Source organism: Chryseobacterium sp. CS3K3.1, from assembly GCF_059515165.1.
In genome coordinates, this window is sequence record NZ_JCAKRV010000008.1 from 57,672 (window position 1) to 115,342 (window position 57,671).

Below are 57,671 nucleotides of genomic sequence, written 5' to 3' on the forward strand. Positions count from 1 at the left end.
GAAAATTCATACAGCAGGTTCAGGGGAAATCTTTCAACGATTTTGTGAACATTGCTAAAAAAGGAAACTACCAGTTCTCTAATCCGAAGGCAGCAAAAAGATTTGAAGGTCAGCTTCAGGGCTTAGGTACTGAAAAAGATGCTGATATCCTTACCTGGGCTTTTGATAAGAAAAGAGAAAAAGGAGATACTGAATTATTTACAGTAGACGGAACAGGTGATAAAATTGTAGTGTATCTGAACGGAAAACAGGAAGCTGGTCTTGCAGATCCGGAATCTGTAAGAGATCAGATTGAAGTTATCGTTAAAAATAAATTGGCAGCCAAACAAATCTCTGATAAAATTGCAGCAGCAAAAGCTTCCAGCTTAGATCAGATTGCTAAATTGTTTGCCACTCCGAAACAATCTGCTCAGGTGAACCTATTGAATCCTTCAGTAGCTGGTGCTATGGAACCTAAAGTTGCCGGTGCAGCATTCGGTGTTGCAAAAGGTAAACTTTCTAACCCGGTTGAAGGTGGAACAGGAGTTTATGTTCTGATCAAAAAATCAGAAACTGTAAACAAACAGCCTGGAGATCTTAAGCAGTTTACAGAATCTCTTACGCAGAGAAATGCTGGAATGTTCGGACAGGCCTGGATGAAGAGCCTTCAGGACAATGCAGATATCGAAGATTACAGAATCGAGATCTGGAACAAGCTGGGAAATCAGCAACAATAAGAAATTCATTTCAATGATATAAAAAGCGACAAATTTTTTTGTCGCTTTTTTTGTATTTATGGCAGAATAATAAGGGAAAAGATTTATTTAAAATGTATTATATTTGCTTATTAGAAAAAAATTAGCAAGTGAAGTTCAGTAAAGAATTAAAAGCTGGTGTGATTGCACTTCTAGCTATCGTAGGCTTTGTGGTGTTGTTTCAGTTTATGAAAGGGAAAAGCCTTTTTACTACCGACAATATATTTTACGCAAAATATGACAATGTAGAAGGTCTGGCGCAGTCTGCGGCAGTGTCTATTAATGGTCTGAAAGTAGGACAGGTAGATAAGATTATTCCTATCACCTCAAAAGATGGAAAAATTAATTTTGTCGTAAAAGTTACCGTCGACAATAAATTCGAATTTTCAAAAAACTCATCATTGGAGATCTTTGAGCCGGGATTAATGTCTGGTAAAGAAATGAGAGTAAACCTTATGTATGGTGGGCCGACTGCAAAAGACGGTGACACTTTAAAAGGTGCTTTCAAGCTGGGAACGCTGGGAAGTCTTTCTTCACAGGTAGGTCCGGTAAAAGATCAGCTACAGGTGGTTTTACATAGAGTAGACTCTTTAATGGCGAATGCCAATCAGGTTTTTGATGCTCAGAACAGAGCTGAAATAAAAGCTTTATTAGCCAACCTTAACAAAACAGTAGGAGCATTACAATCCACAGCAGGAAGTGTAAATACGCTTGTAGGGCACAATGATCCAAAACTGCAAAAAGTGCTGGATGATGCAAGTCTTACTATGCAGAGCGGAAAAGTAACACTAGATAAATACGGACATCTTGCAGAAAGTATCGACACTAAACAGTTGAATGCTACTATTGCAAGTTTAGATGCTACAGTAGGAAAATTGAATCAGGTGATTGGAGGGATTGATAAAGGAGAAGGAAGTTTAGGTAAACTGATGAAGGACGATCAACTGTACAACAACCTGAATTCAGCTTCTTCCAATCTGAATACATTAATCGAAGATATGAAAGCGAATCCGAAGAGATATATCAATTTCTCGGTTTTCGGTAAAAATAACAAAGACTAATACGCCTTATGCAGTACATCGATAACATTATTTTCCTGATTTTATTAGTAGCCGGGTTCGGGTTGTTTGCCAAAAGCCTGCAGAAGATCTACAGAAATATCAGGCTGGGTCGTGAAATCAATAGAAGTGACAGAAAATCTGAACGCTGGAGTATCATGGCTAATGTGGCTATGGGACAGAGTAAGATGGTAAAACGTCCTATCGCAGGAATTTTACACATTTTTGTCTATGTTGGTTTTATTATCATTAATATAGAACTCATTGAAATAATTGTTGATGGACTGTTTGGTACTCACCGTTTTCTGGCTTCGGTCCTGGGACACGGATTCTACAGCTTCTTTACAGCTACATTAGAAGTGCTTGCACTTCTGGTTGTAATAGGTGTAGTTATATTTTTCATCAGAAGAAACTTTTACGGGGTTAAAAGATTAACAATGAAGGAGCTTTTCGGATGGCCAAAAGAAGATGCCAACTGGATTCTTATCATCGAATTTGCCCTGATGATGGCTTTCTTTAAAATGAATGCCTCAGATTTTATTTTGCAGTCAAGAGGAGTTTTACCAGTACATGGAAGTTTCCCGATCAGTGAAATGACATTAGTTCCGTTTTTGGAAGTCTTCAATTTTGATAACGGATTTTTGATGTTCACAGAGAAAGCAGCCTGGTGGTTCCACTTTGTAGGGATTCTTTTCTTCATGAATTATCTTTATTATTCAAAGCATTTACATATCATTCTTGCGTTTCCAAGTACATGGTATGCCAATCTTGAGAAAAAAGGGAAATTCAACAATCTTGAATCTGTAACAAAGGAGATCAAACTAATGATGGATCCTAATGCAGATCCTTACGCAGCACCAGCTGAAGGAGCTGAAGCCGACGTCCCTTCCAAATTTGGGGCAGAAGATATTTTTGATCTGAACCAGGTACAATTGCTGAATGCTTATTCCTGTACAGAATGTGGACGTTGTACTTCTGTTTGCCCTGCCAATATTACCGGTAAAAAACTGTCTCCGAGATTGATCCTGATGAAGACCAGAGACCGATTGGAAGAAGTAGGACGAAACATCGATAAAAACGGAAAATTCGTAGATGACGGTAAAAAGTTGTTGAACGATTATATTACAAAAGAAGAACTTTGGGCCTGTACTACTTGTAATGCATGTACAGAAGCCTGTCCGGTATTGCTTGACCCGCTTTCCATTATTTTTGAAATGAGAAGATTCCTGGTGATGGAACAGTCTGCTGCTCCACAGGAACTGAACCTGATGATGACGAACGTGGAAAATAACGCTGCTCCGTGGCAGTACAATCAGGCAGACCGTCTGAACTGGGCAAACGAAAATTAATGTAACAATGTAAATAATGTAACGATGTAACAATCATTGGTAAACTGTTACATTGGTATATTGATAAATTTGATTTAGAATGGATTTCACTATAAAAACAATGGCAGAATATGCTGCCGAAGGAAAAGCCCCTGAAGTTTTATTTTGGGTTGGATGTGCGGGAAGTTTTGATGACCGTGCCAAAAAAATTACAAAAGCATTCTGTAAGATATTAAACAAAATAGGCGTTGAATTTGCTGTTCTCGGTCAGGAAGAAAGTTGTACCGGAGATCCTGCAAAAAGAGCCGGAAACGAATTCGTTTTCCAGATGATGGCGCTTACCAATATTGAAGTGTTGAATGCTTACGAAGTAAAGAAAATCGTAACGGCTTGCCCACACTGTTTCAATACCCTGAAGAATGAATATCCTAGCCTGGGAGGACACTTTGAAGTAGTTCACCACACTCAGTTCCTTAAAACTTTAATGGAGGAAGGAAGACTGAAAATTGAAGGAGGTGCATTCAGAGGGAAAAAAATTACTTTCCATGATCCATGTTATTTAGGACGTGCCAATGACGAATATGAAGCGCCAAGAATGCTACTTGAGAAACTGGACGCTGAGCTTGTAGAAATGAAACGCTGCAAGACCAACGGGCTTTGCTGTGGAGCAGGTGGTGCACAGATGTTTAAAGAACCTGAAAAAGGAAATAAAGACATCAATATTGAAAGAACGGAAGAAGCATTATCTTTTGAACCTAAGGTAATTGCAACGGGATGTCCTTTCTGTAACACCATGATGACGGATGGAGTAAAACATTTTAATAAAAATACTGAGGTAGCCGTAAAAGATATCGTAGAACTTCTTGCTGAAGCAGAAGACTTATAATTGTAATCTTATACAGGCTTATGAAGCGGGAATGGAGACTCTCCTTTTTGTTTATCATTTCGGTACTTGCTCTTCTTACATTCTGGAATTATCAGAACAGAGTATATGACTGGGATATGCCGGGCTATATGGGATGTATGTACACTTCCGAGTTCCCGGATTCTCCTGATAAAGTCCGGATCCTTACGTATGAGGAAATAAAAAAAGAGGCGCCCGCAGAACACTATACAGACATCATCGGAATAAAGCAATGGGATATTCCAAGGCAGTATTTCGTTAAAAATACACAATCTTTTACAGAACAATTACCCTATTTTCAGATCAAAGTAGGGTATATTCTTGTGATAACTCTTTTTTACAAACTAGGGTTTACAGCGCCAATGGCAGTCCTGTTTACCAGTCTCATTTCTTATTTTTTTTCAGGGTTATTATTGTTTTATATTCTGAAGCTCCTTTTCCCGGAGAAGTATTGGCTTGCTATCATATTAACCATTGCTGCAATGCTTTTGCCGCCAATGACCTATATGTCGAGGGTTTCCACACCGGACATGTTTATTTTCCAGTTTATGCTGATCTTTATGATTGGCTTAATTAAAAAATGGAGCAAATGGGCCATGTTTGTACTTTTGTTTGGGATTACCTTTATACGACCGGATTATATTACATTCACGCTTACTTATATTGTCGCTGTTTTCTTCTTTCATTATTTTCAGGAAAAGAAAATTGATGTTTCTTTTATTGCACAGGGAACAGTTCTTCTGGTCATTTATCTGGCCATCATTAAGTTTTATCATTATCCGGGATGGAAAGACCTCTTCTATGATACCTTTATCGATAGAAGGCCTATTATTTCCACACACCCGATAGACGTGAGCTTAATGGACTATCTGAGTATCATTTACATTAAGATTATTTATTTCAAAAAGGTCACTTTATCATTAGCTATTATGATCGGAGTGATCTTCTGGCGTTCCAAAGATGTATGGGTGAGAATGATTTCTGTTCTTTTCCTGGTGAATGTTTATATCAAATTCTTTTTCTTTCCGCAGTCGGCAGCTTTAAGGTTCTTCTTTCCTTTTATCTTTCCGGTTTTCATTATGATGCTGTATGTATTGAGTAAAAAATACAATGATCTTAAACTCGGGAAAATTGCGTAATTTTGTCTTTACAATGATAGGAGCATTCAATGGTAAGTAAAATAAAGATTGACTGTTTAATATCTTGAAAAATAAATATTTACATTATGAAAATCGAAGAATCTAATATTGTAGAAACGAACGACTACAGAGTCATTATATACCCGGCTTCAAGACCTTTCGAAACAAAAGAAGCAAAAGCCATTACCGAGAAACTATTTGATTTCCTTGCAACATGGGCCGCTCATGGAAAACCGCTTTCTTCTTCTTTTAAAATTGAAAAGAACCAGTTTATCATCGTATGTGTGGATGAAGAAAAAGAAATGGCTTCAGGATGCAGCATTGATGCATTAGGAAAGGTAATGAGAGAAATTGACGAAGAATATCAGCTAGGCCTTTTCGACAGGATGAAAGCGAGTTTTGTGGAGAACGGTGAAGTAAAAACTTTAAAATTAATTGATTTTAAAACAAAGTTGAGAAACGGAGAACTTACAAAAGACATCCAGGTCTTTGATTTCTCTAAAAATACGTATCTGGACTTTTTAAGCCACTTCCTTCTTCCTTTGGAAAAGAGCTGGGCGGCTTCTATAAAATAATCGCTATAAAGCTGATACAAAAGAATAATCATAAAGTGGAAAATATATTTCCACTTTTTTGTTTTAATGTATATTTGTAAAGATTCGAGCAGTGACTAATGCCTAAAGTACTTTTTTTAACGACTTCCCACAGCTATAATGATGACCGCATTTTTTATCATCAGGCGAAAGCTCTTAGAGATAATGGGTATGAAGTAAAAATATGCAGTTTATACGCAGACTATAAAGGCTATATAGAAGGAATTGAAATAGAATCTTTTGCCATTCTGGAAGAAAGTATAGAAACAAAAATGGAAACTTTCAGTAAGGTTTGCAATTCTTTTCATCCCGAATGTATCATTTGTTCTGAACCATTGGCTGTTGTGGCAGTAAAGAAGTTTGTAAAAGAACATAAGATAAGTTGTATCTATGACGTTACCGAATGGTATCCTTCCATGTCAATGCTTCAAAAGTATAGATTTCCGGCTACCATTTTTCAGGCCATAAAGTTTTCTCTTATTCAGCTGTATGCTGGATTTTTAAGTACTCATTTCATTTTTGGAGAAACCACCAAAAAATTCCCTTTGGCCTATTTTTTTGGATTTAAAAAACAAATGATTCTGCCTTATTATCCGGCTTCTGTTTATATTGATGAAAGTATAAAAGAACTCACTCCGGGAAGCATCACATTATGTTACACGGGTCAGATTTCCAAAGATAAGGGAATTGAAAATTTCTTTAAAGCAATAGATAGCCTTCGTCGGAAATTGCCTGCACTTCATATCAGGATTCTGATTATCGGTTCAACGGTACAGGAAAACGATGATCTCTATTTTTCATCATTATTGAAGACATATTCTTTTGATGATATTGAGATCAGAAAGCCCACATGTTTTGAAACATTTACAGGAGCGTTTGCAGAGGCTGACCTTTGTTTTGATCTTCGGGAAATTAATTTTGAAAACAATCATTCCCTGCCGATAAAACTGTTTTACTTTATGGGAGCAGGAAAACCTGTGATTTATTCAGATTTGAAAGGGATCAGGGAGCATATGGGAGAGCTTTCGTTTGGAAGCCTTGTTGATCCTCATGATGCAGAAGCAATCTCGGATGTTATTGTCAATTATATCAGGAATCCGGAGCTGTATCGATCCCATACTCTCAATGCACGAAAAGAATTTAAAGAAAAATATAATTGGGAACTTATAAAAGATAACTTCGTTGATTTTGTAAAAAAATCTATGGATCAATAACCACCATGCAGCTTACTATTATTAAAACCTTTGTCTCACGCTTTCTTATTCTGATCCTCAGCTTCGGGCTGGTGATTTATTCAACGAATATGTGGGGAAGTGAGGGAAAGGGAACCATTTCTATCGTGGTGGCCAATGCAGCAGCAGTAAGTTTTTTCAGCAATATCTTCTCCGGAAGCAGCGCTTCGTATTTTGCATCAAGGTTTAAAATAGAAAAGGTATTATTGTATGCCTATCTTTGGTCTCTCCTGACGGGTCTTTTAATCCCTTTTTTATTCAGTATAGCTTCTATTCAGGGTGAATATCTCCTGTACCTTATCGGAATATCTGTTTTTTCTTCACTTTTATCTACCAATATCAGCTTGTTTATTGGAACACAGGATATTAAAAAGTTCAATTTGTATACTGTTTTGCAACAGCTTGTACATATTGTATTTATTGGAATATTGGTTTATCTTTTCGGAAAGAAAGATGTTTCCGTATACTTTCTTGCCCAGATTATATGTCTTGCACTTCTTTTTCTTACCAGCTTTTTCCAGATCATTAAAAAATGTAATATATCCCAGATATCATTCTGTAAAGAGGTAGGCAGAAATATGTTTGAATACGGCTGGAAGACCCAGCTGAGTGCTTTTGTTCAGTTTTTGAATTACAGGCTTTCGTTTTATTTTCTAGAATATTTTGAAGGCATCGCCAGTGTTGGAATATTTTCTATCGGAGTTACTTTTTCAGAAGCTATATGGACTATTACCCGCAGTATTGCAGTGATTCTATACTCGGATGTTGTCAATAGTAAAAGCAGGGAAGAATCTATTGAGAAAACCAAAGAATCTTTAAAGCTGACCTTTTTTCTGATGATTGGTTTTGTGCTGGGAATCATTATTATACCCTCTCAGGTTTACGAGGTCATCTTCGGGAAAGAGTTCAGAGATACCAAAGAAATAATGCTCCTTTTATCACCGGGCATTTTTGCCATTGCAGTAAGTGATATGGTAGGACATTACTTTTCAGGAATGAGAGATTTAAAAATTCTCAATATCAAATCGATTGTAGGGCTGGTGGTTACAGTGGTACTCTCTTTCATTGCAATACCGAAATGGGGAATTATCGGAGCTTGTATAGCAACTACATCATCTTACTTTGTTTCGGCCTTCCTGTTGTTCAGGAAATTTTATAGGTCTACTCCGTTTATTTTGAAAGACTATATGGTTTCAAAACGGGAAATACAGCTTTTAAAAAAGAAATTTTTGAAGAAATAATTATTTCCGGCACCCCCATAAAATAAAGTCATTTTCCTATTTTTACAAATCTATTACCTCTTTACTATGTGCGGAATCAGCGGTTATTATTCATTTCATAAAAGTATTTCCTCTACAAATATTCTGGAAATGAATCAGGCGATCAGACACCGCGGGCCTGATGATGAAGGATTCTGGCTGTATAATGCCAATGAAGGAATTTCTTTTTCAGGGAATGATTCCACCCAAAAAATCAAAGAGCAGTTTCCGGTTTTAAAAGAGGGGAACTATGATATTGCTTTAGGTTTTCGTAGATTATCCATTATTGATCTGTCCGAAAAAGGCCATCAGCCTATGCTCTCAGAAAATCAACAGATCATTATTACTTTTAATGGAGAGATCTATAATTTTAAAAAATTAAGGAAAGAACTTGAATCTTTAGGGTATTCTTTCCACAGTACTTCAGATACTGAAGTCATTCTCAAAGCCTATCAGGAGTGGGGAAATTCTACGTTTGCAAAATTAGATGGAATGTTTGCCATCTGTATTGTTGATCTTTCCGGTCAGAAACTTATATTAGCAAGAGATAGAGTAGGGATGAAGCCTCTTTTTTACCATCAGAGCGAACAGGGATTGGTTTGGGCATCAGAAATAAAATCATTGCTGAAGAATGAGCTGGTAAAAGCTGAAATCAACTGGGACGGAGTGTATACCAATTTTCTTTTTCAGACAACATTGGCTCCGAAAACCTGTTTTCAGCATATTTTTTCTCTGGAACCCGCTACTTTTATGACCGTTGATTTAAACAATCAGAACATCACCAAAGAAAAATTCTGGGAGCTGCCTTCGCCGTCTCAAAAAAATATTTCTGAGGAAGAAGCTGTAAGAACAATAGATGAACTGCTTTCTGAAAGTATTTCTGAACAGTTATATGCAGATGTTCCTGTAGCAGTCATGATGAGCGGAGGTATTGATTCTACTTTAATTGCTTCAAAATCAAGATCTTTTAATACCAATGTTAATACATACACCATATCGTATCCGTTCTCTGAAGAAGAAATGAAAAACGCCTCATTGGCAGCTAAACATTTTGGTGTTTCGCATGCGGTGAAAGTAGTGAGTGACGAAGAAGCGCTGGAAGACCTTAAAGAAAATATCCAGCACTTTGAAGAACCTTACAGCAGCTTCGAAGTCTTGATCAATGCTGCAAAATATGCACATGATCAGAATTTTAAAGTCGTATTAAGCGGAAATGGCGCTGATGAACTTTTTGCCGGTTATTCTCATACACTGAAGCTGAGCAGATGGCTTCTGATGAGACATTTTAATTTTGTAAGCCCTTTGATATTTACGAAGGATAAATTTTCACAACGGGTAAAAAATTACTTTTCCCAGGATTATATGTTTGATTTTTTCAGACAGAGCCAGATCAGTATGAGACCGCTGGAAATTAAAAGCCTTACAAACCCGGATATTTATAGTAAAATAGATTTACATCTTTCAAAATACCACCTTTCAGAAGCAAAAAACTATGTGGGGTATTTTGAATATGACATGAAATATTCACTATCCTCCCACCATGTTTTCCGGGATGATCTGAGTGCGATGAAATACAGTGTAGAATTTCGTTATCCCTATTTAAGCAACAGTTTAATAGACTATGTAGCATCACTTCCTGGAAACAACAGATTTAATGGAACTCAGAATAAACCTTTATTGCGTAAAACAGCACAGAAATATCTTCCTCAGGAAATTTTAAACATGCCCAAAAGAGGATTTTCATTTCCTGTCAGTCATTTCATCAAAAACGAAAAAAGAGTAAGAGAATTTATTACTGAAAATCTTGAGAGTTTAAAAAGGAGGAACTTCTTCAATGCGGCGGTGATTGATCATTGGTGGAATGATCAGGGACATGAGTATGACTGGGTAAAGATCTGGCAGCTGGTTACTTTTGAGCTGTGGTATCAGAAATATTTTGAAAAATAAAGAAGGAGCCTAAAGATTAATATTTTACCTTTGTATTTATGATGAAATATTTTTGGTGTATACTTGTAGCAGTTTTTGCACTGATCAGTTGTAAAAGTGATGATGATTCTTTGCAGAGAATAGATCAGTTAATGAATATCTATATCAGGAACAGTGCTGGTCAGGATTTGCTGAACAGTAAACTTACAGGATCTTATACGGGATATTCCGTGAATGATATTTTTGGAACTAAAGATATTGCTCCGATCAACATTTCATTGAAAATGACTACAGATTCATTATTTTATATGGAATATCTGGCAGGAGCCAAAAGAAGAAGACTGGATTCTATCAGCCCGGATCAACCAGGTACAGGAACTTCCTATTATTCCAGAATGAAGATTACGTATACAAAAAGCACAAATGCAAGCGATAATGTGATTGATACTTTGGAAATTCAGTATCGCAATACCCCAACGGTATTCCAGGTTTCAAAAGTTTTGTATAACCGAGTTCCGGTATTTTCAAAAGAGGCAGATGCACCAACTTCGATAAATACTGTCACGGTCACAAAATAATTTTTAAATTTGTACAACAGTTAGCTGATTATAAGCTAATATCTAATATTTAACATCTAAATAAAATGTTACAAGTCAATTTTTTGCGCGACAACAAAGAACGCGTTTTAGAAGGTCTTAAGAAAAGACAATTCAAAAATCTTGAGTTGGTAGACGAGGCTATCGCTGCCGATGACGAAAGAAAAAGAATCCAGTTTGAACTAGATTCCCAGCTTTCCGAAATCAACAAAATTTCGAAAGAAATCGGTATTTTGATGAAAGAAGGAAAAAAAGAAGAAGCGGAATCTGCAAAGTCTAAAACAGCACAATACAAAGAGTCGAGCTCAGAATTGAAATCCCAGTTAGAAGGTAAAGAAAACGACTTACTGAATATTCTGTATCAGCTTCCCAACATTCCCAATGAATTGGTAAAGAGTGGTGCTTCTGCGGATGATAACGAAATCATTTTCCAATCTCATCCGGTAGAAGGTCTTGGTGAAGGAGCTATTCCTCACTGGGAACTGGCAAAAAAATACAACCTTATCGACTTTGAATTAGGAGTAAAAATTGCGGGAGCCGGTTTCCCTGTTTATTTAGGAAAAGGAGCAAGATTACAGAGAGCTTTGGTTCAGTATTTCTTAGATAAAAATGTGGAAAAAGGATATACAGAAGTGAACCCTCCTCACGTTGTGAATGAGGCTTCAGGTTTCGGAACCGGACAGTTGCCGGATAAAGAAGGACAGATGTATTATATTAATGAAGATAAATTATATTTGATCCCTACAGCAGAAGTTCCTGTAACAAACCTTTACCGCGATGTATTACTTGATGAGAAGGATCTTCCGATTAAGAATACAGCATTCTCCCAGTGCTACAGAAGAGAAGCGGGAAGCTATGGCGCCCATGTAAGAGGATTGAACCGTCTTCACCAGTTTGAAAAAGTAGAAATTGTAAGAATTGAGAAACCGGAAAATTCTTATGCTGTGCTGGAAGAAATGGTAGAACACATCAAAGAAATTCTTACAGATCTTGAACTTCCGTTCAGAGTATTAAGACTTTGTGGTGGTGATACAGGTTTTGCATCTGCCATGACTTATGACTTTGAAGTTTGGAGTGCAGCTCAGGAAATGTGGCTGGAAGTAAGCTCAGTGTCCAACTTTGAAACATTCCAGGCCAACAGATTGAAATGCCGTTACAAAGGAGATGGTAAATCTCAGCTGGTTCATACTCTGAACGGATCTGCAATGGCATTACCAAGAATTATGGCTGCATTGCTGGAGAATAACCAGACACCGGAAGGAATCAAGCTTCCTAAGAAGGTTGCTGAATATGCAAGGTTTGATGTTATTAACTAAGCAATTATATTTTAAGATTAAAAGACCACCATTAAGGTGGTTTTTTTTGTTATAAAATGCTTGTCTGTGATAGTTTAGTATGAGTGGGCTTACTAACTTTTTTATAGTTTCTTAATTTTAGTTTTTTGTTCTAAATTTTTAGGTTTACTGTTTATTTTATTATATCATTTATAGATTTTAATAAGGATTTTAGCAATTATTCAAATTTATGGGAATTAAATTATGTTTTTTTTATTTGTTTATTTAGTTTTGCCAAGCCATTGATAGGTCGACGCAATTTTATTTAAGGAATTATTTTGCTAATACTTTTTTAATATTAAAATAACACAATTAAATGAAAAAAAAATTAATTTCTGGAGCATTATTGTTTTCAATTACAATATATGGACAGGTTGGGATAAAAACAGATACACCACAAAAATCATTACATGTTAATGGTTCATTGCAGATCACTAATGAATTCAATGTAGGCGGAGATGCATCAAAAGCTGGTTCTGCGGGATCAGCGGGGCAGATTTTGGTCTCTCAGGGGGCAGGAGCACCACCCACCTGGAATTCTTTGCAGGGGCTTAGTGGCCAAAGCTCTATAGCTTTCAATGTTTTTAGTACGGGAAAGAGTGTAAATGGTTCTACAACATTTAATTCGATTCCAGGATTGAATTATACGTATATAGCACCTGCTGATGGTGTTCTACTTATTCAGGCTAATGTTTATACAGCATTAGGAGCAAACTCGGGATCAGGAAGCCTTGTTTTTTCCAATACCCAGATCGCCATAAAGGTTAACGGGACAGAAACATTTTTTGGAATGTCAACACCAATCGGTAGCGGTAATCCTCCAGCGGCTATGAACCCTGAAACGACAGTCATTATTGGTAAGATAAATGTAACCAAAGGAGCGGCATATGCTTTTGATGTGGTAGCAAAGGATGTTTATAAATTTAGTGGTACTACCGGTGCTTATGCGGGTACATTTAACTGGAGTACGTATTCTTCACAATCTTCTATTGTAGCAACGTTGATTACTAATTAAGCACATTATTTAAGATAAAAAACAAAGGCCTGGATCACAGATTCGGCCTTTGTTTTTTATAATTTTATTCTGTAATGATAATAATCTTTTTATCTGCGTTTTTGAGTTTTGTATCCTGATCATAGATGGCTTTCAGATCATAATCTATTCTTATTGAATGGTCGTCAATCTGTTTTACCCAATCATGTTTACCTGAAATTGATTGTATTTTATTTTCAAATTTTAAGGTTGTACCGATTTTTTTGAAAAACATGACCATCATACCTGCTACTTTCTCAGCTTCTTCCTTTGAGCTTTTGGTTTTGATAGCTTCTTCAATACTTTTAAGATTAAAATTATCTGTATTAATCATTAAAGTCTTTCCGTCCCAATTATTGTAAATATTTTGATCCAGAGGAATTTTTTCAGTTTTCGTGAAGTTTTTCAGAGCCTGATAATCTTCCGCAGTAAAATGCTCCATTTTGAAAGAAAATCCAGCCAGCTTTTGATCTTCCTTTGTTGATTTCATGAAGACCTTTTTCATAATCCGAATCGAATCCGGATTTTCGGTTTTCAATTTTCCTTCCTGTTTGGCAAGATCATACATACTTGTCCAGGCAGTCGGAAGCTTATCCATTTCGCCGAATTCTTTCTGCTTTAAGGAATCCGGTGTCATTGCCATCATTTCCGACATAAATTCTTTGGTATCGATATCGGTAACAGAAGTAGAAGCGGCATCCTTATGATATACAATTTCAGAATTCACACTGCAGGATTGCAATGTAAAAAGGCTTATCAAAAATAAGACAATGGTTTTCTTCATGGTAGATTTAAATACAAATTAATGACAGTTAACTGCTCCGTTCGGATCTTTACTAATTGTCATGGCTTCCGCCTTAGGAGAAACATACGGTATTCCCAGCTCAAGACCTCTCAGAATGAATAATCCTCCCAAAATAATCATAATCACAGGAACTGCTTTTAAAACTCTTACTCTGAAGGCCTGATTCATGAGATTTCCGGCCAGAACAATGGCAAACATGAACGGAAGGGTTCCCAGCCCAAATAAAGCCATATATAAAGCTCCCTGCCATATTCCTCCGCCTGCAAGACTGGCTGTAAGTGCCATATACACCATTCCGCATGGTAAAAAGCCATTTAATAGACCTGTTGTAAATCTCGAACGGTAATCCGCTTTCTGAAGTAATTTTCCTAAATTCATTTTTACATTGTACAGAAACTTGGATAGGAAAGGAATTTTTGAAGCAAAATCTTTTCCACCAAATGAAAATACAGCCATAATGATTAGAAGGATTCCTGCAGTAATGGTAAGATATTTCTGGAAGCCTGCCATTTCAAATCCCTGCCCGATAATCCCCAGAAGAGCACCTAATAATGAATAGGTAAAAATTCTTCCGAATTGATAGGTAAGGTTCTGAAGATAGAAATTGGCAGCCTGTTTTTTGGTTAATCCCATCGATAAAGCAATAGGTCCGCACATTCCGATACAGTGAAAACCGGAAGCAAAGCCTAAAGCAATAGCCGATACAATAAGTCCTATTTCCATATCACGTCATAATCCATTCGGTAGTCTGTTTTATCTTTTGTCCAGCTTAATCTTAACGTATAGTTTCCTACTTTCAATACCTGTGCAGGAATGGTGAAAGACTGGCTGGCATCAAGCTGTACAGATTTTTTAATGTCTAAATTCTGGTCGTCGGTTCTGTTTAAAACAAATTTTACCGTAGTATTTGAATTATTATATTCTTTTGGAAAAGTGATTGTAATGCCTTTGGTATCCTGGCTGTATACAGGTTTTTCCTGCAGGTCATCTGCCTTTTTCTTAGCATCAATCACATCCTGGTACTTCAATTCTTCTTCGTAATAATTATCGGTTACCATTTCAGAATTCTTCTGTCCGTTCGGGAAAAGAAACATCATGGATAATATAAAAACTATAAATGCTAGTAATGCAATTACAACACCGTGTCCCCAACTAAAGTTCTTCATTCTTTTCTAATTAAAATTGCAGTTTAAAAGGTCCTTCAAAATAAGTCTGGTATGAATCAATCAGTTTACCTTTCATATCGTAAACACCAATTGTTATATTCTGTTTAGAGAGTTTCATATCATTTTCCGGGAAGCTGATATTGATGGTTCCCTTGGAAATTTTATCTCTGTCTACCTGAATCTTACTTGATGCACTATATGTAATTTCACCATGTGCCGGATCTATCACTTTGATGGTAACGATTTTTTTCTCGTTCGTTTTATTAAGGAAGGTATAATTATAAGTATTGGTAATTTTACCGTCTCTCACAAAGAATGTACTTCCCGCAGGTTTAATGAATTTAGCCTCCATCTCACCACGGCTGTAAAGAAGATATCCTAAGAATCCTACAAGAAGTAACAGGAATATAGAGAACCCTTTCATTCTTCCTGTAAACTTAAACTGAGTTTCTTTTTCAATCTCGTTTTCCGAAGCATAACGGATCAGTCCTTTCGGAAGGCCAACTTTTTCCATTACTTCATTGCAGGCATCAATACATGCTGTACAGTTGATACATTCCAGCTGTTGCCCGTCTCTGATGTCAATTCCGGTAGGACATACCACAACACACTGGTGGCAGTCGATACAATCACCTTTTCCTGCAGCTTTACGATCTTCGCCCTTTCTCCATTTTGCTCTGTTTTCTCCTCTTTTGAAGTCATAGAAAACATTGATGGTATCTTTATCGATCAATACACCCTGAAGTCTTCCGTAAGGACAAACCAATGTACAAACCTGCTCTCTGAACCACGCAAATACAAAGTAAAATGCTGCGGTAAGAAGAATCATTACAATAAAATTGGTAGGATGTGCAAATGGCCCTTCCCCAACAATTTTAAATACTTCTTCATATCCTACGATATACATGAACATAAAGTGGGTAATAATGAGTGAAATGATGACATAAATAGTCCATTTCAAACTTCTTTTCCAGATCTTCTCACTGTTCCACTCCTGTCTGTCCAGCTTCATCTGCTTATTTCTGTCACCTTCAATCAGGTATTCGATTTTACGGAATATCGATTCCATAAAAATTGTCTGAGGGCAGATCCACCCGCAGAAAATTCTTCCGAACGCAATCGTAAAAACAATAATAAAGATCAAAGAGGCAATAGCACCTAAAGTAAGGATAAAAAAGTCCTGTGGATAGAAAGGCTGTCCAAAAATGAAAAACTCTCTGTCTATTACATTAAACATCAGCAATGGGTTACCATTGATTTTGATGAAAGGTAATGTAAAATAAATAATTAATAGTAAATAGCTTACAATGTTTCTATAGTTGGTGTACTTTCCTTTAGGTTTTCTTGGAAAGACCCATTTTCTTTTTCCGGATTGCTCCATTGTCCCTATAGAATCTCTGTAAGTCTCAGGGTCCAGAACCTGTCCCTGTCCGCCGCGTACTTCTATATCTTCTATGTCTGACATATGTAATAGGTTTTAAAAAAGAAAAAACATAATTCGTTACTATTTTAATCTAATAACAAATTATGTTTTTTTCATATGTTTCTAATTTTTTAAATTATTCTTTTTCCCAATGTGCTTCAGTTCCTTGAGGAGCTGCTCCTCCCTGAGCCGGAGTCACTGGTGGTTGTTCCTGGTTGATGTGATATACATAAGCTGCAATCTTCTCAATCTCTGCACCTGAAACTTCTCCGTTTTTACCGAATGCTCTCATGGCAGGGTTAGTAGGAGAACCATTCCAGTCCATATGGAATACGTTTTTGAATAACGTCTTCTCAGGCTGGTTGATCCAGTAGTTATCAGTAAGGTTAGGTCCGATACCTCCACTACCATCTTCTTTGTGACAAGATGCACAGTTTGTTTTGAATAATTCTTTACCTTCTGCAATGTTATCAGCTGAATACTTAGCTGTTTCAATGGTTACTGGAGGCTGAGATTTCTGATATTCTTCAATACTTGCCAACTGCTCTTTATATTCTTTTTCATATTCGCTTAACGGGTGAGCGAAGTCTGTGAAAGAGTAAGCTGCAATATATACAATACAAAAAGCGGTCCCAAAATAGAATAAACCTACCCACCATTTCGGTAATTGGTTATCCAACTCCATGATTCCGTCGAAACCGTGGTCGATAAGGATATCCTTTTCTTCAGAAGCAGATTGCTTTTTGAATGCACTTTGGTACAATCTTTTGAAATAAGGAACTTTCTTTTCAGCTAAATAAGCTGCCTTTTCTTCAGGAGATAATTTCTTGAATTTGTTGTTCTCAATAAGGTCTCCGATAGCTCCATGAATGTAAGCCAGGATACCAGCGATCACAACAGTTCCCCAGAAGTAAGGTGAAGAAAGGAACGCGTAGCTCTGTACAAATAAATAATAAAAAACTATTAAAAGTCCGATTATTATTAAGATGTTTATAACAACAGGTGTTCTTTGTTTCATAAAAAATAGTTTAATTTTTTAAATTAAAATCGTCATCTTCATCATCCCCAAGAGGTGCCTCTTCTTCTTCTTTGTAATATTTTTTAGGTCTGCTAAAAACATAGATTACTAAAGCTATGAAGAACAGCATAAAGAAAATCAGAGCCAGTGTCTGGTAGAAGCCAGCATTTTCAGTATTGGATAATATATCTTTAAAGTTCTGAGGAATCATAGTATGAACTTTTTAATGTTTTTTAGTTATTACTTGCTGTTTTGATTTCAGTTGTTTTGATATCTGTACCTAATCTCTGAAGATAAGAAATAAGAGCTACAATTTCTTTTTTCTCTAGTTCTCCCTGAGGTCTCTTAGCGTAAGCCTGCTTAAGGTCATTAGCTTCAGAGAAGATATCTTTCACAATTTTTGCTGATTGGTTGTTAGCCCATTTGTCTGCAGAATCGATTTCAGCCTTAGTATAAGGTACATCAAACACATTCTTCATCAGTTTCATTTTGTCTACCATCTTGGTTCTGTCTAAGTCAGTAGCAATTAACCAAGGGTAACGTGGCATGATGGAACCAGCAGATGTAGATCTTGGGTTGTACATGTGCTTGTAGTGCCAAGAACTTGGGTTTTTACCACCTTCTCTATGTAAATCCGGTCCTGTTCTCTTAGAACCCCATAGGAATGGTCTGTCGTATACGAATTCTCCAGCTTTGGAGTACTGTCCGTTTTTACCGTTGAATCTTGTAATCTCATCTCTGAATGGTCTGATCATCTGAGAGTGACAAGCGTTACATCCTTCACGGATATAAATATCTCTACCTTCAAGTTCCAGCGGTGAATAAGGCTTCACGGCAGAAATCGTAGGTACACTTTTCTTAAGAGATAGTGTAGGGATAATTTCAATTGAACTACCGATAGATATCGTGATGAAAGATAAGATACCTAATAATACAGGAGTTCTTTCCAGCCAAAGGTGAGTACCTTCTCCTTCTTTTCTGTTTTTGCTGATGTTTGCCAACGCAGGAGCTTCAGCAGGAACTTCTTTCTGGAATGATCCTTTTCTTACTGTAGCGATTACGTTTACAATCATCAGGATAGATCCTGAAATATAGAATAGACCTCCTACAAATCTCATTTTGAAGTAAGGAATAATTGCAGTTACCGTATCCAGCCAGTTTTTCCATAATAAGGTTCCGTCCGGGTTGAATTGCTTCCACATTAATCCTTGTGTAAATCCTGAAATATACATTGGAACTGCATAGAAGATAATTCCTAAAGTACCTAACCAGAAATGCCAGTTAGCTAATTTTACAGACCAAAGTTTCGTTCTCCACATAATTGGTACCAGGTAATAGATAACCCCGAATGCCATGAAACCATTCCATCCAAGAGCTCCTAAGTGTACGTGACCGATAACCCAGTCTGTAAAGTGACCAATTTTGTTGATGTTTTTAGTTGCCAAAAGCGGTCCTTCAAACGTTGCCATACCATAACATGTAACAGCTACTACGAAGAACTTAAGGATAGGATTTTCTCTTACCTTATCCCATGCTCCTCTTAGTGTAAGAAGACCATTTAACATACCTCCCCAGGATGGTGCAATAAGCATGATAGAGAACCCTGTTCCTACCGCCTGAGCCCAAGCCGGAAGAGCTGTATACTGAAGGTGGTGAGGACCAGCCCAGATATATACGAAAATTAATGACCAGAAGTGAATAATAGACAATTTATAAGAGAATACCGGTCTGTCTGCAGCCTTCGGAAGGAAGTAATACATTAAACCAAGAACCGGAGTCGTCAATACGAATGCAACCGCATTGTGTCCATACCACCACTGTACAATAGCATCTTTTACCCCTGCATATGCTGAATAAGATTTCCAGCCTGTGAAAGATAAAGGTACTTCAAGGTTGTTGAAGATGTGAAGCATTGCTACTGCAATCCAGGTACCGATGTAGAACCAGATGGCTACGTAAAGGTGTCTCACTCTTCTCTTTGAAATAGTCAGGAACATATTGATACCAAAAATGATCCATGAGAATGCGATCAATATGTCGATCGGCCACTCGTGTTCAGCATATTCCTTAGAGGTATTGATCCCCATAAAGAAGGTAATGAACGTAGCAACAATCATAAACTGCCAGGTCCAGAAATGTAGCCAAGACAAGGTGTCACTGTACATTCTTGTTTTTAATAATCTTTGTAATGAGTAATAAATACCCGTGTAAACGATGTTACAAACGAATGCAAAGATTACGGTATTGGTGTGCAGCATTCTGATTCTACCAAAACCAAATGCACCATGAGTGTTTATTAACCCTTCAATATTACCCGATGCCAAACTTTTAATGGTTGTGTCATCTGTCCCGAAAAAGAATTCAGGTAATTCAGGGTAGAAAAGCATTAATGCCGCCGTAAGCCCGAACGTAAATCCAATGAGACCGAAAACTAAGGTCGCATAAAGGAACGCACGGACAATACTATTGTCATAACTAAACTTCTGTGTTTCCATATCAACTATTCACTATTTTTCTCAATTTTTATTATTTTCTCCTATTTCTTTCTCGTCTTTATTTTTGTTGCCGGTTTCATCTTTTTCTTCAACTTTTTCGTCATCAAAAAGGATTCTGACAGCCGGAGATTCATCATCCTCAAACTGTCCTTTTCGGGCATACACTATAAATACGACCAAGAAAATCGCAGCCAAAGAAACACTGCAGAGGATCATTAAATATAGAATATCCATTGGACAACAAAATTAACCTATTTTCGGGGTTCAAATTTAGTGAAAAATAATGACATTCATCACGAAATGCCGATTTCAGCTAATTTAAAATCAGTCTAAATAAGGGCTTTTACGCCTGTTTTTTGAAATATTTACGACCTAAAATCCAGGTTGAAACTGTAGTAAAGGTAACCACTGTAATCGAACTGATTGGCATAATGATTGCTGCGAAGAGCGGATGCATATGGCCTGTAACAGCGTAACTTAAACCAACAATATTGTATAGAAAACTGATTATAAATGTCATTTTCACAATCGTGATGGAACCCTTACAAACGTTCAGATAATTGTCAAGAGTAACTACTTTATCTCCGTTCATAATGACATCGGAAGATGGGGTAAAACTGTTCGTATCATCAGCAATGGCGATTCCTACATTACTTTGTTTTAAGGCTCCCGCATCATTAAGCCCGTCTCCAAGCATTGCCACTTTTAAGTGCTGATCCTGAAGGGATTTGATGTAGTTCAGTTTGTCTTCCGGGCTTTGATTAAAGGCCATTCCTTTGTAATTCGGAATAAGCTCTTTAAGCTGGTTTTCTTCTGAGGAGTTGTCTCCGCTCAGGATAAATATTTTGTAGTGGGTAAGTTTTGTGAAAAGTTCTTTCAGTCTTGGACGATATTCGTTTTTAAAGATGAATTTACCCAGGTATTCACCATTTTTACTGATATAAACGGCTGTTTCAAGATTTTTAGGTTCCTGGTTGTTGTAGCGGGCAGAACCAATTTTATACAGATTTCCTCTTACACTGGCTTCATATCCTTTTCCTGAAATTTCAACAAACTTCTCTACAGGGAAATATTCATCGTTCACCTCTATGAATTCGTACAATGATTTTGAAAGCGGGTGGTTGGAATTTTTTAATAAAGTTTTGATATTCAAAGAGTCAAATTCGTTGATCTCAGATCCTTCGTATTTGATATTTGATTTTTTTCTGTGTGTAATCGTTCCTGTTTTGTCAAAAACAATCGTATCAAGTTTCGCGATTTTTTCAATCGTTAAAGTATCTTTTACATAAAACTTATTTCGGCCTAAAATCCTCATAATGTGACCGAAAGTGAACGGTGCGGACAGTGCAAGTGCGCAAGGACATGCAATGATGAGAATGGCTGAAATAACCTGAAACATTTTCTCCAAATCAATAAATGCCCAATAAATTCCAGCAGCCAGAGCAATACCTAAAATGATGAATGTGAAATATTTACTGATGCTGTTTGTTAATGTATCCAGTCCGGTTTCATGTTTTTTGAAAGCTTCTTTATTCCAAAGCTGAGTAAGGTAACTCTGGTCTACATCTTTAATAACTTCCAGCTCCAGAGATGACCCGATCTGCTTACCTCCGGCAAAGATTTTATCGCCCGGCTGTTTACTGATGCTTTCACTTTCTCCGGTAATAAAACTGTTGTCGATATTTCCTTCTCCGTTAATAAGAATTGCATCTACCGGAATGATTTCCTGATTTCTAACCAAAATTCTGTCTCCTACTTTTACAGCAGAAAGAAGGATGTTTTCCTGTTTTCCTTCAAAGTCTACCTTCGTTACGGCAATAGGATAGAACGATTTGTAGTCCCGGTCATAAGAAAGGGCACTGTACGTTCTTTTCTGAAAAATTTTCCCCATCAGCATGAAGAAAAGAAGACCGCAAAGGGTATCAAAATATCCCGGACCGTAATCCGTCACTACTTCATAAATACTTCTCCCGAAAAGAACAAAAATTCCCAGTACAATAGGAACATCTATGTTGACGATTTTATTTTTTAATCCGTACCATGCAGATTTGTAATAGTCTGATGCTGAATAGAATACTACGGGGCATGCTAATAAGAACATCAGTGTTCTGAAAAGCCCCTTGTAATGTTCCATCCAATAATCTTCGCCTCCTACATATTCGGGAAAGGCGAGAAACATACCGTTTCCGAAGGCAAAACCTGCAATAGCAAATTTTACCAGCAAAGATTTATCAAGGTGGTCTACGTTTTTTTCTGCAGTTTCAAGACTGATAACAGGTTTGTATCCCAGATTGGTTAAGAAATTAGCGAGTTCGCTCAATTTCAGATCATTATGATTGAATGAAATCTGCAAAGTCTTCCTTGTGAAGTTAACCTGAGAATATTTGATATGTTTATTTAAGGTATGCAGACTTTCCAATAGCCAAATACATGAGGAACAGTGTATTACAGGGATTTTGAAAGTGACGAGGCTGGTGTTTCCTTCAGAAAAATCAGTCACTTTTTCAAAGATTTCCGGTGTGTCCAGGTAATCAAACTGAGTAGAATTTTCATCATTCGGACGAATTCCTGCTCCTTTATTAAGCTCATAGAAATTGCTTAAATTATTTAAATTCAGAATTTCGTAAACAGACTTACATCCATTACAACAGAAAGTCTTTTCATCAAATAAAATTCTCTCTTTTTCTATACCTTGACCACAATGAAAACAGTTCTCGCTCACCCCATAAAATATTGAACTACAAAATTATAACAATTTTTTTTGTTTATCGCGTTAAAAAGTTCTATTTTTGTGATAAATATCATATAAAATGCCGCAGGAACAACAGATAGCAATTGAAGAGAGGTTCGCCAGAGTTTTTAATGATAAATCATTTAAAGAAAGACTTTCTAGCGCAGATTTTGAAAAATATATTAATGGCAAAAAGAAACTGAGTTTTCAGAAACATGAAACTATTTTCGAGGATGGGGAAACTCCAAAAGGAGTGTTTGTCCTGGAAAAAGGTGCTGCCAAACTTTCAAAGTCAGGAGCTTTCGGGAAAGATCAGATTTTAAGATTTATCAAAGAAGGGGATATCATCGGCTATCGTTCCTTGCTTTGCGAGGAAAACTTCCAGGCCAAAGCAGAAGCAATGACAGATATTGAATGTGTTTTCTTACCTGCAGATATCTTTATGTATCTTCTGGAAGTAGATCCACAGCTGTCGTTCGTAATGCTTCAGAAAATTTCTTATGAATTAGGAGAATCTTCCAACACCATTACTTTCCTTGCGCAGAAAACAGTAAGAGAAAGGCTGGCAGAAATTCTATTGCTGCTGGAACAGAAACTGGGAGTAGATCCTGAAGGCTTTATCAAGATCTCCTTAACGAGAGAAGAAATTGCCAATATTATCGGTACTGCTACAGAAAGTGCCATCCGTCTGATCTCAGAATTCAAACAGGATAGTCTGATTGAAGTGGACGGAAGAAATATCAAGATCTTAAATCACGACAAACTTATGAAACTCGGTCACGTAGTTTTATAAATCATACAAAAACTTAAGTCGGCTCAAGGCCGACTTTTTAACTTTTAAAAATAGATAAATTATGTCTGTTCACTCTGAAATTAAAAAAGTTACGACTGAAACCTTGCGTAAAATGAAATTCGACAAGGAAAAAATAACAATGCTTACAGCCTATGATTTTACCACAGCAAAAATGGTAGACGCAGGGGGAGTAGATGCTATTTTAATTGGAGACTCTGCAGCGAATGTAATGGCTGGTTTTGAAACTACATTGCCTATTACGCTGGATCAAATGATCTATCATGCTCAAAGTGTGGTAAGAGGAACCGACAGAGCTTTGGTGGTAGCGGATTTACCTTTCGGAACTTATCAGAGTAATCCTGAAAAAGCATTGGAGTCTGCGGTAAGAATGATGAAAGAAGGTGGAGCGCATGCCGTGAAAATTGAAGGTGGAAAAGAAATCTCCAAGTCAATCAAAAAAATTATCAATGCCGGAATTCCGGTAATGGGACATTTGGGATTAACACCCCAGTCTATCTATAAATTCGGAACGTATAAAGTAAGAGCTAAGGAAGAGGCAGAAGCTGAAAAACTAATTGCTGATGCACAGCTTCTGGAAGAACTTGGCTGTTTTTCTATTGTGTTGGAAAAAATTCCTGCTGATTTAGCTAAGAAAGTAACTGAAAGCATTTCTATTCCAACCATCGGAATTGGTGCCGGTGGAGATTGTGACGGACAGGTTTTGGTGTATCATGATATGGTGGGAATGAACAAAGGTTTCAGCCCGAAATTCTTAAGAAGATACCTTGACCTCTACACAGAAATTACAGGAGCCGTTTCTCAATATGTGAAAGATGTGAAAAATGTAGAGTTTCCAAACGAAAACGAAAGCTATTAATCCATGCAGAACCAACAATCTATTCAGGGAATACTATCTATCGCAGCTTTAATTTGTCTTGCTGTGGGATGGTTTAATTTATTTTCCCCGGAAATCAATCATTTGCTTTCAAGAAAAGTATTTTATGTTTTGATCGGAGCGAGCTTCTTTATCCAGGCTCCGTTACTTACGAATAAGAATTTTGTTTATGCCATGTATGCTGCAGCGGCTATCTGTGTATTCGGAGCATTTATTCCGGAAGGCTCAAAACTTTCAGCTGTTAAAACGGTAGGCCTTCTGGCAGGGATTATCCTGTCTTTATCCAACAGAAGAAGATAGACGGAACAAGTATGAAGGAGCAGATTATATATGAAGACAACCATCTTCTGGTGATTAATAAAAAGGTCGGTCAGCTTGTACAAGGCGATAAGACCGGCGATGAATCACTATTAGAATCCATCAAGAACTTTATAAAAATAAGAGATGCTAAGCCGGGAAATGTTTTTCTCGGCTTGGTACATCGTATAGACCGCCCAACTTCCGGGCTGGTGATCTATGCAAAAACATCCAAAGCGCTTTCCCGTTTGACGCAGATGGTTAAAAACCGGGAAGTGAAAAAAACATATTGGGCCGTTGTTGGAAAAGAAATGATCCCGCAAAGCCAGAGACTGGTGCATTATTTAAAGAAAAACGAAAAAAATAATAAGGCTATTGTTTTTTCAAAAGCTACGGAAGGAGCCAAAGAAGCAATCCTGACTTATCATGTGATCAAAACATTAGACAATTATTTGTTGTTGGAAATTGACCTTGAAACCGGAAGACATCATCAGATCAGAGCTCAGTTATCCAAGACTGGAGTTCCAATTAAGGGTGATCTGAAATATGGTGCACCGCGTTCCAATCCGGATGGAGGAATCAATCTTCATGCGAGAAAACTGGAGTTTATTCATCCCGTTACCAAAGAAAACATTGAAATTATAGCTCCTGTTCCGCAGAATGATGCGATCTGGAGAGCTTGTGAGGAATAACTAAAGGTTTTTAGTTAATCAAAGGAAAACATAAAAGTCCGTCTCAAAATTGAGATGGACTTTTTTATTTAAAATCATTTCAGATTTTGCCCATTCTAAAAAAATGTCTAACTTCGTTCCCAGCTTTAGGGGTGTCTGTTACCAACAGACTGAGACTTTACCCTTTGAACCTGATCTGGATCATACCAGCGTAGGGAAAAGTAGATGACTTTTGCTGTACATTCTATTGTACAATAATGGCCATTCCTAAAGTATATGTAAAATATTTAGGAATGGAACTTATAATCAACCACACCCGAAAAACATTTGATGTACTTCCTGCCAACCTGGAAGCATTACTGGCTATTGAGCTGCCTGGAAAAAAGAAAGGTATTGCTGTAGCCCTCAATAATCGTATTATTCCCCTGTCTGTCTGGGCGGAAACCATCCTCAATAACAACGATTCAGTGTTAATCATTACTGCCACTCAGGGCGGTTAATTCTCATATTTAATACCAATACTTATGGCTCACTCCATTACATGTTCGCCATTTCCGAACTCAAAGAAAATCTATGTTGAAGGAAAATTACACCCAATCAATGTAGCCATGCGTGAAATACAGCTTAGCCCCACAAAATTGACCAATGGCGGCTTTGAACATAATGCTCCGGTAACCATTTATGACACTTCGGGGCCTTATACCGATGAAAATGCAGTCATTGACATTCAGAAAGGGCTTCCAAGAATCAGAGAACAATGGATTCTGGATAGAAATGATGTGAATATCTTAGACGGAATTACATCTGAATACGGCAAAGCTCGTTTAGCCGATCCTCGTCTGGATGAACTAAGGTTTTCCTATGATCATAAACCTAAAGTGGCACAGGAAGGAAAAGAAGTTACCCAGCTTTACTATGCGAAGCAGGGAATCATTACTCCGGAAATGGAGTATGTTGCCATCAGAGAAAATCAAAGAATAGAGCAGCTTGAATCCGTATCAAAAGAAATGGCATTTCAGCATGCCGGACACAGCTTTGGAGCCAATACTCCGAAAGGTAAGATCACCCCGGAATTTGTAAGAGACGAAATTGCTGCCGGAAGAGCTATTATTCCCAATAACATCAACCACCCGGAAAGCGAACCTATGATTATCGGGAGAAATTTCCTGGTAAAGATCAATGCGAATATCGGAAACAGTGCCGTTTCATCCAGTATTGAAGAAGAAGTAGAAAAAGCAGTATGGGCTTGCCGCTGGGGAGCTGATACCATTATGGATCTTTCAACCGGTAAAAATATTCACGAAACAAGAGAATGGATCATCAGAAACAGTCCGGTTCCGATTGGTACCGTTCCTATTTATCAGGCACTGGAAAAAGTAAAAGGTGTTCCTGAAGATCTTACATGGGAAATCTTCAGAGATACACTGATTGAACAGGCTGAACAGGGAGTTTCTTATTTTACCATCCACGCAGGCGTTTTGCTAAGGTATATTCACCTGACAGCCAACAGAGTAACCGGAATTGTATCCAGAGGAGGATCGATTATGGCAAAATGGTGCTTATTTCATCATAAAGAAAGTTTCCTGTATACCCATTTTGAGGAGATCTGTGAAATCATGAAGAAGTACGACGTGGCTTTCTCTCTGGGAGACGGTCTTCGTCCGGGATCTATTGCAGATGCCAATGATGCAGCGCAGTTTGCAGAACTGGAAACTTTAGGTGAACTGACCAAAATTGCCTGGAAGCATAATGTACAGGTAATGATTGAAGGTCCCGGGCACGTACCAATGCATATGATCAAAGAAAATATGGATAAACAGCTGAAAGAATGCCATGAAGCTCCATTTTATACCTTAGGCCCTTTAACAACGGATATTGCACCGGGTTATGATCATATTACTTCAGGGATTGGAGCTGCCATGATCGGATGGTTTGGATGTGCGATGCTTTGCTATGTAACTCCAAAAGAACATTTGGGACTTCCGAATAAAGATGATGTCAAAGTTGGAGTAATAACCTATAAACTGGCAGCGCATGCGGCAGATTTGGCAAAAGGTCATCCGGGCGCACAATACAGAGATAATGCATTAAGTAAAGCAAGGTTTGAATTCAGATGGGAAGATCAGTTCAATCTGTCATTAGACCCGGAAACAGCAAGAGCATATCATGATGAAACCCTTCCGGCAGAAGGAGCAAAAATTGCCCATTTCTGTTCCATGTGCGGACCAAAATTCTGCTCGATGAAAATTACTCAGGAAATCCGTGAATCTGCAGAAAAAGGAATGCTGGATAAATCACAGGAATTTATTGAAAAAGGGAAAGAAATCTATATATGATCCTTGTTATCACTCCTGAATTGATTATTCCGAACGAAACTGATCGTATTAATCAGATGTTTCAGGAAGGTCTTGACCTGCTTCACATCCGTAAACCATGGATCAGTCGTAATGAAATGATTGAATTCCTCACCCAGATTGATGAAACCTTTCATTCACAGCTGGTTTTGCATACGTATTATGATCTTGGGAAGGAATTTACGATTTCAAGGTTTCATTTCAGGGAGATTGATCGGCAGGAAGAAATGTATAAGACTTTTGTGAAAGAAAATACCATTTCAACTTCGGTACATGATATCACAACCTATAATACTTTGGATAAAGAATGGGAATATGCTTTCATAAGCCCGTTCTTTCCAAGTATATCGAAAAAAGGGTATGGACTGGATTCTACCATAAAGGAAGAAATAAAACACCGGAATAATCCGGATGTCAAATTGATTGCCCTCGGAGGAATTGATCAGGGTAATATTCCCGAAGTTTTAGAATCAAATGTAGATGGAGCAGCCCTATTGGGTGCGATCTGGGAAAGTGAAGAACCCTTAAAAGTATTCAAAAAATGCAGGAACGTCCTTATGTCATAAGTATCGCAGGCTTCGATCCCAGTGGCGGAGCAGGTTTATTATCAGATAGTAAAACTTTTGAACATTCAAAAGTAATGGGATTGGGAGTGTGTACGGCATTAACATTACAGACCGCTTCCAAGTGCTTAAGCCTGGAATGGCGGCCTATAGATGAAGTAACTGAAGCCATTCAGGTGCTGATGGAAAACTATTTCGTTTCGGCCGTGAAAATTGGAATAGTGAAGGATGCCGAATTTCTGGGTAAGATTGTGGAAACAATTCAAAAAGGAAATCCCGAAGTGAAAATCGTTTGGGATCCCGTTTTGAAAAGCACTTCGGACTTTAATTTTTTTGATCTTGAAATTCTTCCTCAATTAAAAAAAATTGTTCATAAACTCAGTTTGATTACACCTAATTATAACGAATACAGTGTTTTAAAGGAAAATAATCTTCTGCTGGACACTCATCAATGCGCATTGCTGATCAAAGGAGGACATAGAGAAGATCATTTGGGAACAGATATTTTAGTTGAAAATGGAAAAGAGATTGTTTTAGCTCCAGCCGAAAGGAATACAACCTATTTTCCAAAGCATGGTTCCGGCTGTGTTTTATCCTCAGCCATTACAGCAGAACTGGCGATGGGGAAAAATATGGAAACGGCCTGCCGGAATGGGAAATTATACATCGAAAAATTTTTAAAAAGCAATTCCTCTTTATTGGGAACGCATTCATAGAAACATGGAAAAATTACAATACATATCACAGGGAAATACAATACAGGAACAGGAAAAGCATATCCGTAACGCTTTGGATAATGGAATCAAATGGGTACAGGTTCGATGGAAAAATGCGCCTGAAAACGAATTAACCGACCTTTGTGAAATTTCAAAACAACTTTGCTCTGCATATCAGTCGGTTTGTATCATCAATGACCATGTACAGATCGCTAGAGAAGTAGATGCTGACGGAGTACATTTAGGATTGGATGACTGTTCTGTCGATGAAGCAAGACTGATTCTGGGGGAAAACAAAATTATTGGCGGAACAGCCAATACCTTTTCGGATGTCATTCAGAGAATCAATGAATCCTGCGACTATATCGGTTTGGGACCATTGAGGTTTACGACAACTAAAGAAAAACTAAGTCCTGTCCTTGGGTATGAAGGATATCAGAAAATCATAGATGGATTAAGAGAGCAATCCATTGATATACCTAAAATATTTGCCATTGGGAGCGTTAATCCTGAAGATATTTTACCGCTACAGGAAATCGGGATTTACGGTGTTGCTGTTTCCGGGATTATTACCAGGCAGCCCGCTATTATTAACGAATTAAAAAAAGTAATGATATGAACAATCAGAAATTAGAAATAGCAGGAAGAATTTTTGAATCAAGACTGTTTTTAGGAACAGGAAAATTCGGAAGTATGAGAGATATGGCACAATCTGTCATGGCATCTGAAACCAATATGGTGACAATGGCGCTGAAAAGGATTGATGCCCAATCCAATGAAGATGATCTGCTTGATTCATTAAAAGAAACCCATGTTCATCTTCTTCCTAATACTTCCGGAGCCAGAACTGCCAAAGAAGCCGTATTGGCAGCTCAATTAGCCAGAGAAGCACTGGAAACCAACTGGGTAAAACTGGAAATTCATCCCGATCCGAAATATTTACTGCCGGACCCCATTGAAACCTTATATGCCACTGAAGAACTGGCGAAATTAGGATTTGTTGTCATGCCTTACATTCATGCCGATCCGGTTCTGTGCAAAAGACTTGAAGACGCCGGAACCGCAGTGGTAATGCCATTGGGAGCGCCTATTGGAACGAATAAAGGACTAAAAACACAGGATTTTCTTGAAATAATCATCAGCCAGAGCAACGTTCCTGTAGTGGTAGATGCTGGAATCGGGGCACCTTCAGATGCCGCAAAAGCAATGGAAATGGGAGCAGATGCCGTTTTGGTGAATACTGCCATTGCTGTAGCCAGAAATCCTTTGAATATGGCTGTTGCTTTCAAAGAAGGTGTCATTGCCGGAAGAAGAGCTTTTGAATCAGGGTTGGGAGCCATTTCCAGCCATGCTGAAGCTTCAAGTCCGCTGACTTCATTTTTATTTGAATAATCAGGATTATGAAAAGCTTTAAAGAGGTTTTTGAAAACTACCAGTGGGATGAGGTAAAGAATAAGCTTGAAAATGTAAGTCTTGCCGATGTAAGATACAGTCTTCAGAAGAAAAACAAAACGATTGATGATTTTCTTAATCTTCTGTCGCCAGCCGCTTCTCAGGAGCTCGAAATGATGGCTGTGATGACGAGGACACTTACCCAGAAACGTTTCGGAAAAACCATTCAGTTGTATGCACCGCTGTATCTCAGCAATGAATGCCAGAATATCTGTACCTACTGCGGATTCAGTCTTGATAACAATCTGAAAAGGAAGACCCTTTCTGATACGGAGCTGATGATTGAAGCATCAGTTCTGAAATCAATGGGAGTGAATCATGTATTACTGGTAAGCGGTGAAGCCAATAAAATAGTAGGAGTTCCTTACTTTCAGAATGCTGTCCGTAAGCTTAAGCCTCATTTTTCCAATATTTCCATCGAAGTTCAGCCTTTAATGGAAGATGAATACAAACTGCTTCATGATGAAGGGGTACATTCCGTATTGGTCTATCAGGAAACCTATCATCAGGATGTTTACAGGGAGTACCATCCGAAAGGTAAAAAATCAAATTTCCATTTTCGTCTGGAAACTCCCGACAGGATAGGAAAAGCAGGAATTCATAAGATCGGATTGGGAGTTCTGCTTGGGCTTGAAGATTGGAGAGTAGACAGCTTTTTCAATGCCTTACACATCGATTATCTTCAAAAACAGTACTGGAAAAGTAAATTTTCTGTTTCCTTTCCAAGGCTCAGACCTGCCGAAGGAATTATTGAACCCAATTTTATCATGGAAGATAAAGATCTTCTTCAGCTGATCTGTGCTTACAGAATCTGGAATGAAGACCTTGAGATTTCCATATCTACCAGAGAAAATGAAGTGTTCAGAAACAATATTGTCTCTCTGGGAGCAACTGCTATGAGTGGGGGTTCAAAAACAAATCCTGGTGGTTATGTAGTGGATAAAGAATCTTTAGAACAGTTTGAAACCAGCGACGAACGAAGTATGGAAGAGATTAAAACAATGATCAAAAAAGCAGGCTATGATCCTGTAATGAAAGACTGGGACTCTGTTTACAGTGGATTTTAAAATTTTAAAACCATTAAGGATTTTGAAGAGATGAAGTTGAATTAAGAAAAATCTAAGATTTTTAAGACAGCTTTTTCAAGCGAAGCTCAACTTAACTATTCTTAAAAGCTTAAAGAATCTTAATGGTTCAATGATAATTATGAAAGAAGATTATTTTTCACGGTACAGCCGGCAGATATTTATTGATGAGATTGGATTGGAAGGACAAAAGAAAATAAGGTCATCTAAAGTTCTTGTCATCGGGGCAGGAGGTTTGGGAAGTCCTGTTATTCAATATCTGGCCGCAGCAGGAGTAGGAACTTTAGGTGTTGCAGATTTTGATGAGGTTGAACTTCATAATCTGAACCGGCAGATCGTCCATACCGAAAACAGAGTGGGATTATCCAAAGTGAAAAGCGCTGAAACCTTTGTAAAAGAACTCAATCATCAGGTTACATTCATAGGAATTGAAGGAAAAATTAATAAAGATAATGCTGAGGAAATCCTTGCTCAATATGATATTATTATTGATGGTTCAGACAATTTTTCAACGAGATACCTGGTGAATGATACCTGCGTAAAACTTAATAAAACTCTGGTTTACGGAAGTATCTTAGGATTTTCAGGCCAAGTTGCTGTGTTTAATCATAACGGAAGTAAAAACTTAAGAGATATTTTCCCGGAACCGCCCTTTGATGAAGATCTTCCGGATTGTGACAGCCTTGGTGTATTGGGTGCCCTCCCCGGAATGATAGGAAGTATGATGGCACTTCAGACCCTGAAAATTATTACTGATCTTCCGGTAAGCTTGAATCAGCTGACATTGGTAGACGCGCTGAACTGGAGATTTCAGACGGTAGATTTCTGATGTAAATGTAAACACTAATATCACAAATGTTTTCATAAATAACACCATTTTATCAGCAATACATATCAATAGGAAAGGGCTTTAGCCCGTTTTACTTTTATAAAACCATCCATTGGCTTTAGCCAAAACTTACCTGCAAAAAAATAGGCGGTAATTATTTACCGCCTATTTTTATTTTATTACAAAGAAGGATTATTGTGCCTGCTGCATTACGCCTCCGGTATCTTCTTTTTTGGTCTGATTTAAAATATTCGGATCTTCTTTCGCCAATTTATTTCTCGTCGGAATTTTATAATTGATGGAAAGTCCGAAATTTCTTGTGTCGTATTTGCTGTAGATCATCACCGGATTTCCTGATGGCGGATTAGAACGTACCTGCATCACCTGTCCGTTGAAAATATCGTTTGCAAAAACAGAAAGTGTCAGACGGTTGTTCATAAACTTCTTCGTCAATGTAATATCAAACGAGTTGTTGAATGGTTTTTCTGCCGTGAAGTAGAAATATCCTGCCTTTGGAGTCAGATAGCTGTAATTGGCTGTCAGTTTGATGTCTTTAGGCAAAATAATCTGAGTCATGATATTGAAAATCCAGAACCCTTTATTGTTCAGATTATCAATTTCATGCTTTTGATATCCTGCATATAAGTACATGAAGTTAATTTTATCCGGATTGAAATTAAATTTCATGATTTCACTCAAAGGCTTACTGAAAATCATAAAAGGAACCGGTAGCCCCACATTGAAATTGTGAATTTTCATATTTGAAATATTCACCTGCTCATTGAAGAGTTTTCTTCCGTCTTTTCGGATGATCTGTGCTACCTGATTGCTTGCCGAGCTTACGCTATACCCGATAAACGCATAATCAAAAGCTGATATTTTCAATTCATAATTATCAAAAATAGTAGGCTGTAGATTCGGGTTACCATTTACTTCTGTACTAGGTCCCGAGAATGTTACGTTATTCGGGTTCAGGGCAGAAATACTAGGCAGACTGATTTTCCTGTTGTAATTTGCGGCAATATAAACCTGATTCATCATGTTATACTGTACACTTGCGTTCGGGAAAAATTTAAATTTATTGAAGGGAATTAAATTAGCCTCTACCAGTTTTGCATCTTTATCAAAATATCTTGTTACCCCGGAAATATCATAATTTTCAGCACGGGATCCCAACGTGAAATCAAACTTTTTCAGTTTAGCCTGAAATTCTAAATACGTTGAAGCAGTCTGTCTCTGATATTCAAGATTGGTCAGTCTAAAACTTTCTGTATCATAATCCTGTCTTTCATATAATCCTCCAAAACTTACTTTCCCACCATCAAGAAGCTTGATCGGCTGTGCGTAATCTACTTTGAAGTTGGCAATATTCATCACAGATTTATTATTCAGAATATCTTTTAATCCATTGGTAGGGCTATCAAGAGGCTCATTGGGATAAGCTACAAACGTCCCATCCTGAAAGTAATTATCCTGAGAAAATTTGCTGTCTGATCTTGTATACCCAAACTGGAAATCCAGTTTTTGAGATTTGTCAGCAAAACGTTTCTGATAGGTTACAACCGCTTCCTGTCTCAAATTATTGGTATGGGCAACGTCAGAAGAAGTATAAAAAGCTTCTTTTAAATCCTTCGGATTTCTCTTGAACGGTAAATCTCCATGCCCGTCACTTAAAGTATAGTTGTCATTATTATTGTGATAAATATCATAGTTCAATAATAACCTGTCCTGCCCTAAATCAAAAGTCAATCCGGATTTTGCAAAATATCCACGTGCATATCTATCGGTATGACTGCTCAAAAGCTCATCCTGCTGGCCATTCAGCATACTTTCACGGTAATTCTGCCCAACATTCAGCTGCCACCCGAAGTATTTATTTCTGGCATTTAAGTTAACAGAGTTAGTCGTTCTGCTTCTGTATTTGTCATAATTTGTGAAAGAATAATTTCCAGAATAGGTAGCGGTTAAATATTTATTAGCGTTTTTGTTGGTGATAATATTCATAATCGCACCTCCGGAAGTTGCCGGAAACTCAGCACCTGGCTGGGTGATCACTTCAATTCTCTCTACGGAATTGGCGGGCATCCCTTCCAGGAAGGAGTTTAATTCATTGGAAGTGATGTTCAGAGGTCTTCCGTTAAGATATACTTCCAGCATTTTTCCCTGATACATCATCCCGGCAATATCGGTAGATACAAGTCCCGGAAGTTTTTTAATTCCTTCCAGGACGTTTCCGTTATTCAGCTGAGGCTGCTCAGAAAAGTCAAAAATAGTACGGTCTGCTTTTTGTTCAACGGCTTTTTTAGTTTTGGTAATGACTACGCCTTCAATTTGCTTTTCCTGAGGTTTATTACTTTTTTCCTGAGAAAAAATAAGAACGGAGCTTAATAAGGATAAAGCGAAAATTGTTTTTTTCATAATGTTTTTACTGTTATCCGGTTAGACGCTGAAAAAGATAATTTGTTACGCTAAAATGTTGAAAATCGAAAATTTAGGCTAAATTTTTTTTATTTCGGAAATAATTATATCTTTGCCGGGTAATTATCAAGAATCTCTAGATGGGATAGCAACCTGCAAAAACAAGCAAGGTGCTGCAATCGATAAGCCGGATCTTCCGGAAAAAATGTTTATCATTCTGTCATTACTCCCATCTTGAATTTTTGTTTTAAAAGTTAAAATCAAATGTTTAAAGACAAGGGAAATCACATTCCATCAGTAATTTTTTATTCTTCAGATCATGAAGTGAGCCTTCATTACTCTGATATGTTCTCATGCCATTTCTACATGCGCATGTGTTGTTGTTTCTAGCCTTTTCTATTTCTAAAAAATAATACAAACATTTCGAATTCTATGGTAACCTTACAATTTAGGGCTACAGGATCTGTATTGCTTAAAAAACAAATTTCATCAACAAAAAAGTACACAACAAACATGCATAATTTCAAAAAAAGAATTTTTATTCCTTCTATCGTGCTTATTTCTTCATTTTATTACGCACAGACGGACACTTTACAATCAAAGAAAATAGATGATGTGGTTATCCTTGGATCAAGGGGTTCCGGAAGATCTTTGACGGATACTCCTGTTCCGGTGGATATCATTAATATATCTAAAATTTTAAAACAGAGCCCGACGAATAATATCAGCCAGGCTTTAAACTATATCGTACCCTCATTTTCATCCACATCACATACTGTAAATGACGGAACTGATTTTGTGGATCCGGCACTGTTGAGAGGGTTAGGACCGGATCAGGTTTTGGTATTACTCAACGGAAAAAGAAGATATCAGTCTTCACTGATTAATGTTACCCTTACACCGGGAAGAGGTTCTGTGGGAACCGATCTTAATGCAATTCCAGCTTTTGCATTGGAAAAAATAGAGGTTTTAAGGGATGGAGCTGCTGCCCAGTATGGCTCTGATGCGATTGCGGGAGTGATAAACCTCGGACTGAAAAAAAGGCTGGGACTTTCCGGACAGGTATTTTTAGGTGGATATGCCTCACCAGTTGCCAACAATTTCTCCGGAGGGGTAGACGGACAGACTGTTTCTGTAGACCTTAATTATGGAGCTAAAATAGGAAAATCAGGATTTTTTAACATTACAGGTTCTGCGCAATACCGTGATCCTTATTCCAGAGCCGGAGTGAGGGAAGGAGATATTTTCAACGCCTATAATGCGATTAATTACCGGGCATTACAGGATGGAGTGAATATTGACGGGCTCTATAAAAATATTACCAATACTTCCAATACTCAGCAAATCATCAATACCATTAAGCAGTATGCGACTAAGGTTGGATATTTTGCGCCTGATTTCCAATCTCAGATTTCCGGGGCAAACAGCATTTCTGAGCTTCAAAAAATATTGGGCAGAGATTTTACCTCTGAGGAGCTTAATTACAGAGGATTGGAGAGAAAAGACTTCAGTTTGAGAGCCGGACAGTCTAAGCTACAGTCCGGACAGCTCTTCTTCAACTCTGAAATTCCTGTGAATGATGAATGGAAGGTTTATTCATTTGGTGGCTACAGTTACCGCCTTGGAAATGCAGGAGGATTTTACAGGCTTCCGAACAATGAAAGGAATATTAATGCAGTTACTCCCAACGGATATCTGCCTCAGATTGAAGCCACTGTAAATGATTATTCCCTTGCTGCCGGGATTAAAGGAAAATGGGAGGGCTGGAATGTGGATTTCAGTAATACACTCGGGAAAAATGTGTTCGGTTTTGGTGTTGTCAATACTTTTAATGCATCACTTACAGATGGTTCTCCAAGAACTTTTGATGCGGGAGGATCTGAATTCTCACAAAATACTGTCAACCTGGATTTCTCCAAAAAATATGATGTCCTGAAAGGATTGAACATTGCGTTTGGTGGTGAATACCGGCATGAAAATTATAAAGTAAATGCAGGAAAGGAAAACTCTTATGCTTCTTACGATATCTATGGCCGGGTAGTAACGGCAAAAACCCCTGAAAATGAAAAAGTAACCGATTTTTTTGGAAGTGTAAGACCTGCAGGAGCTCAGGTTTTCCCCGGCTTCAGTCCTGAAAATGCTGTTTCCGGAAACAGAAACAGTATTGCAGCTTATGCTGATGCAGAACTGGAAATTACGGACAGATGGTTATTGGAAGGAGCTGTACGGTATGAGAATTATTCAGATTTCGGATCTACATTCAATTATAAGGTGGCAACCAATGTAAAACTGGCTTCCAATCTCAACTGGAGAGGAGCTGTTTCTACGGGGTTCAGAGCACCTTCATTGGCACAAATCTATTACAGTTCTACTTCTACGCTGATTCAGCAGGGGAAGACAACGCAGGTAGGTACTTTCAGAAATAATTCTGAGGCTGCACAGGCATTGGGTATTCCAAAATTAAAGCAGGAAACTTCGCAATCCTACAGTACAGGAATTACCTGGAAGATTCCGGCATTAAGCCTTACTTTCACAGCAGATGCTTATTTAATCAAGATCAAAGACAGAGTCGTACTAACCGATCTCTTCTATCGCCCTGATGGTAATTTTACTCCCGGCTCGGATCAGGCCGTTTTACAGGATGCTTTTGATCTTGCAAGAGCCAGCGCTGCCAACTTTTTTGCTAATGCAGTAGATTCTCAGACAAAAGGGTTGGATATTACTATTTCCCAGAACTCAAAAATCTCATCAGGAATTTCCCTGGAGAATAATCTGGGAATCAATTTTAATCAGACTAAAAGAATAGGGGATATCCACGCATCTCCTAAATTGGTAAGTCAAATCAATAATTATTTCTCAGAACCGAACAGAATCTATTTTGAAGAAGCTGTACCCCGTGTAAAAGCTACATTGGGCAATACGGTAAGAGTTTCCTGCTTTACTTTCGTACTGCGTAATTCTTTCTTTGGTAAAGTGACCGATGCAGATGTTGTGGATGCTAACTTTGATGGAGTAACAGGAAGTACAGAGCATTTCGTCCTTAACCGCCGCGTGATAACAGACCTATCAGTAGGCTATAATTTTAATAAAAATATTTCAGCAACAGTAGGAAGTAATAATATCTTTAATATTTTGCCTTCTAAAAGCCCTGCTATAAGCTCGTTAACGGCTGATAACCAGTTTGTGTATTCCAGACAGGTTTCCCAGTACGGTATAGGCGGAAGGTTCTTGTTCGCAAGAATTGAATTCAGCTTCTAATATAAAGACCGAAGTTTTGATAAAAAAGACAGAGACTGAACCTCTGTCTTTTTATTTATTTCAGGGAAGAAAATTCAATGAATTCATATTCTGCGGAAGAGGTAAAAAGCTGTCTTAATACCGCCGCATGTCCATTTCCTGCAATCACAAGAATTCTGTCTTCACCGTTGTGAGGAATGTTTTGAATATTGCGGAACATTCTGAGGTTTCTGCTGTACCAGTAAAGTGCCAGCATATCCGCGCCGTCATATTCTCTTAGTTTAAAGTCACCACTAAGATAGGCCCCGTATCCGTACTGATGGCTTTCTTTGGAATTAATATAAGTAATAGTATCCAGAAGAGATTTGAAATTTTTAGGTTCAGAACTCTTATAGAAGGCCGTAAACTGTTGGGAGATCGGGTCATCACTTCTGAAATCATAATCTTTGCTGAGGTTCTTAAAAAATGCAGAATCAGTTTTCCCAAAATGTTTTTCAAGGTCATCCAGAATAGATTCTGCGTCAATGCTGAACAATTCAGTTATTTTGAGCTCACTGGCTATTCTCATAGCGAGTTGATAACGCTCATCTCTTTTGTCACGGTGTTTGCCTTCGCTGTATTCCTTCAGCTTTTGATTGGCGTTCCAGCCCGGCCAGGCCTCAATTGCAATCTTTGTCGGCTTAAATCTTTTGATATATTCTACCAGTTCTGTAACCTCTTTTGCTGTTTTAGGAGAAAGTACATCTACCTGATCTTCCTTATTGGTTTTATGGGCATCCAGGTTAGGATAATCAAAATGAAAGGAGCCTACCACCAAAACTTTCGTCTTTGGATTTTTAAAATAATCTGAAGGCTTTTTTTGAGCGAATACTGATGTAGAAAGGCATACAAGAAAAATATAAAAAAAGGTTTTCATGAGTTTATTTTTTTTAAATTACTGTTAAATTATTATTGTGCACGGTTTTTCTCTTCGAAATTCACCGCTCTGTTATTGGATCTGATTTTCTGGTTCCCCAAATTATAGGTAACGCTGAGTGTCATTCGTCGGGCATCCCAATAGTTGTTGAATGACTGTGTATTATCTGTAAAATACATATCTCCCTTATATCCGGACTGTTTAAAAATATCACTCACCGAAAGGTTAACCTGGAGTGCTTTTTCCACAAAGCTCATCTTGATTCCGGCGTCAAAACTTGCTCTGTTTCTTACAGCGGTGTATCCGTCACGGGAAGGAAGATTATGCCAGTAGTTGACAAATAGCATTAACGTTTTAGCCTTATTGAGCTGGAATGTATTATTGACGGAATAATAAAACGACTGTCCGTTTTTAGGAACCAGATTGAACCTTGTAATCTGAGTCTCATTATAACTGAACGAAGTCGAAATATTGCTTTCCCAGATTTTAAAGAAAGTATCTGTGTAATTCAGATTGATACCATAATTATCCTGATTATAGTAATTCTCAAACGTGCTAACGAGGTTAATTCCGGTCAGGAATGTAATCTGATCAAAATTATTTATTGTTCTCTGATAATAAAGATTGGCCGAAAATTTACTTTTAAACATATAGTTAAGTTCTATATTATGGTTAAAAGAAGGCTGCAGGCCCGGATTTCCTGAATAATACGTGTTTGGATTGGAATACCATCGGAACGGATCCAAAGCCCGGAAATAAGGACGGTTGATTCTTCGGGAATAATTAATGCTGAACTGATTATCCTGATTGGCTTTATAAGAAAGATAAGCCGTAGGGAAGAATTTACCGTAATTATTCTCAGATTTTGCCTGTGTGGAAGGAGAGAAACCGCTGGATTGTGAATATTCATAACGAAGTCCTGCTTTCACAGACCATTTTTCGCCAAGATCTTTACTGGCACTGATATAAGCGGCATAATTTTTTTCATTATAATCAAAAAGATTACTTTTTGCAGGGTCTATGGTGTAATTTCCATTGATTAAATTAAAATATCCGATGTCCGAATTATTGGAAAACTGACTGTATTTTGCTCCGGTTTCCAACTGTATTTTTTTGAAATTTAAAGATAAATCTGCCTGCCCCGAATAAATCTTATAATCTACTGAAGAAAGATTTTTTACGACCTGTGTTGAGTTGTTAGCTACATTTCTTGTGGTAAAATTTACCTCTGTATCGGGCAGATTTCCATAATAATTAGCACCTATGCTGAGCTTATGTTCCTCAAATTTCTGATCAAAATATACATTAAGCATCTGTGAAGTAAATGAAGAACGGTGCTCTGAATCTGTGTCTGTTTGCAAAGTAGGAGTGGTCCCGGTAAAGTAATTTTGTTTTGAATTGATATCCATATTGGAATGTCCTCTCGAAATATCATATACCAGTCCGATATTGGAATTTTTAGAAAGGGAATAATCAAAACTGGCGTTTAATCCTACTCCGTCATTCATATCCCGTCTTTCATCCCTGCTTACAGAAGAGCTTTGCCCGGTAATTTTATAATTTTCCACTGATCTTTTATCTCCGTCATAACCCTGAAGCTTGATAGATGCTTTCATTTTTTCATTCTGATAGTTTACTCCTGCTACTGTGCTGAATGCTGCATAAGTCTTTTGGGTATAATTCGTGGTCAGGTAGCCGCTCCATCCGGGATTCTGATTTTTTTTAAGAACAATATTGATTATCCCGCTGTTTCCCTGAGCTTCGTATTTGGCAGGAGGAGTGGTGATTACTTCAACTTTCAATATGTTTTCCGAACGAAGGTTTCGAAGATAGTTAATCAACTCAGATCCGGAAAGATTCAGCATCCGGTCATTAACCATCACAGCAACGCCATTTTTTCCGGCAATGGACAGCAGTCCTTTATTTTCATCAACCTGCAGTAAAGGTGTTCCTGCCAAAACTTCAGTTCCCGAACTACCCTGTGAAAGCATAGAATTCTGGACATTGTAAACAAGACGGTCCACTTTACGCTCCACCATAACTTTTTTACCGTTCACCGTAACTGCTTCTATTTTGTTGATGTTGGCAGTGTCTTTGGTTTGTGCTGCCGAAAAAGAACAAATCAGGGTGGCTATAAATACAATGTGTTTTTCCATATTATAAATGACAGATTGAATGATATTTATATTACATTTCTCTGACAAAAGTACCGGAAGAGGTTCAATGAGAAAACAGCATTTAGATGAAGAAGACAATTATTCATGTCAAAAAAGTTTCGTCGGAAAAAAACAGGTTTTTGTCGAAAACAATTAACGAATTATGCCTTTAGAGATTTATATTTGATTATGAATAAAAAGCAAATTATCTGGCTTCAAATTATTTACTGGAGCTTCAATTTCATAGGAACTGTCATTACTCCTAATTTTTTTGTTCCGGAAACTAACCGTCGGGAACTACACATTCTGAGGGTTACTTTTTTTATTGTGAAAATTGTGACATTTTATATATCCTATTTCTTTATTTTCCCAAAAGTTTTTAAACTTGAGAAACTGTATTCGGCAGTTTTTGTTTTTATGCTGACCCTGTTATGTTTTGCAGGAATGAGATATGCTTTGGAAGAAATTATTCTGCCTTCTACTCTTGGCTTTCGCAATTATGATGAAAATACAGGACTTCTCTACTATCTTTTTGATAATATATATAATAGCTCTCTGACTACTTTCATTGCCGGGATTCTATGGATTCTGGAGAAATATGGAGTGGCTGAAAATGATAAAAAGCAGCTTCTGATCGAAAAGAAACAGGCTGAACTTCAGGCTCTGAAAACCCAGATCAATCCTCATTTTATTTTTAATTCATTAAATAATATCTACTCGCTGGTTTATCAGAAATCGGATAAGGCGCTTCCGGCTATTGAAGAACTGGGGCAGCTGCTGAGGTACAGCACGAAAGACCTTGAAAAAGATTCCATTTCGCTTGATAAAGAAATCGGATATATTGATAGTCTTATTGCACTGGAGAAACTCAGGATCAGAAATCCCGAACTGTTAATCATAGAGAAAAATATTCAGCATCCTCACCTTAAAATTTCTCCGATGCTGTTGGTTCCTTTCGTGGAAAATGCCTTTAAACATGGGGATTTCCGTGATAAAGGTTTTGAAATGAAAATCTCAGATCATCATAAAGTTCTGCATTTTTATCTTTTAAATTTTAAAACACAGAAAATAAAAGATACTGTTTCAGGAATAGGAATTCAAAATGTGAAAAAAAGACTGGAAATTCTGTATCCCAAACACCAGCTTGAGATCAAAGATTCGGAAACGGAATTTATTGTAGATTTAAAAATTGATTTAAGGGATGAATAAGTTAAAATGCATTATCGTGGATGATGAGCCGCTGGCCATCTCACTTCTTGAACATTATGTGGAAAAAATTCCTTTTCTTGAACTGGTTTTTTCCACAGAAAATCCGATTCACGCCCTTGAATACCTTCAGAAAAATGATTCAGATCTTATCTTTCTCGATATTCAGATGCCGGAGCTTACGGGAATCAATTTTATGAAAATTGTAGGAACCCATCAGAAATATATTTTAACAACAGCCTATTCTGAATATGCACTGGAAGGCTATGAGCATAATGTCGTGGATTACCTTCTGAAACCTGTTTCTTTTGAAAGATTTCAAAAAAGTGTTTTAAAGGCTCAGGAGCGTTTTTCTTTTCAGGAAGAAAATACCCATTTCTTTGTGAAGTCATCGGGACAAAAACATCGCATAGGCTTTCACGAGATTCTTTACGTTGAAAGTATCAAGGACTATATTAATATCCGGACGGAAAATGATGAGTTTATCGTTCTGGATACTCTTAAATCAATGGAAAGCCAGCTTCCTGAAAAATTTGTAAGAATTCATAAATCTTTCATTGTCAATCTGGATAAAGTGAAAAGTATTGGGGCTAAAAAAGTGATTCTTTCTGAATATGAGATTCCTATTGGAGAAAGCTATAGAGCAGGTCTTCTTGATAGAATATCATAATATACATATGAGAGCCAAACCTTACAGGTTTTTAAAACCTGTAAGGTTTGAAATATATACCACGAAGTTCAGCAAAGGAAAATTTAAAGACATTTAAAATAAAAAGACGGCTTCATTTGAAGCCGTCTTATATTAATTAATCTAACAATTAATCTTATTTTTCCTGTTGTTTGATCAGGTTCAGAGCAGAACCTGCCTTAAACCAATCAATTTGCTGATCGTTATAAGTGTGGTTTGCCATGATGATATCTTTAGTTCCGTCAGTATGAATGAACTCTAAAGTAAGTTGTTTTCCCGGAGCGAACTGATCAAGATCTAAGAAATTAACAACATCGTCTTCAAGAATCTTGTCATAGTCTGCCTCATTAGCGAAAGTAATTCCAAGCATTCCTTGTTTTTTAAGGTTGGTTTCGTGGATTCTCGCGAATGATTTTACCAATACAGCTTTCACCCCTAAATGTCTTGGTTCCATGGCAGCATGCTCTCTTGAAGAACCTTCACCATAGTTCTGGTCTCCTACAACGATTGTCGGGATACCTGCCGCTTTATAAGCTCTTTGTACAGCCGGAACTTCACCGTATTCACCGGTTAATTCACTTTTAACTTTATTGGTTTCCATGTTGTAAGCATTCACCGCTCCAATCAACATGTTGTTTGAAATATTATCCAGGTGACCTCTGTATTTCAGCCATGGTCCAGCCATAGAAATGTGGTCGGTAGTACATTTTCCGAAAGCTTTGATCAATACTCTTGCTCCTGTAATGTTTTTACCGTCCCATGCCGGAAATTCTTCCAATAACTGAAGTCTGTCTGAAGTTGGGCTTACATTCACAACAACTTTAGAACCGTCCTCTGATGGAGCCTGGTATCCGTTGTCGTCTACGGCAAATCCTTTTGAAGGAAGTTCGAAACCTTTAGGCTCGTTAAGTTTTACCTGTTCACCTGCTTCGTTCGTTAAAGTATCCGTAATCGGGTTGAAATCCAATCTTCCTGAGATTGCTACAGCAGCAACCATTTCAGGAGACGCTACAAATGCGTGGGTGTTCGGGTTACCGTCAGCTCTTTTCGCAAAGTTTCTGTTGAAAGAGTGGATAATAGAGTTTTTCTCTCCTTTTTCCGCACCTTCTCTGTCCCATTGTCCGATACATGGTCCACAGGCATTGGTAAAGATTCTTGCGTTTTCAAATTTTCTGAAAGAATCAAGGAATCCGTCTCTTTCTGCTGTGAATTTTACCTGTTCAGAACCTGGATTGATTCCCAGGATAGCCTTAGGTTTTACTCCTTTTGATACTGCATCTTCTACAATGGAAGCCGCTCTTGACAAATCTTCATAAGAAGAGTTGGTACAAGAACCGATAAGCGCCCATTCCACTTCTAATGGCCATCCGTTAGCTTCAGCTTTAGCTCTGAATTCAGCAACCGGAGTTGCTAAGTCGGGAGTGAAAGGTCCGTTTAAGTGAGGTGTCAGTTCAGAAAGGTTGATTTCTATTAATTGATCGAAATATTGTTCAGGGTTAGCATATACTTCAGCATCCCCCGTTAAGTGTTCAGCAATTTTATCAGCGGCATCTACCACGTCCTGTCTTCCTGTAGCGGAAAGATATCTTCTCATAGAATCATCATATCCGAAAGTAGAAGTGGTAGCCCCGATTTCAGCACCCATGTTACAGATCGTTCCTTTACCCGTTGCGGAAAGAGATTCTGCACCTTCACCGAAATATTCTACAATACATCCTGTACCTCCTTTTACCGTAAGGATCCCTGCTACTTTTAAGATGACATCTTTTGCTGAGGTCCATCCGTTCATTTTACCGGTTAATTTTACTCCGATAAGTTTAGGCATTTTAAGCTCCCAGGCCATTCCTGCCATTACGTCTACCGCATCAGCACCTCCTACACCAATGGCTACCATTCCCAGTCCGCCTGCGTTTACTGTATGCGAGTCGGTACCAATCATCATTCCTCCGGGAAATGCATAGTTTTCCAGGACAACCTGGTGAATAATACCTGCTCCCGGTTTCCAGAATCCGATTCCGTATTTATCACATACAGAGCTTAAGAAGTTGAATACCTCGGAGTTTTTGTTGATCCCTTCCTGTAAGTCTTTATCAGCACCTACTTTAGCCTGGATAAGGTGATCCGCGTGCGCAGTGGAAGGAACCGCTACTTTAGCTTTTCCTGCCTGCATAAACTGTAAAAGTGCCATCTGTGCGGTAGCATCCTGCATCGCTACTCTGTCTGGTGCAAAGTCCACATAAGAGTTTCCTCTTTCATACGCTTGTGTAGCATTTCCTTCCCAAAGGTGGGTGTAAAGGATTTTTTCTGAAAGGGTAAGAGGTTTTCCCACGATTTGTCTTGCTGCTGCAATTCTTTCAGGGTAACGTTCGTACACCTTTTTGATCATATCAATATCAAAAGTCATATCGTATTTTAGTTTTGTTCTTGTTCTTTTAATGCTTCTTTCTCAGATGTTGAAAAAGAAAAATCATTTATCTATGCATCAAAAAACGTTCCTATAATCTATCAACAGGGCATTTTTGCTTCTAAAATCAATAGATTTTATAACTTTCAATTTAAGAAAAATTAGAATTTATTTTCCGGCTTTTATCGAAAAAAAAACGTAATTATCTTAAAATAGAAACGTTCTAAACAAAAAATTGGAAGATTTTAAATCCTTAAGGACTAAAATCTTCCAATAATATAGTTATTCAATAGTCTTGCGACTTATTATCAATCTCTTAGTGAGCACTTGTACTTGTTAATTCTTTAATAGAAGGAACGAAAGTCGTAAGGTCAATTCCCTCAACAGCCGTTTTATACTCATCGATGCTAGGAATTCTTCCGATGATTGCAGAAAGAACAACAACCGGAGTTGAAGCAAGCAGGGATTCTCCTTTTTTACGTTCAGAATCTTCAACTACTCTTCCCTGGAAAAGACGGGTAGAAGTTGCTAAAACAGTATCTCCTTTAGCTGCTTTTTCCTGGTTACCCATACAAAGGTTACATCCCGGGCGCTCAAGGTACATTACGTTTTTGTACTCCGTACGGGCTTCTCCTTTTGGAGCGTTGTCATCAAATTCAAAACCGGAATATTTTTCCAGTAATTCCCAGTCTCCTTCAGCTTTTAATTCATCAATGATATTATATGTAGGAGCAGCCACTACAAGCGGAGCATTGAATTCTACTTTTCCTTGTTGCTTTTCAAGGTTTCTAAGCATTTGAGAAACAATCTTAAGATCCCCTTTGTGAACCATACAGGATCCTACGAAACCAAGGTCTACTTTTTTCTCACCTCCATAGTAGGAAAGGTCTCTGATGGTATCGTGAGTATATCTTTTAGATACATCGTCATTGTTTACATCCGGGTCAGCAATCATTGGCTCAACAATTACATCAAGATCTACAACAACTTCAGCATAATATTTAGCGTTTGCATCAGGAGTCAAAGCAGGTTTTTCACCTGATCTGATTTCTGCAATTCTCTTATTGGCTTTGTCAATTAATCCCTGAAGAACTTTATTGTGATTATCCATTCCCTTGTCGATCATGATCTGGATTCTGCCTTTTGCAATTTCCAGTGATTCGATCAGAGTATTATCTTCAGAAATGTTGATAGAAGCTTTTGCCTTCATTTCAGCAGTCCAGTCTGTAAAGGTAAATGCCTGGTCAGCAGGAAGTGTTCCGATATGAACCTCAATGATTCTACCCTGGAATACGTTTTCTCCTCCAAACTGCTTCAACATCTGAGCCTGCGTTGCATGTACCACATCACGGAAATCCATGTGAGGCTTCATTTCACCTTTGAAAGTTACTTTTACAGATTCAGGGATCGGCATGGATGCTTCACCGGTAGCCAATGCAAGCGCTACAGTTCCTGAGTCAGCTCCAAAAGCCACTCCTTTAGACATTCTGGTGTGAGAGTCACCACCAATAATGATAGCCCACTCGTCTACAGTGATATCGTTAAGAACTTTGTGGATAACGTCAGTCATGGCGTGGTATTCACCTTTCGGGTCACGAGCTGTAATCAAACCAAATTCGTTCATGAATTTCATCAGCTTAGGAATGTTAGCCTGAGCTTTTTTATCCCAAACAGAAGCCGTGTGGCATCCGGACTGGTAAGCACCATCTACGATTGGAGAAATCACAGTTGCTGCCATTGATTCTAATTCCTGAGCGGTCATCAAACCTGTTGTGTCCTGAGATCCAACAATATTGACCTGTACACGAACGTCAGAACCGGCGTGTAATACTTTTCCCGGAGTAGTTCCAACAGCATTTCTGTTGAAAATCTTTTCTACAGCCGTAAGTCCTTGTCCTTCATGAGAAATTTCTTTTGACGGAGCAAAAACTGTTGGTGCTTCAATACCTAAAAGCTGAGCTGCAAAAGTCTGTAGTTTTTTACCAAATACGACTGCATAAGATCCTCCTGCTCTGATGAATTCCATCTTTTGCGGAGTGAAAGATTTGGTAAGATCGATCAGTTCTTTATCGCCGTTATATAATTTCTTTTCTTTTGTATTAATCGTTAAAACAGTTCCTGTTGCTACTGAGTAAGCTTCTTCAAGAACAATGTCACCGTTTTCATTACGAACCAGGTTTCCGTTCTCATCTACTTTCTTTACCCAGTTTTTCAGGTCAATACCAATACCTCCGGTAACGTCTACTGTGGTAAGGAAGATCGGAGAAATACCGTTTGTACCTCCTACAATAGGAGCAATGTTGACGAATGGTACGTATGGGCTTGCCTGTTTTCCTGTCCAAAGAGCAACGTTGTTTACTCCTGACATTCTGGATGATCCTACACCCATTGTTCCTTTTTCAGCAATAAGCATAACGCTTGCATCAGGATGCTTTGCCTGTAAAGCTTTGATTTCTTCCTGAGCTTCAGGAGTAATCATGCATTTACCGTGAAGTTCACGGTCTGATCTTGAGTGAGCTTGGTTACCCGGAGAAAGTAAATCTGTAGAAATATCTCCTTCACCAGCAATATAAGTAACTACTTTGATTTCTTCAGCAACTTCAGGAAGTTTAGTGAAGAATTCAGCTTTTGCGTAGCTTTCAAGGATTTCTTTTGCAATTTCGTTACCGCTGTTGAATGCTTCTTTCAAACGGTTCGTATCTGCTTCATAAAGGAAAACCTGAGTTTTAAGAACGTTGGCAGCTTCTTTAGCAATAGTTGCATCGTTGCCTAAAGCAAGGTCCAGCAGAACCTCAATAGAAGGTCCGCCTTTCATATGAGATAATAATTCAAAGGCAAATGCCGGGGAAATTTCTTCTACTACGGATTCACCCAGAATAATTTCTTTTAAAAATTTTGCTTTTACTCCCGCTGCACTCGTAGTTCCGGGTAGTGTGTTATAAATGAAAAATTTAAGAGAGTCCGATCGGTCAGCATTATCTGAATCTTTAATTTGTGCAATGATTTCGCTTAGTAATTCAGCACCATCAATTGGCTTTGGATGAAGCCCCTGGGTTTTTCTTTCTTCAATCTCTTTGATGTAATCCTTATAAATACTCATAATAGAAGGTCTTTCAAAATTAAAGCTAGGTCAGCTTTTTCTTTACCGGTGTGTATAAATACAATTAATGACATTTTGAGTTCTCGCATTTTGATGCAACATTAACCGAATAAAGTCAGCATAATCCACACTTTTTCAAAAGTTTTTTAAAATTATCAAACATTTCAAAATGTTCCCAAAATTACGAAATTTTACAATTTTATAAGAACGAAATTATTTAGATTCTTTATAAATATGAATTTTATAATATCTATTTTTGGTCGTATTTTTGTAATCAAATGGAGAATATGAAAAATATCCTGAATGTTTTATGTGTTTTTATTTCGATTTTCGTTTTCTCGCAGACCAAATCTGTGAAGAAAATTCCTGTGAAAAAAGGAACAAGAACCACGGTTAAAAAAGCAGCTTCAGCCAGCAAACCTAATGCTGATCTGGTAGTGATCAATAAAGATCTTCCTGTTTTGATTCCTAAGAAAAAAGGAGATCAGTTTGGGTATGTCAATCAGAACGGGAAATTTATTATCCAGCCGGAATATCATATTGCCGTATTCTTTTATGAAGACTGTAATCTTCTGAATTCACCCAATGAAAAAGTGAGAAAATTTGGAACAAAAGATTATGCAACCGTAGAGAAAAATATGATTTCTTACCGTATAGATCAGTCCGGGAAGAGAGTCTATCAGTTCAAAGATACCGATTTTGGAAAATGTAAGTTTGAAGAATATAAACAACAGCTATTCCAGGCGTATATCCTCAATGGTTTTTATGGAATCATTGAAAAATCAAAATTTGTAAATGCGGCCGACTACAGACAGTATCAGATCTATCCACAATATCAGTATCTTTTTATTCTTGAGGGGGATGATGTTGCGAATCCGATGATTGTTGCCTCCAATAATGATAAATTCGGAATTATTGATGTTAACAATAATGTGATTATTCCGTTTGAATATTCCAATATTAAAAGAAATTTCAGCTGGAAACTGGGTAAAATGTTTGAGGTGACAAAAGACGGCTCAAATTACTATTATATCGATGCCAACAACAAAACTTACTAGAGAATGATAAATGATAAATGATTCATTTGATAACTCCTATTTTTCGTAGTATTTTTCCATTACGTAACCCGCAACCTAACACCCCGCATCTCGCACCTCGCAACCCACTATCCCGCATTTCGAAACCCGAATTCCAATTCATATATTTTTTGTAATTTTGCCACTGAAATAAAGGGGTGCTTTAAAAGGCTGAGATTATACCCAATGAACCTGGAACAGGTAATGCTGTTTAGGGAATTGAAAATGTACCAATGAAACAGTATAACAATATACCAATTGCTAGACTGTTAAATTAATAAAATTGTTACATTATTGCTCAACCCCTTTTATTCATTAAATGTTAAAGATTTATAGAATGAAAGGATTATTTTTTTTAGGGCTTAGTGTAGGCTCAGTAGCTTTTATACAGGCTCAGAATAAAGATTCCCTAAAGGTGAGGGAAATTGAAGCAGTCAACTTTACCAAGAGGCTTCCGGTAGCAAAGGAAATCATCAATGTACAGAAAGATCTGGACAGTAAGAATCTGGGACAGGATCTTCCTATTCTTTTGAAAAACCAAACTTCCATTATTTCGACGTCAGATGCCGGAAACGGGGTAGGATATACAGGTTTCCGAATTCGTGGTGTTTCGGGAAGTGCCATCAATGTGATGATGAATGGTGTTCCATACAACGACTCTGAAAGCCAGGGAACGTTCTTTGTCAATGTTCCGGATTTGACAAGTTCTGCCTCACAGATTGTCATTCAGAGAGGAGTAGGAACTTCCAATAACGGGGTTTCTGCCTTCGGCGCTAGTATTAACGTACTTTCTAAGAATCCTGAAGAGAAATTTTATTTTAAAACGGATGACAGCTACGGATCATTTAATACTTATAAATATTCAGCAGAAATTGGCTCAGGGAAATTCTGGAAAAACCGTCTTTCTGTAATGGGAAGATATACCCATATTCATTCTGACGGCTATATTGACAGGGCTTCATCCAACTTACATTCTTACAACTTTACCGCTTTATTTGAAGAAGGAAATACAAAATTACGTTTAATGGCTTTTGGTGGAAAAGAGAAAACCTATCAGGCATGGAACGGGATTGATCGTAAAACCTGGGAGACTGATCCCAAATTTAATATTTCAGGGGCCATTTACGATGCCAGTTGGGAAAATATTGTAAGTTTCTATGATAATGAAACGGATAACTACAGACAGAATCATTATCAGTTGCTGTGGGAACAAAAATTCAGCGACCGCTGGAATCTTGAAACCACATTTCACTATACAAAAGGAAAAGGATATTACGAAAATTACAAGCAGGGAGATCCTTTTTCAAGATATAACCTTCCCAATATAACAGAAGGAGGGCAAACAATAAAATATTCAGACTTTATCAGAAAAAAATGGCTGAACAACGATTTCTACGGAATGGTTTCAACGCTTTATGGGAAATTTGAAAATCTCGATCTGAACTTTGGAGCTGTGGTCAATCAGTATTACGGAAGACACTATGGAAATGTAACAGGGGTATTTTTTCCTCAGATTGAGGAAAGTGAATACTACAGAAACCGCTCTGTAAAGAATGAGGTGTCTGGTTTTGCAAAAGCTTTACTAAGATTGAATAATTTTGAATTCTTTGGAGACCTACAACTTAGGAAAATCAATTACAACACAAAGATTCTGACGGCCGGTGATGGTGAAGGAGCAGATTTAAGTAAAAACTGGCTGTTTTTTAATCCAAAAGCCGGAGTAAATTACAGAATTGACGGAGGTAAAATATTCCTTTCCTACGCCCACGCCCATCGTGAACCCAACAGAGATGACCTGATGGCCAATAATGATGTAAAAGCAGAAAAGCTTCATGATATTGAAGCCGGTTTTGAAAAACAGTTCGGAATTGTTTCATTGACGGCCAATGTTTATTATATGTATTATGTCAATCAGTTGGTTCTGAACGGAGAACTGAATAACGTAGGAGCATTTATCAGAACAAACTCAGGGAAGAGCTACAGAAGAGGTATTGAGATTGGTGCTTTGGCAAAATTATCCAAACAATGGGAGGTTTCCGGTAACGTAACATTAAGCCAGAACAGAAATCAGGATTTTAATATTCAGAATGGTGATGTTCCTAAAAGTCTTGGAAATACCCAGATTTCCTTTTCCCCGAATGTTATAGCCAATTTAGGCTTGAAATTCAATCCTACAAAAAATTTCCAGTTTGCTTTAATGAATCAGTATGTTGGAAAACAATATCTGGACAATACCGAAGATGCCAATCTTCAGCTTAAAGATTATTTCCTGACAGATTTCAATGCTCAGTACCAGTTTAAAATTGGCAATAATGAAATTGCATTAAAGCTATTGGTGAATAACCTGTTCAATAAGAAATATGTGAACAATGGATCTGTTTATGAAGGACAGCCATATTATTTTTCACAGGCAGGAACGAACTTTATGTTTGGAGTAAGCTGGAAAATTCAGTAATTGACAAATCGGTGTTTTGCTTTTTAGTAGATTTACCATTTTTAAACTTAAAAAAAGCAGTTTAAATAACAGTATATCTGTTTTAATACAGAATAATCAAAAGACTGTTCCGGCAGTCTTTTTTATATCCATTAAATATTACAAAAAGTCCCGAAAAAGTTATAAATTTGCTGCCAAATGAATATTTCAGCATATATTTTAGAATACTTAAAACAATTTGGAACTGCCACAGTTCCAGGCTTTGGGGTGTTTTCACTGAAAAATTCTAAGGCAATTATCAATTCTGAAAACGGAAGCATCTTACCTCCGGCCAGCCAGATTGAATTTGCCATAGACTATGAAGTCCGGGCTGAAGACCTTACTGCTTTTATTGCAGAACAAAAACAGATGTCTCTGGAAGCTTCAAGAAGTGATCTTAAAATTCAGACTGATTTTTGGAAGAAAAAACTTCAGGCCGAACAGGTTCTTGACATTCAGAATCTTGGAACCGTTTTCATTGAAGAAGGACATACCCATTTCAAGGGAAAAAGAATAGAATCTGGACGTCCGGACTTTTACGGATTGGAAGAAATCAGATTTTCAGATATCAATAACGGGGAAAAAGTAAATGCTTCTGTGAATCGTGAAAAGGATTTTAAATTCAAAAAAACAATTCTTTGGCTTTTCCTTCTGATTATCCCGGTTCTTGGAATTGTATACCTGGCGTTTACCCAGCAGGAACTTCTTTTCGGAAAAAAATCTTTCAATAATGTTTCAGTACAGACCTCTACCCATAGAATCGTAAAAGATACGGTGAAGATGAAAGTACATACTCCGGAAACACCCGTTACAGATTCTTTGAAAAAAGATTCATTAGTAAAACCCGCCGGAAAAGTAAAACAATCTGCTCCGGCTGTCCCAAACAACACTAAGACTAGATGGCAAAAATAAAAAAAGCGTCAGAATCTCTGACCATTATGACCAATATCGTTCTTCCGAACGAAACCAATTCTTTAAGAAACCTTTTCGGCGGTGAGCTTTTAGCAAAAATGGACCGTTGTGCGTCTATTTCAGCAGCAAGACACTGCGAAAGAAGAGTAGTAACAGCTTCAGTAAACCACGTATCTTTCAACCATCCGATCCCGGAAGGCGGTGTTGTGGTGTTGGAATCTAAAGTTTCAAGAGCATTTTCTACTTCCATGGAAGTGTATGTAGATGTATGGTTGGATGATCCAATCAACCAGAAGAAAGTTCATACGAATGCCGGGATTTATACTTTCGTTGCAGTAGATGAATTCAACCGTCCGATTCCTATTCCGGAAATGATTCCTGAAACAGATGAGGAGAAAGAAAGATTTGCAGCGGCATTCCGTAGAAAAGAACTTTCATTAATCCTTTCCGGAAGAATGAAACCTTTGGAATCTGTAGAGCTTAAAAAACTATTCCAGGAACCACAGGAATCTAAGAAAGATAAAAAGTAAGCTTATATACTTTATCAATAAAAATGCTTTTAAACTTTGCTGAGTGCTAACGCCTTTGCGAGCTTAAAAGCATTTGTTTTTTCAGAAATTTGCGAACTTTGCGGTAGAATAAAATTGTAATCATTTAGGAATCTGTTCCTATCTCTAAAATCATTAATAAAAAATGAAAATACTTCTTTTAGATAAAAACCATCCTCTCATCACTGAACAGCTTTTGGCTAAGAATTTTATCCTGGAAGAGGATTTTACATCGTCTTATGATGAGGTTTGCAATAAAATTGAGAACTACGACGGAATTATCATCAGAAGCCGTATTCCATTAGACCGGAATTTTCTGGAGAAAGGGAAGAATCTGAAGTTCATCGCAAGAGTAGGGGCCGGAATGGAAAATATTGATATTCCTGTTGCAGAAAAACTGGGAATTCAATTGATCAATTCTCCTGAAGGAAACAGAGATTCCGTGGCAGAACACGTTGTGGGAATGCTTCTGGTGATCATGAACAGACTTTTTATTGCTTCCCAGGAAGTGAAAAACGGCATCTGGAAACGTGAAGAAAACAGAGGAGATGAGCTGTTGGGAAAAACAGTGGGATTGATTGGCTATGGTAACATGGGAAAAGCTACTGCAAAAAGACTTTCAGGGTTCGGATGTAAGGTGATTTTCCACGATATTCTTCCTGATCTTTCAGATGAATATGCAACACAGGTTTCACCGGAAGAACTGAAACAGTCTGCAGAGGTCGTAAGCCTGCATATTCCTTTAACTTCAGAAACCCACTATCTTATTGACGAAACTTTCATTGCAGAGATGAAAAACGATTTTTATTTTGTTAATACGGCAAGAGGAAAAAACGTGGAAACTAAAAGTTTAGTAGAAGGATTGAAGTCCGGAAAAGTAAAAGGTGCATGTCTTGATGTACTGGAATATGAAAAGTCTTCTTTCGAGAACATTGAATCAGAAAATGAAGATCTGAAATATCTTCTTGAATCGGAGAAAGCCATTGTCACACCCCACATTGCCGGATGGACCCATCAAAGTAAAGAAAAACTGGCTCAGTTTATTGTAGATAAGATTGTAGCTTCACATTGTTAAGCAATTGAAAAAAATATAATACAAAAAGCGGATTTACAAAAAGTGAATCCGTTTTTTGTGATTTTACCCTTCCAACTTTTACTTCTCCATCCATTTGTGTTAAATAATTCATAATATCCACCTCATATCTATTATTTATTTTGAGTTTTATTAAATTGCCGCTCATTTTTGAATCTCATGACGACGCGTAATTTTGTACTTATCCTAACTGTTCTTTTATCTATATTTTCCTGTAAAAAAAAGGCTGAAGCTAAAGAAGTTTCTGCTGAAAATGCAACCAATCTGCCCAACTATGGAAATGTAGATCTGGGTGATATTTTTACTAAAGGTGACGGACAGCTTCTGAACAGGCAGACTACCGTAAGCTATATAGACCAGTATTATAAAAAAATATGGGAAGGAGGAGATCTTAGCGGTGGGATTCTTGTTGCCAAAGGAGATGAAATCCTTTACGAAAATTACAGAGGCTTCGGAAGAGAAGGAAACCAGATGCCGATCGACAAAAATACACCGTTGCATGTAGCTTCAGTTTCAAAGACTTTAACGGCAATGGCAATGATGAAGCTGATAGAGGCCGGAAAAATAAAATTAACGGATCATCTTACTCAGTTTTTTCCGGGGTTTCCATACCCGAATGTTACCGTTCAGACTTTGCTGGATCAAAGAAGCGGTCTTCCGAAATACGAATATTTTATCACCAAAATACAGCCTGCTCCGGCAGAACTTTCAAAACCTTTCATTACCAACGAAGATGTTTTGAATATGATTATCAAGTATAAACCAGATCTGGCAAGAGATACGGATACAGGATTCATGTATTGCAACACGAATTTTGCTTTATTGGCTTTATTAATTGAGAAAGTGACTAAAACTCCTTTCCCTCAGGCGATGAAAGAAATGGTTTTCACACCATTGAAAATGAATAACACGTACATCTTCCAGGAAAAAGATATTCCTACAGCTTCACAGTCTTTCTATTATGGAGGAAATAAGTTGTATCCTTTAGACAGACTTGATCTGATTTACGGAGATAAAAATGTGTACACTACGCCAAGAGATTTATACAACTTCTCAAAAGCAATGTTTTCCAAAAATTTCCTGAAACCGGAACTGATGCAGATGGTATTCACTCCTTACAGCAATGAAAAAGCAGGAATGAATAATTATGGATTAGGTTTCAGAATGAAAATATTCGATAATGGGGAGAAGCTGACCTATCACAACGGATGGTGGCATGGTACAAACTCTGTATTTGCCCATCTTTTAAAATCTAAGGTTACCATTGTAGCTATTGGAAATAAATATTCAAACAAAGTATATACGGCTCTTGCATTGTCCGGTTTATTCGAAGATTTCCCTTTGCAGAAGGAAAAGCTGCATACCGTTATGCACGACAATAAAGATACTTTGAATTCCGGACAGGAAGTTTTTGGAGAATAATGTTTACTTTTGCCTAAACATTTTCATGAAAAGGTTTCTTTTATTACTCATTATCTGTTTTCTTGTACATTCATGTGCAAGAGTAGGATCTCCTGTCGGAGGGCCTAAAGATACCCTGGCACCAAAGTTTTTAAGCTCAAACATTGATACAACAAGAATCAATGTCAAAAGAGATATTCGTGAACTCCGTCTGGATTTTGATGAATATGTGACATTGAAGGATATCAATAAAAACCTGATTATTTCACCTCCTATTAAAGGAATAACGAGGATACTTCCATCGAATATTGCCAACAAATTTGTTCTGATTCAGTGGACAGATACCCTTCAGGCCAATACCACATATAATTTCAATTTTGGAAATTCAATTGTTGATAATAACGAATCTAATATACTTAGGTATTTCAATTTTGCTTTTTCCACAGGAGACAAATTGGATGATTTGTATATCAGTGGCGAAGTAAAGGATGCCCTCGATACTAAAAAGAAAACCGGAACTACAACAGAAAATAAGCTAGTGGTAGGATTGTATCAGGTAAAAGACACCATGGATTACAAGAAAAAGCCTTACTATATCACTAAGGTAGATGAAGATGGATATTACGAATTAAATTATCTGACTCCCGGAAAATACAAAATTATTGCTTTTGAAGATGAGAACGGAAATTCAATGTATGATCCCGGAAAAGAAAAAGTAGGGTTCCAGAAAGATCCGGTGAATGTTGAGAAATCCATTTCAGGATTAAACTTAAAGGTATACCCTTCCAAAAAACCGGTGAAGTATGTAGAAATGAAAGAGATAGCCGGAGGAGTTCTGATGACCTTTGAAGGAAATCCTGATGAAGTAAAGGTACAGTCGCTGAACGACAAATTAAAGGATGTCAAGATAACACACAATCCGAAATCAGACTCTGTAAGAATCTGGTTTGATGCTGTAAAGGATAATGTAGGGCAGGAAGCAAATGAAAAGCTGATCTTCACCCATAATAAAGGTCCGAAAAAAGACAGTGCCTACAGCGTTTCTTTATTTTACAGATATAATAAGAAAAATGCTATGGATGTCTTTAGTGATAATGACGGAACTTCTATCGCTCCAAAGGCAGATCTGAAAATTGCATCAAACTATATTGTTGATAAAATTGACCCTTCAAAATGGACTTTAAGAGCCAAAGGAGACAGTTTAACAACTTTACCGTTCACTGCTAAAATATCGGAAACAAATCCTTACCAGATTCATGTTCAATCCGACTTTGTGATGGGCAAAAGCTATGAACTTACAGTTCCTAAGGAAACCGTATCTTCATTCTATGCCAAAAATACCCAATCAAAGCGTTTTGACTTTGATGTCGCCAAAGTAGATCAGTTTGGAAGTGTTGAGTTCTCTGTTTCCAATGCACCGGAAGCGAATTATTGGATTCAGCTAATGGATTCTGACAAGGTAGCTTATCAGAAATATACTAAAGGAGATAAGGTAAAGTTTGATATACTCAGACCTGGAGAATATGTCGTAAGGATTCTGGTGGATAATAACGGAAATAAATATTGGGACGAAGCAGATTTCGCGAATGATATTTTTGCTGAAGATGCTTACAT

At 37.6% G+C, this 57,671-nt stretch carries 48 protein-coding genes and 2 riboswitches (2 of these 50 cut by a window edge); of the genes, 34 read left to right on the plus strand and 14 right to left on the minus strand.

The window, feature by feature from the left end:
- The 12 genes from AC5YGI_RS09410 to AC5YGI_RS09465 all read left to right on the plus strand — a co-directional run.
- Positions 1 to 716 carry the final stretch of a SurA N-terminal domain-containing protein gene (locus AC5YGI_RS09410; protein ID WP_330744321.1) on the plus strand. Its footprint begins 1,438 nt before the window's first position, so the window shows 716 of its 2,154 coding nt (coding positions 1,439-2,154); its start codon lies beyond the left edge, outside the window; it ends in the stop codon at positions 714 to 716.
- Between the two features lie 128 nt (positions 717 to 844).
- Entirely contained in the window at positions 845 to 1,795 is a 951-nt protein-coding gene (locus tag AC5YGI_RS09415; RefSeq protein ID WP_062676024.1) for an MlaD family protein, read from the plus strand.
- Between the two features lie 8 nt (positions 1,796 to 1,803).
- Complete coding sequence (locus tag AC5YGI_RS09420; protein ID WP_110009918.1) at positions 1,804 to 3,141, plus strand: 4Fe-4S dicluster domain-containing protein; 1,338 nt, start codon at positions 1,804 to 1,806, stop codon at positions 3,139 to 3,141.
- A 79-nt stretch (positions 3,142 to 3,220) separates the two neighbouring features.
- A complete protein-coding gene (locus tag AC5YGI_RS09425; protein WP_076595410.1) occupies positions 3,221 to 4,006 on the plus strand; it encodes a (Fe-S)-binding protein in 786 nt (261 codons plus the stop codon).
- 20 nt (positions 4,007 to 4,026) lie between these two features.
- Complete coding sequence (locus tag AC5YGI_RS09430) at positions 4,027 to 5,163, plus strand: hypothetical protein (RefSeq protein WP_330744316.1); 1,137 nt, start codon at positions 4,027 to 4,029, stop codon at positions 5,161 to 5,163.
- Positions 5,164 to 5,249: 86 nt separating this feature from the next.
- On the plus strand, positions 5,250 to 5,738 hold the full coding sequence (locus AC5YGI_RS09435) for a hypothetical protein (RefSeq protein ID WP_330744314.1): 489 nt from the start codon (positions 5,250 to 5,252) through the stop codon (positions 5,736 to 5,738).
- Positions 5,739 to 5,836: 98 nt separating this feature from the next.
- Positions 5,837 to 6,970 carry a glycosyltransferase gene (locus AC5YGI_RS09440; RefSeq protein WP_496168074.1) on the plus strand — a complete coding sequence of 378 codons (1,134 nt, stop codon included), beginning with the start codon at positions 5,837 to 5,839 and terminating at the stop codon, positions 6,968 to 6,970.
- A gap of 5 nt (positions 6,971 to 6,975) precedes the next feature.
- The gene (locus AC5YGI_RS09445; RefSeq protein WP_330744311.1) at positions 6,976 to 8,229 is read left to right on the plus strand and encodes a lipopolysaccharide biosynthesis protein; all 1,254 of its coding nucleotides are present in this window, start codon (positions 6,976 to 6,978) and stop codon (positions 8,227 to 8,229) included.
- Between the two features lie 66 nt (positions 8,230 to 8,295).
- The gene (gene asnB / locus AC5YGI_RS09450) at positions 8,296 to 10,194 is read left to right on the plus strand and encodes an asparagine synthase (glutamine-hydrolyzing) (RefSeq protein WP_330744309.1); all 1,899 of its coding nucleotides are present in this window, start codon (positions 8,296 to 8,298) and stop codon (positions 10,192 to 10,194) included.
- A gap of 38 nt (positions 10,195 to 10,232) precedes the next feature.
- Positions 10,233 to 10,751, plus strand: coding sequence for a hypothetical protein (locus tag AC5YGI_RS09455; protein ID WP_330744307.1), 519 nt, complete (start codon positions 10,233 to 10,235; stop codon positions 10,749 to 10,751).
- Positions 10,752 to 10,816: 65 nt separating this feature from the next.
- The gene (serS, locus tag AC5YGI_RS09460; protein ID WP_330744305.1) at positions 10,817 to 12,085 is read left to right on the plus strand and encodes a serine--tRNA ligase; all 1,269 of its coding nucleotides are present in this window, start codon (positions 10,817 to 10,819) and stop codon (positions 12,083 to 12,085) included.
- Positions 12,086 to 12,419: 334 nt separating this feature from the next.
- A complete protein-coding gene (locus tag AC5YGI_RS09465) occupies positions 12,420 to 13,118 on the plus strand; it encodes a hypothetical protein (protein WP_454511379.1) in 699 nt (232 codons plus the stop codon).
- Positions 13,119 to 13,182: 64 nt separating this feature from the next.
- Here the strand turns inward: AC5YGI_RS09465 and AC5YGI_RS09470 are convergent, their stop codons facing one another.
- From AC5YGI_RS09470 to AC5YGI_RS09510, 9 genes are all read right to left on the minus strand, one after another.
- A complete protein-coding gene (locus AC5YGI_RS09470) occupies positions 13,183 to 13,920 on the minus strand; it encodes a hypothetical protein (protein ID WP_330744302.1) in 738 nt (245 codons plus the stop codon).
- A gap of 18 nt (positions 13,921 to 13,938) precedes the next feature.
- On the minus strand, positions 13,939 to 14,664 hold the full coding sequence (locus AC5YGI_RS09475; RefSeq protein WP_330744299.1) for a sulfite exporter TauE/SafE family protein: 726 nt from the start codon (positions 14,662 to 14,664) through the stop codon (positions 13,939 to 13,941).
- Positions 14,655 to 15,107, minus strand: coding sequence for a FixH family protein (locus tag AC5YGI_RS09480; RefSeq protein WP_227942648.1), 453 nt, complete (start codon positions 15,105 to 15,107; stop codon positions 14,655 to 14,657). Before AC5YGI_RS09480 ends, AC5YGI_RS09475 begins: the two co-directional genes overlap by 10 nt.
- Positions 15,108 to 15,117: 10 nt before the next feature.
- Positions 15,118 to 16,572 carry a cytochrome c oxidase accessory protein CcoG gene (ccoG, locus tag AC5YGI_RS09485; protein WP_496168076.1) on the minus strand — a complete coding sequence of 485 codons (1,455 nt, stop codon included), beginning with the start codon at positions 16,570 to 16,572 and terminating at the stop codon, positions 15,118 to 15,120.
- Between the two features lie 94 nt (positions 16,573 to 16,666).
- The gene (locus tag AC5YGI_RS09490) at positions 16,667 to 17,548 is read right to left on the minus strand and encodes a cbb3-type cytochrome c oxidase N-terminal domain-containing protein (protein ID WP_062676011.1); all 882 of its coding nucleotides are present in this window, start codon (positions 17,546 to 17,548) and stop codon (positions 16,667 to 16,669) included.
- A 10-nt stretch (positions 17,549 to 17,558) separates the two neighbouring features.
- Positions 17,559 to 17,759, minus strand: coding sequence for a cbb3-type cytochrome oxidase subunit 3 (locus AC5YGI_RS09495; RefSeq protein WP_002983870.1), 201 nt, complete (start codon positions 17,757 to 17,759; stop codon positions 17,559 to 17,561).
- A gap of 22 nt (positions 17,760 to 17,781) precedes the next feature.
- On the minus strand, positions 17,782 to 20,043 hold the full coding sequence (gene ccoN, locus AC5YGI_RS09500; RefSeq protein WP_227942646.1) for a cytochrome-c oxidase, cbb3-type subunit I: 2,262 nt from the start codon (positions 20,041 to 20,043) through the stop codon (positions 17,782 to 17,784).
- A gap of 21 nt (positions 20,044 to 20,064) precedes the next feature.
- Complete coding sequence (ccoS, locus tag AC5YGI_RS09505; protein ID WP_110009904.1) at positions 20,065 to 20,277, minus strand: cbb3-type cytochrome oxidase assembly protein CcoS; 213 nt, start codon at positions 20,275 to 20,277, stop codon at positions 20,065 to 20,067.
- 109 nt (positions 20,278 to 20,386) lie between these two features.
- The gene (locus AC5YGI_RS09510; protein ID WP_496168077.1) at positions 20,387 to 22,765 is read right to left on the minus strand and encodes a heavy metal translocating P-type ATPase; all 2,379 of its coding nucleotides are present in this window, start codon (positions 22,763 to 22,765) and stop codon (positions 20,387 to 20,389) included.
- 88 nt (positions 22,766 to 22,853) lie between these two features.
- Between AC5YGI_RS09510 and AC5YGI_RS09515 the strand changes: the two genes are divergently transcribed.
- From AC5YGI_RS09515 to AC5YGI_RS09570, 12 genes are all read left to right on the plus strand, one after another.
- Positions 22,854 to 23,567 carry a Crp/Fnr family transcriptional regulator gene (locus AC5YGI_RS09515; RefSeq protein WP_496168078.1) on the plus strand — a complete coding sequence of 238 codons (714 nt, stop codon included), beginning with the start codon at positions 22,854 to 22,856 and terminating at the stop codon, positions 23,565 to 23,567.
- A 61-nt stretch (positions 23,568 to 23,628) separates the two neighbouring features.
- Positions 23,629 to 24,444, plus strand: a complete 816-nt coding sequence (gene panB, locus AC5YGI_RS09520) for a 3-methyl-2-oxobutanoate hydroxymethyltransferase (RefSeq protein WP_496168079.1) — start codon at positions 23,629 to 23,631, stop codon at positions 24,442 to 24,444.
- A 3-nt stretch (positions 24,445 to 24,447) separates the two neighbouring features.
- Positions 24,448 to 24,762 carry a hypothetical protein gene (locus tag AC5YGI_RS09525; RefSeq protein ID WP_047377337.1) on the plus strand — a complete coding sequence of 105 codons (315 nt, stop codon included), beginning with the start codon at positions 24,448 to 24,450 and terminating at the stop codon, positions 24,760 to 24,762.
- A gap of 11 nt (positions 24,763 to 24,773) precedes the next feature.
- Complete coding sequence (locus tag AC5YGI_RS09530) at positions 24,774 to 25,451, plus strand: RluA family pseudouridine synthase (RefSeq protein ID WP_137904785.1); 678 nt, start codon at positions 24,774 to 24,776, stop codon at positions 25,449 to 25,451.
- Positions 25,452 to 25,568: 117 nt separating this feature from the next.
- Positions 25,569 to 25,665: riboswitch (TPP riboswitch) on the plus strand.
- Positions 25,666 to 25,723: 58 nt separating this feature from the next.
- Positions 25,724 to 25,930: a sulfur carrier protein ThiS gene (thiS, locus tag AC5YGI_RS09535; RefSeq protein WP_047377339.1), complete on the plus strand. Its 207-nt coding sequence runs from the start codon at positions 25,724 to 25,726 to the stop codon at positions 25,928 to 25,930.
- A gap of 24 nt (positions 25,931 to 25,954) precedes the next feature.
- The gene (gene thiC, locus AC5YGI_RS09540) at positions 25,955 to 27,766 is read left to right on the plus strand and encodes a phosphomethylpyrimidine synthase ThiC (RefSeq protein WP_446107294.1); all 1,812 of its coding nucleotides are present in this window, start codon (positions 25,955 to 25,957) and stop codon (positions 27,764 to 27,766) included.
- The gene (locus AC5YGI_RS09545) at positions 27,763 to 28,350 is read left to right on the plus strand and encodes a thiamine phosphate synthase (protein WP_496168081.1); all 588 of its coding nucleotides are present in this window, start codon (positions 27,763 to 27,765) and stop codon (positions 28,348 to 28,350) included. Before thiC ends, AC5YGI_RS09545 begins: the two co-directional genes overlap by 4 nt.
- Entirely contained in the window at positions 28,326 to 29,063 is a 738-nt protein-coding gene (locus AC5YGI_RS09550; RefSeq protein ID WP_496168082.1) for a hydroxymethylpyrimidine/phosphomethylpyrimidine kinase, read from the plus strand. Before AC5YGI_RS09545 ends, AC5YGI_RS09550 begins: the two co-directional genes overlap by 25 nt.
- 4 nt (positions 29,064 to 29,067) lie before the next feature.
- Positions 29,068 to 29,682, plus strand: coding sequence for a thiamine phosphate synthase (locus AC5YGI_RS09555; RefSeq protein ID WP_496168083.1), 615 nt, complete (start codon positions 29,068 to 29,070; stop codon positions 29,680 to 29,682).
- The gene (locus AC5YGI_RS09560; RefSeq protein WP_227942639.1) at positions 29,679 to 30,455 is read left to right on the plus strand and encodes a thiazole synthase; all 777 of its coding nucleotides are present in this window, start codon (positions 29,679 to 29,681) and stop codon (positions 30,453 to 30,455) included. The genes AC5YGI_RS09555 and AC5YGI_RS09560 overlap by 4 nt, the downstream gene beginning before the upstream one ends.
- Positions 30,456 to 30,463: 8 nt before the next feature.
- On the plus strand, positions 30,464 to 31,582 hold the full coding sequence (thiH, locus tag AC5YGI_RS09565; protein ID WP_496168084.1) for a 2-iminoacetate synthase ThiH: 1,119 nt from the start codon (positions 30,464 to 30,466) through the stop codon (positions 31,580 to 31,582).
- A 130-nt stretch (positions 31,583 to 31,712) separates the two neighbouring features.
- Positions 31,713 to 32,429: a HesA/MoeB/ThiF family protein gene (locus tag AC5YGI_RS09570; RefSeq protein ID WP_496168086.1), complete on the plus strand. Its 717-nt coding sequence runs from the start codon at positions 31,713 to 31,715 to the stop codon at positions 32,427 to 32,429.
- A gap of 192 nt (positions 32,430 to 32,621) precedes the next feature.
- On the opposite strand, the gene AC5YGI_RS09575 is transcribed toward AC5YGI_RS09570, so the two are convergent.
- Complete coding sequence (locus AC5YGI_RS09575) at positions 32,622 to 34,847, minus strand: outer membrane beta-barrel protein (RefSeq protein WP_496168088.1); 2,226 nt, start codon at positions 34,845 to 34,847, stop codon at positions 32,622 to 32,624.
- Positions 34,848 to 34,965: 118 nt separating this feature from the next.
- A riboswitch (SAM-I-IV-variant riboswitch) is annotated at positions 34,966 to 35,063 on the plus strand.
- Positions 35,064 to 35,360: 297 nt separating this feature from the next.
- On the opposite strand from AC5YGI_RS09575, the gene AC5YGI_RS09580 reads away from it, so the two are divergent.
- Entirely contained in the window at positions 35,361 to 38,105 is a 2,745-nt protein-coding gene (locus tag AC5YGI_RS09580; RefSeq protein ID WP_496168089.1) for a TonB-dependent receptor plug domain-containing protein, read from the plus strand.
- A 55-nt stretch (positions 38,106 to 38,160) separates the two neighbouring features.
- Here the strand turns inward: AC5YGI_RS09580 and AC5YGI_RS09585 are convergent, their stop codons facing one another.
- Positions 38,161 to 39,000, minus strand: a complete 840-nt coding sequence (locus AC5YGI_RS09585; protein ID WP_496168091.1) for a DUF5694 domain-containing protein — start codon at positions 38,998 to 39,000, stop codon at positions 38,161 to 38,163.
- A gap of 32 nt (positions 39,001 to 39,032) precedes the next feature.
- Complete coding sequence (locus AC5YGI_RS09590) at positions 39,033 to 41,156, minus strand: TonB-dependent receptor domain-containing protein (protein WP_496168093.1); 2,124 nt, start codon at positions 41,154 to 41,156, stop codon at positions 39,033 to 39,035.
- Positions 41,157 to 41,345: 189 nt separating this feature from the next.
- Here AC5YGI_RS09590 and AC5YGI_RS09595 point away from each other — a divergent pair, with 189 nt between their 5' ends.
- The gene (locus tag AC5YGI_RS09595; RefSeq protein WP_496168095.1) at positions 41,346 to 42,365 is read left to right on the plus strand and encodes a sensor histidine kinase; all 1,020 of its coding nucleotides are present in this window, start codon (positions 41,346 to 41,348) and stop codon (positions 42,363 to 42,365) included.
- The gene (locus AC5YGI_RS09600; protein WP_330744254.1) at positions 42,358 to 43,032 is read left to right on the plus strand and encodes a LytR/AlgR family response regulator transcription factor; all 675 of its coding nucleotides are present in this window, start codon (positions 42,358 to 42,360) and stop codon (positions 43,030 to 43,032) included. The genes AC5YGI_RS09595 and AC5YGI_RS09600 overlap by 8 nt, the downstream gene beginning before the upstream one ends.
- A 154-nt stretch (positions 43,033 to 43,186) precedes the next feature.
- On the opposite strand, the gene AC5YGI_RS09605 is transcribed toward AC5YGI_RS09600, so the two are convergent.
- Positions 43,187 to 45,454, minus strand: coding sequence for an aconitate hydratase (locus tag AC5YGI_RS09605; protein WP_110009967.1), 2,268 nt, complete (start codon positions 45,452 to 45,454; stop codon positions 43,187 to 43,189).
- 316 nt (positions 45,455 to 45,770) lie between these two features.
- Positions 45,771 to 48,554 carry a bifunctional aconitate hydratase 2/2-methylisocitrate dehydratase gene (locus tag AC5YGI_RS09610; RefSeq protein WP_496168097.1) on the minus strand — a complete coding sequence of 928 codons (2,784 nt, stop codon included), beginning with the start codon at positions 48,552 to 48,554 and terminating at the stop codon, positions 45,771 to 45,773.
- A 287-nt stretch (positions 48,555 to 48,841) separates the two neighbouring features.
- Between AC5YGI_RS09610 and AC5YGI_RS09615 the strand changes: the two genes are divergently transcribed.
- The 7 genes from AC5YGI_RS09615 to AC5YGI_RS09645 form a co-directional block, all read left to right on the plus strand.
- Positions 48,842 to 49,612, plus strand: a complete 771-nt coding sequence (locus AC5YGI_RS09615) for a WG repeat-containing protein (RefSeq protein WP_446107308.1) — start codon at positions 48,842 to 48,844, stop codon at positions 49,610 to 49,612.
- 355 nt (positions 49,613 to 49,967) lie between these two features.
- Positions 49,968 to 52,085 carry a TonB-dependent receptor gene (locus AC5YGI_RS09620; RefSeq protein WP_496168099.1) on the plus strand — a complete coding sequence of 706 codons (2,118 nt, stop codon included), beginning with the start codon at positions 49,968 to 49,970 and terminating at the stop codon, positions 52,083 to 52,085.
- A gap of 177 nt (positions 52,086 to 52,262) precedes the next feature.
- Positions 52,263 to 53,015 carry a hypothetical protein gene (locus tag AC5YGI_RS09625; RefSeq protein ID WP_137904773.1) on the plus strand — a complete coding sequence of 251 codons (753 nt, stop codon included), beginning with the start codon at positions 52,263 to 52,265 and terminating at the stop codon, positions 53,013 to 53,015.
- Complete coding sequence (locus AC5YGI_RS09630; RefSeq protein ID WP_002983813.1) at positions 53,003 to 53,545, plus strand: acyl-CoA thioesterase; 543 nt, start codon at positions 53,003 to 53,005, stop codon at positions 53,543 to 53,545. The genes AC5YGI_RS09625 and AC5YGI_RS09630 overlap by 13 nt, the downstream gene beginning before the upstream one ends.
- Positions 53,546 to 53,708: 163 nt before the next feature.
- The gene (locus AC5YGI_RS09635) at positions 53,709 to 54,638 is read left to right on the plus strand and encodes a 2-hydroxyacid dehydrogenase (protein ID WP_496168101.1); all 930 of its coding nucleotides are present in this window, start codon (positions 53,709 to 53,711) and stop codon (positions 54,636 to 54,638) included.
- A gap of 177 nt (positions 54,639 to 54,815) precedes the next feature.
- Entirely contained in the window at positions 54,816 to 56,078 is a 1,263-nt protein-coding gene (locus tag AC5YGI_RS09640; RefSeq protein ID WP_343639417.1) for a serine hydrolase domain-containing protein, read from the plus strand.
- A 25-nt stretch (positions 56,079 to 56,103) separates the two neighbouring features.
- Positions 56,104 to 57,671 carry the 5' portion of an Ig-like domain-containing domain gene (locus AC5YGI_RS09645; protein ID WP_330744240.1) on the plus strand. 232 nt of this gene lie beyond the right edge of the window, so only the first 1,568 of its 1,800 coding nucleotides appear in the window; the start codon lies at positions 56,104 to 56,106; the stop codon falls past the right edge of the window.

Bases quoted from the DNA above. Each gene is read 5' to 3' on its own strand.
- AC5YGI_RS09420 (WP_110009918.1), top strand. From the start codon at position 1,804: ATGCAGTACATCGATAACATTATTTTCCTGATTTTATTAGTAGCCGGG.
- AC5YGI_RS09425 (WP_076595410.1), top strand. From the start codon at position 3,221: ATGGATTTCACTATAAAAACAATGGCAGAATATGCTGCCGAAGGAAAA.
- AC5YGI_RS09430 (WP_330744316.1), top strand. From the start codon at position 4,027: ATGAAGCGGGAATGGAGACTCTCCTTTTTGTTTATCATTTCGGTACTT.
- AC5YGI_RS09435 (WP_330744314.1), top strand. From the start codon at position 5,250: ATGAAAATCGAAGAATCTAATATTGTAGAAACGAACGACTACAGAGTC.
- AC5YGI_RS09440 (WP_496168074.1), top strand. From the start codon at position 5,837: ATGCCTAAAGTACTTTTTTTAACGACTTCCCACAGCTATAATGATGAC.
- AC5YGI_RS09445 (WP_330744311.1), top strand. From the start codon at position 6,976: ATGCAGCTTACTATTATTAAAACCTTTGTCTCACGCTTTCTTATTCTG.
- asnB (WP_330744309.1), top strand. From the start codon at position 8,296: ATGTGCGGAATCAGCGGTTATTATTCATTTCATAAAAGTATTTCCTCT.
- AC5YGI_RS09455 (WP_330744307.1), top strand. From the start codon at position 10,233: ATGATGAAATATTTTTGGTGTATACTTGTAGCAGTTTTTGCACTGATC.
- serS (WP_330744305.1), top strand. From the start codon at position 10,817: ATGTTACAAGTCAATTTTTTGCGCGACAACAAAGAACGCGTTTTAGAA.
- AC5YGI_RS09465 (WP_454511379.1), top strand. From the start codon at position 12,420: ATGAAAAAAAAATTAATTTCTGGAGCATTATTGTTTTCAATTACAATA.
- AC5YGI_RS09470 (WP_330744302.1), bottom strand. From the start codon at position 13,920: ATGAAGAAAACCATTGTCTTATTTTTGATAAGCCTTTTTACATTGCAA.
- AC5YGI_RS09475 (WP_330744299.1), bottom strand. From the start codon at position 14,664: ATGGAAATAGGACTTATTGTATCGGCTATTGCTTTAGGCTTTGCTTCC.
- AC5YGI_RS09480 (WP_227942648.1), bottom strand. From the start codon at position 15,107: ATGAAGAACTTTAGTTGGGGACACGGTGTTGTAATTGCATTACTAGCA.
- ccoG (WP_496168076.1), bottom strand. From the start codon at position 16,572: ATGTCAGACATAGAAGATATAGAAGTACGCGGCGGACAGGGACAGGTT.
- AC5YGI_RS09490 (WP_062676011.1), bottom strand. From the start codon at position 17,548: ATGAAACAAAGAACACCTGTTGTTATAAACATCTTAATAATAATCGGA.
- AC5YGI_RS09495 (WP_002983870.1), bottom strand. From the start codon at position 17,759: ATGATTCCTCAGAACTTTAAAGATATATTATCCAATACTGAAAATGCT.
- ccoN (WP_227942646.1), bottom strand. From the start codon at position 20,043: ATGGAAACACAGAAGTTTAGTTATGACAATAGTATTGTCCGTGCGTTC.
- ccoS (WP_110009904.1), bottom strand. From the start codon at position 20,277: ATGGATATTCTATATTTAATGATCCTCTGCAGTGTTTCTTTGGCTGCG.
- AC5YGI_RS09515 (WP_496168078.1), top strand. From the start codon at position 22,854: ATGCCGCAGGAACAACAGATAGCAATTGAAGAGAGGTTCGCCAGAGTT.
- panB (WP_496168079.1), top strand. From the start codon at position 23,629: ATGTCTGTTCACTCTGAAATTAAAAAAGTTACGACTGAAACCTTGCGT.
- AC5YGI_RS09525 (WP_047377337.1), top strand. From the start codon at position 24,448: ATGCAGAACCAACAATCTATTCAGGGAATACTATCTATCGCAGCTTTA.
- AC5YGI_RS09530 (WP_137904785.1), top strand. From the start codon at position 24,774: ATGAAGGAGCAGATTATATATGAAGACAACCATCTTCTGGTGATTAAT.
- thiS (WP_047377339.1), top strand. From the start codon at position 25,724: ATGGAACTTATAATCAACCACACCCGAAAAACATTTGATGTACTTCCT.
- thiC (WP_446107294.1), top strand. From the start codon at position 25,955: ATGGCTCACTCCATTACATGTTCGCCATTTCCGAACTCAAAGAAAATC.
- AC5YGI_RS09545 (WP_496168081.1), top strand. From the start codon at position 27,763: ATGATCCTTGTTATCACTCCTGAATTGATTATTCCGAACGAAACTGAT.
- AC5YGI_RS09550 (WP_496168082.1), top strand. From the start codon at position 28,326: ATGCAGGAACGTCCTTATGTCATAAGTATCGCAGGCTTCGATCCCAGT.
- AC5YGI_RS09555 (WP_496168083.1), top strand. From the start codon at position 29,068: ATGGAAAAATTACAATACATATCACAGGGAAATACAATACAGGAACAG.
- AC5YGI_RS09560 (WP_227942639.1), top strand. From the start codon at position 29,679: ATGAACAATCAGAAATTAGAAATAGCAGGAAGAATTTTTGAATCAAGA.
- thiH (WP_496168084.1), top strand. From the start codon at position 30,464: ATGAAAAGCTTTAAAGAGGTTTTTGAAAACTACCAGTGGGATGAGGTA.
- AC5YGI_RS09570 (WP_496168086.1), top strand. From the start codon at position 31,713: ATGATAATTATGAAAGAAGATTATTTTTCACGGTACAGCCGGCAGATA.
- AC5YGI_RS09575 (WP_496168088.1), bottom strand. From the start codon at position 34,847: ATGAAAAAAACAATTTTCGCTTTATCCTTATTAAGCTCCGTTCTTATT.
- AC5YGI_RS09580 (WP_496168089.1), top strand. From the start codon at position 35,361: ATGCATAATTTCAAAAAAAGAATTTTTATTCCTTCTATCGTGCTTATT.
- AC5YGI_RS09585 (WP_496168091.1), bottom strand. From the start codon at position 39,000: ATGAAAACCTTTTTTTATATTTTTCTTGTATGCCTTTCTACATCAGTA.
- AC5YGI_RS09590 (WP_496168093.1), bottom strand. From the start codon at position 41,156: ATGGAAAAACACATTGTATTTATAGCCACCCTGATTTGTTCTTTTTCG.
- AC5YGI_RS09595 (WP_496168095.1), top strand. From the start codon at position 41,346: ATGAATAAAAAGCAAATTATCTGGCTTCAAATTATTTACTGGAGCTTC.
- AC5YGI_RS09600 (WP_330744254.1), top strand. From the start codon at position 42,358: ATGAATAAGTTAAAATGCATTATCGTGGATGATGAGCCGCTGGCCATC.
- AC5YGI_RS09605 (WP_110009967.1), bottom strand. From the start codon at position 45,454: ATGACTTTTGATATTGATATGATCAAAAAGGTGTACGAACGTTACCCT.
- AC5YGI_RS09610 (WP_496168097.1), bottom strand. From the start codon at position 48,554: ATGAGTATTTATAAGGATTACATCAAAGAGATTGAAGAAAGAAAAACC.
- AC5YGI_RS09615 (WP_446107308.1), top strand. From the start codon at position 48,842: ATGAAAAATATCCTGAATGTTTTATGTGTTTTTATTTCGATTTTCGTT.
- AC5YGI_RS09620 (WP_496168099.1), top strand. From the start codon at position 49,968: ATGAAAGGATTATTTTTTTTAGGGCTTAGTGTAGGCTCAGTAGCTTTT.
- AC5YGI_RS09625 (WP_137904773.1), top strand. From the start codon at position 52,263: ATGAATATTTCAGCATATATTTTAGAATACTTAAAACAATTTGGAACT.
- AC5YGI_RS09630 (WP_002983813.1), top strand. From the start codon at position 53,003: ATGGCAAAAATAAAAAAAGCGTCAGAATCTCTGACCATTATGACCAAT.
- AC5YGI_RS09635 (WP_496168101.1), top strand. From the start codon at position 53,709: ATGAAAATACTTCTTTTAGATAAAAACCATCCTCTCATCACTGAACAG.
- AC5YGI_RS09640 (WP_343639417.1), top strand. From the start codon at position 54,816: ATGACGACGCGTAATTTTGTACTTATCCTAACTGTTCTTTTATCTATA.